This is a genomic window from Lentzea sp. NPDC042327 (assembly GCF_040647275.1).
GTDB lineage: Bacteria > Actinomycetota > Actinomycetes > Mycobacteriales > Pseudonocardiaceae > Lentzea.
In genome coordinates, this window is the sequence record NZ_JBEZBX010000011.1 from 112,587 (window position 1) to 168,571 (window position 55,985).

General features: G+C 71.5%; 55 protein-coding genes (2 of these 55 cut by a window edge). 28 read left to right on the plus strand and 27 right to left on the minus strand.

Annotated features, from left to right (window positions below; all coding sequences use genetic code 11):
* Positions 1 to 95, plus strand: the end of a protein-coding gene (locus AB0A63_RS26890) for a type VII secretion system-associated protein (RefSeq protein WP_360396259.1). The gene continues 2,143 nt to the left of window position 1, outside the view; the window shows 95 of its 2,238 coding nt (coding positions 2,144–2,238); the start codon falls outside the window, past its left edge; the stop codon is at positions 93 to 95.
* A gap of 112 nt (positions 96 to 207) precedes the next feature.
* Here AB0A63_RS26890 and AB0A63_RS26895 read toward each other — a convergent pair whose 3' ends face one another.
* The gene (locus AB0A63_RS26895; RefSeq protein ID WP_360396261.1) at positions 208 to 1,527 is read right to left on the minus strand and encodes a cytochrome P450; all 1,320 of its coding nucleotides are present in this window, start codon (positions 1,525 to 1,527) and stop codon (positions 208 to 210) included.
* Between the two features lie 110 nt (positions 1,528 to 1,637).
* On the minus strand, positions 1,638 to 2,579 hold the full coding sequence (locus AB0A63_RS26900; protein ID WP_360396263.1) for a beta-ketoacyl-ACP synthase III: 942 nt from the start codon (positions 2,577 to 2,579) through the stop codon (positions 1,638 to 1,640).
* A gap of 99 nt (positions 2,580 to 2,678) precedes the next feature.
* Here AB0A63_RS26900 and AB0A63_RS26905 point away from each other — a divergent pair, with 99 nt between their 5' ends.
* The gene (locus AB0A63_RS26905; protein WP_360396265.1) at positions 2,679 to 3,275 is read left to right on the plus strand and encodes a TetR/AcrR family transcriptional regulator; all 597 of its coding nucleotides are present in this window, start codon (positions 2,679 to 2,681) and stop codon (positions 3,273 to 3,275) included.
* 21 nt (positions 3,276 to 3,296) lie between these two features.
* Here the strand turns inward: AB0A63_RS26905 and AB0A63_RS26910 are convergent, their stop codons facing one another.
* Positions 3,297 to 3,758: a hypothetical protein gene (locus AB0A63_RS26910; protein WP_360396267.1), complete on the minus strand. Its 462-nt coding sequence runs from the start codon at positions 3,756 to 3,758 to the stop codon at positions 3,297 to 3,299.
* Between the two features lie 116 nt (positions 3,759 to 3,874).
* Between AB0A63_RS26910 and AB0A63_RS26915 the strand changes: the two genes are divergently transcribed.
* The 7 genes from AB0A63_RS26915 (at position 3,875) to AB0A63_RS26945 (ending at position 12,117) form a co-directional block, all read left to right on the plus strand.
* Positions 3,875 to 6,421 (plus strand): BTAD domain-containing putative transcriptional regulator, encoded by a 2,547-nt coding sequence (locus AB0A63_RS26915; protein WP_360396269.1) that lies wholly within the window; start codon positions 3,875 to 3,877, stop codon positions 6,419 to 6,421.
* A 36-nt stretch (positions 6,422 to 6,457) separates the two neighbouring features.
* Positions 6,458 to 7,363 (plus strand): LysR family transcriptional regulator, encoded by a 906-nt coding sequence (locus tag AB0A63_RS26920; protein WP_360396271.1) that lies wholly within the window; start codon positions 6,458 to 6,460, stop codon positions 7,361 to 7,363.
* Between the two features lie 103 nt (positions 7,364 to 7,466).
* Positions 7,467 to 8,615: a CoA transferase gene (locus AB0A63_RS26925; RefSeq protein ID WP_360396273.1), complete on the plus strand. Its 1,149-nt coding sequence runs from the start codon at positions 7,467 to 7,469 to the stop codon at positions 8,613 to 8,615.
* Positions 8,612 to 9,358, plus strand: a complete 747-nt coding sequence (locus AB0A63_RS26930) for a crotonase/enoyl-CoA hydratase family protein (protein ID WP_360396275.1) — start codon at positions 8,612 to 8,614, stop codon at positions 9,356 to 9,358. Before AB0A63_RS26925 ends, AB0A63_RS26930 begins: the two co-directional genes overlap by 4 nt.
* Positions 9,355 to 10,080 (plus strand): acetoacetate decarboxylase, encoded by a 726-nt coding sequence (locus AB0A63_RS26935; protein ID WP_360396276.1) that lies wholly within the window; start codon positions 9,355 to 9,357, stop codon positions 10,078 to 10,080. Before AB0A63_RS26930 ends, AB0A63_RS26935 begins: the two co-directional genes overlap by 4 nt.
* The gene (locus AB0A63_RS26940) at positions 10,077 to 10,925 is read left to right on the plus strand and encodes a 3-hydroxyacyl-CoA dehydrogenase NAD-binding domain-containing protein (protein WP_360396278.1); all 849 of its coding nucleotides are present in this window, start codon (positions 10,077 to 10,079) and stop codon (positions 10,923 to 10,925) included. The genes AB0A63_RS26935 and AB0A63_RS26940 overlap by 4 nt, the downstream gene beginning before the upstream one ends.
* Position 10,926: 1 nt before the next feature.
* Positions 10,927 to 12,117, plus strand: coding sequence for an acyl-CoA dehydrogenase family protein (locus tag AB0A63_RS26945; protein ID WP_360396280.1), 1,191 nt, complete (start codon positions 10,927 to 10,929; stop codon positions 12,115 to 12,117).
* Between the two features lie 47 nt (positions 12,118 to 12,164).
* Here the strand turns inward: AB0A63_RS26945 and AB0A63_RS26950 are convergent, their stop codons facing one another.
* Complete coding sequence (locus tag AB0A63_RS26950) at positions 12,165 to 13,130, minus strand: aldo/keto reductase (protein ID WP_360396282.1); 966 nt, start codon at positions 13,128 to 13,130, stop codon at positions 12,165 to 12,167.
* 157 nt (positions 13,131 to 13,287) lie between these two features.
* Here AB0A63_RS26950 and AB0A63_RS26955 point away from each other — a divergent pair, with 157 nt between their 5' ends.
* Complete coding sequence (locus AB0A63_RS26955) at positions 13,288 to 14,289, plus strand: polyprenyl synthetase family protein (protein WP_360396283.1); 1,002 nt, start codon at positions 13,288 to 13,290, stop codon at positions 14,287 to 14,289.
* 79 nt (positions 14,290 to 14,368) lie between these two features.
* On the opposite strand, the gene AB0A63_RS26960 is transcribed toward AB0A63_RS26955, so the two are convergent.
* Positions 14,369 to 14,671, minus strand: a complete 303-nt coding sequence (locus AB0A63_RS26960) for a hypothetical protein (RefSeq protein WP_360396285.1) — start codon at positions 14,669 to 14,671, stop codon at positions 14,369 to 14,371.
* A 185-nt stretch (positions 14,672 to 14,856) separates the two neighbouring features.
* On the opposite strand from AB0A63_RS26960, the gene icmF reads away from it, so the two are divergent.
* Positions 14,857 to 18,075, plus strand: coding sequence for a fused isobutyryl-CoA mutase/GTPase IcmF (gene icmF / locus AB0A63_RS26965; RefSeq protein WP_360396287.1), 3,219 nt, complete (start codon positions 14,857 to 14,859; stop codon positions 18,073 to 18,075).
* A 185-nt stretch (positions 18,076 to 18,260) separates the two neighbouring features.
* Here icmF and AB0A63_RS26970 read toward each other — a convergent pair whose 3' ends face one another.
* Both AB0A63_RS26970 and AB0A63_RS26975 read right to left on the minus strand, forming a co-directional pair.
* The gene (locus tag AB0A63_RS26970) at positions 18,261 to 18,941 is read right to left on the minus strand and encodes an MOSC N-terminal beta barrel domain-containing protein (RefSeq protein WP_360396289.1); all 681 of its coding nucleotides are present in this window, start codon (positions 18,939 to 18,941) and stop codon (positions 18,261 to 18,263) included.
* Positions 18,942 to 18,945: 4 nt separating this feature from the next.
* Positions 18,946 to 19,380 (minus strand): nuclear transport factor 2 family protein, encoded by a 435-nt coding sequence (locus AB0A63_RS26975; RefSeq protein ID WP_360396291.1) that lies wholly within the window; start codon positions 19,378 to 19,380, stop codon positions 18,946 to 18,948.
* An 85-nt stretch (positions 19,381 to 19,465) separates the two neighbouring features.
* Here AB0A63_RS26975 and AB0A63_RS26980 point away from each other — a divergent pair, with 85 nt between their 5' ends.
* Both AB0A63_RS26980 and AB0A63_RS26985 read left to right on the plus strand, forming a co-directional pair.
* The gene (locus AB0A63_RS26980) at positions 19,466 to 20,020 is read left to right on the plus strand and encodes an ABATE domain-containing protein (protein WP_360396292.1); all 555 of its coding nucleotides are present in this window, start codon (positions 19,466 to 19,468) and stop codon (positions 20,018 to 20,020) included.
* A gap of 110 nt (positions 20,021 to 20,130) precedes the next feature.
* Positions 20,131 to 21,288 carry a hypothetical protein gene (locus AB0A63_RS26985; protein WP_360396294.1) on the plus strand — a complete coding sequence of 386 codons (1,158 nt, stop codon included), beginning with the start codon at positions 20,131 to 20,133 and terminating at the stop codon, positions 21,286 to 21,288.
* Between the two features lie 60 nt (positions 21,289 to 21,348).
* On the opposite strand, the gene AB0A63_RS26990 is transcribed toward AB0A63_RS26985, so the two are convergent.
* Positions 21,349 to 22,002 (minus strand): hypothetical protein, encoded by a 654-nt coding sequence (locus tag AB0A63_RS26990; protein ID WP_360396296.1) that lies wholly within the window; start codon positions 22,000 to 22,002, stop codon positions 21,349 to 21,351.
* Positions 22,003 to 22,158: 156 nt separating this feature from the next.
* Between AB0A63_RS26990 and AB0A63_RS26995 the strand changes: the two genes are divergently transcribed.
* The gene (locus AB0A63_RS26995; RefSeq protein ID WP_360396488.1) at positions 22,159 to 23,733 is read left to right on the plus strand and encodes a GAF domain-containing sensor histidine kinase; all 1,575 of its coding nucleotides are present in this window, start codon (positions 22,159 to 22,161) and stop codon (positions 23,731 to 23,733) included.
* Positions 23,734 to 23,739: 6 nt separating this feature from the next.
* Here AB0A63_RS26995 and AB0A63_RS27000 read toward each other — a convergent pair whose 3' ends face one another.
* Positions 23,740 to 24,390, minus strand: coding sequence for a response regulator transcription factor (locus AB0A63_RS27000; protein WP_360396298.1), 651 nt, complete (start codon positions 24,388 to 24,390; stop codon positions 23,740 to 23,742).
* 173 nt (positions 24,391 to 24,563) lie between these two features.
* A complete protein-coding gene (locus AB0A63_RS27005; RefSeq protein ID WP_360396300.1) occupies positions 24,564 to 25,121 on the minus strand; it encodes a YceI family protein in 558 nt (185 codons plus the stop codon).
* 95 nt (positions 25,122 to 25,216) lie between these two features.
* Here AB0A63_RS27005 and AB0A63_RS27010 point away from each other — a divergent pair, with 95 nt between their 5' ends.
* A complete protein-coding gene (locus AB0A63_RS27010; RefSeq protein ID WP_360396302.1) occupies positions 25,217 to 25,750 on the plus strand; it encodes a MarR family transcriptional regulator in 534 nt (177 codons plus the stop codon).
* Here AB0A63_RS27010 and AB0A63_RS27015 read toward each other — a convergent pair.
* Complete coding sequence (locus AB0A63_RS27015; RefSeq protein WP_360396304.1) at positions 25,655 to 26,599, minus strand: helix-turn-helix domain-containing protein; 945 nt, start codon at positions 26,597 to 26,599, stop codon at positions 25,655 to 25,657. The genes AB0A63_RS27010 and AB0A63_RS27015 overlap by 96 nt on opposite strands.
* A 70-nt stretch (positions 26,600 to 26,669) precedes the next feature.
* Here AB0A63_RS27015 and AB0A63_RS27020 point away from each other — a divergent pair, with 70 nt between their 5' ends.
* Positions 26,670 to 26,819 carry a hypothetical protein gene (locus AB0A63_RS27020; protein ID WP_360396306.1) on the plus strand — a complete coding sequence of 50 codons (150 nt, stop codon included), beginning with the start codon at positions 26,670 to 26,672 and terminating at the stop codon, positions 26,817 to 26,819.
* Here the strand turns inward: AB0A63_RS27020 and AB0A63_RS27025 are convergent.
* On the minus strand, positions 26,812 to 27,921 hold the full coding sequence (locus AB0A63_RS27025) for a citrate/2-methylcitrate synthase (protein WP_360396308.1): 1,110 nt from the start codon (positions 27,919 to 27,921) through the stop codon (positions 26,812 to 26,814). The two genes, AB0A63_RS27020 and AB0A63_RS27025, sit on opposite strands and share 8 nt — an antisense overlap.
* A 41-nt stretch (positions 27,922 to 27,962) precedes the next feature.
* Here AB0A63_RS27025 and AB0A63_RS27030 point away from each other — a divergent pair, with 41 nt between their 5' ends.
* On the plus strand, positions 27,963 to 29,090 hold the full coding sequence (locus AB0A63_RS27030) for a citrate synthase (RefSeq protein ID WP_360396310.1): 1,128 nt from the start codon (positions 27,963 to 27,965) through the stop codon (positions 29,088 to 29,090).
* 587 nt (positions 29,091 to 29,677) lie between these two features.
* On the opposite strand, the gene AB0A63_RS27035 is transcribed toward AB0A63_RS27030, so the two are convergent.
* The 9 genes from AB0A63_RS27035 to AB0A63_RS27075 all read right to left on the minus strand — a co-directional run bounded on the left by AB0A63_RS27035 (position 29,678) and on the right by AB0A63_RS27075 (position 40,208).
* Complete coding sequence (locus AB0A63_RS27035) at positions 29,678 to 31,384, minus strand: 1-deoxy-D-xylulose-5-phosphate synthase (RefSeq protein WP_360396312.1); 1,707 nt, start codon at positions 31,382 to 31,384, stop codon at positions 29,678 to 29,680.
* Complete coding sequence (locus tag AB0A63_RS27040; protein WP_360396314.1) at positions 31,374 to 32,315, minus strand: 4-hydroxy-3-methylbut-2-enyl diphosphate reductase; 942 nt, start codon at positions 32,313 to 32,315, stop codon at positions 31,374 to 31,376. Before AB0A63_RS27040 ends, AB0A63_RS27035 begins: the two co-directional genes overlap by 11 nt.
* 27 nt (positions 32,316 to 32,342) lie before the next feature.
* Positions 32,343 to 33,401 carry a family 2 encapsulin nanocompartment cargo protein polyprenyl transferase gene (locus AB0A63_RS27045; protein WP_360396316.1) on the minus strand — a complete coding sequence of 353 codons (1,059 nt, stop codon included), beginning with the start codon at positions 33,399 to 33,401 and terminating at the stop codon, positions 32,343 to 32,345.
* 2 nt (positions 33,402 to 33,403) lie between these two features.
* Positions 33,404 to 34,804, minus strand: a complete 1,401-nt coding sequence (locus AB0A63_RS27050; RefSeq protein WP_360396318.1) for a family 2B encapsulin nanocompartment shell protein — start codon at positions 34,802 to 34,804, stop codon at positions 33,404 to 33,406.
* A 37-nt stretch (positions 34,805 to 34,841) separates the two neighbouring features.
* Positions 34,842 to 35,852 carry a hypothetical protein gene (locus AB0A63_RS27055; RefSeq protein ID WP_360396320.1) on the minus strand — a complete coding sequence of 337 codons (1,011 nt, stop codon included), beginning with the start codon at positions 35,850 to 35,852 and terminating at the stop codon, positions 34,842 to 34,844.
* Positions 35,845 to 36,924 (minus strand): hypothetical protein, encoded by a 1,080-nt coding sequence (locus AB0A63_RS27060; RefSeq protein ID WP_360396322.1) that lies wholly within the window; start codon positions 36,922 to 36,924, stop codon positions 35,845 to 35,847. Before AB0A63_RS27060 ends, AB0A63_RS27055 begins: the two co-directional genes overlap by 8 nt.
* Positions 36,925 to 36,927: 3 nt before the next feature.
* Positions 36,928 to 38,334, minus strand: a complete 1,407-nt coding sequence (locus AB0A63_RS27065) for a family 2B encapsulin nanocompartment shell protein (RefSeq protein ID WP_360396324.1) — start codon at positions 38,332 to 38,334, stop codon at positions 36,928 to 36,930.
* Positions 38,335 to 38,736: 402 nt separating this feature from the next.
* A complete protein-coding gene (locus tag AB0A63_RS27070) occupies positions 38,737 to 39,204 on the minus strand; it encodes a heme-degrading domain-containing protein (protein ID WP_360396326.1) in 468 nt (155 codons plus the stop codon).
* Positions 39,201 to 40,208 carry a Gfo/Idh/MocA family oxidoreductase gene (locus tag AB0A63_RS27075; protein ID WP_360396328.1) on the minus strand — a complete coding sequence of 336 codons (1,008 nt, stop codon included), beginning with the start codon at positions 40,206 to 40,208 and terminating at the stop codon, positions 39,201 to 39,203. The genes AB0A63_RS27070 and AB0A63_RS27075 overlap by 4 nt, the downstream gene beginning before the upstream one ends.
* Before the next feature lie 37 nt (positions 40,209 to 40,245).
* Between AB0A63_RS27075 and AB0A63_RS27080 the strand changes: the two genes are divergently transcribed.
* The 8 genes from AB0A63_RS27080 to AB0A63_RS27115 all read left to right on the plus strand — a co-directional run bounded on the left by AB0A63_RS27080 (position 40,246) and on the right by AB0A63_RS27115 (position 45,818).
* The gene (locus AB0A63_RS27080; protein ID WP_360396330.1) at positions 40,246 to 41,223 is read left to right on the plus strand and encodes an ROK family transcriptional regulator; all 978 of its coding nucleotides are present in this window, start codon (positions 40,246 to 40,248) and stop codon (positions 41,221 to 41,223) included.
* A 51-nt stretch (positions 41,224 to 41,274) separates the two neighbouring features.
* Positions 41,275 to 41,670, plus strand: coding sequence for a GntR family transcriptional regulator (locus AB0A63_RS27085; RefSeq protein ID WP_360396332.1), 396 nt, complete (start codon positions 41,275 to 41,277; stop codon positions 41,668 to 41,670).
* Positions 41,667 to 42,566, plus strand: a complete 900-nt coding sequence (locus AB0A63_RS27090) for an ABC transporter ATP-binding protein (protein WP_360396334.1) — start codon at positions 41,667 to 41,669, stop codon at positions 42,564 to 42,566. The genes AB0A63_RS27085 and AB0A63_RS27090 overlap by 4 nt, the downstream gene beginning before the upstream one ends.
* Positions 42,563 to 43,528 (plus strand): ABC transporter permease subunit, encoded by a 966-nt coding sequence (locus AB0A63_RS27095; protein ID WP_360396336.1) that lies wholly within the window; start codon positions 42,563 to 42,565, stop codon positions 43,526 to 43,528. Before AB0A63_RS27090 ends, AB0A63_RS27095 begins: the two co-directional genes overlap by 4 nt.
* A 56-nt stretch (positions 43,529 to 43,584) precedes the next feature.
* Positions 43,585 to 44,394: a helix-turn-helix domain-containing protein gene (locus tag AB0A63_RS27100; RefSeq protein WP_360396338.1), complete on the plus strand. Its 810-nt coding sequence runs from the start codon at positions 43,585 to 43,587 to the stop codon at positions 44,392 to 44,394.
* 4 nt (positions 44,395 to 44,398) lie between these two features.
* The gene (locus AB0A63_RS27105) at positions 44,399 to 44,797 is read left to right on the plus strand and encodes a VOC family protein (RefSeq protein WP_360396340.1); all 399 of its coding nucleotides are present in this window, start codon (positions 44,399 to 44,401) and stop codon (positions 44,795 to 44,797) included.
* 281 nt (positions 44,798 to 45,078) lie between these two features.
* On the plus strand, positions 45,079 to 45,435 hold the full coding sequence (locus AB0A63_RS27110) for a hypothetical protein (RefSeq protein WP_360396342.1): 357 nt from the start codon (positions 45,079 to 45,081) through the stop codon (positions 45,433 to 45,435).
* Entirely contained in the window at positions 45,363 to 45,818 is a 456-nt protein-coding gene (locus AB0A63_RS27115) for a hypothetical protein (RefSeq protein WP_360396344.1), read from the plus strand. Before AB0A63_RS27110 ends, AB0A63_RS27115 begins: the two co-directional genes overlap by 73 nt.
* Here the strand turns inward: AB0A63_RS27115 and AB0A63_RS27120 are convergent.
* The 3 genes from AB0A63_RS27120 to AB0A63_RS27130 form a co-directional block, all read right to left on the minus strand.
* Complete coding sequence (locus AB0A63_RS27120; protein ID WP_360396346.1) at positions 45,815 to 47,476, minus strand: DEAD/DEAH box helicase; 1,662 nt, start codon at positions 47,474 to 47,476, stop codon at positions 45,815 to 45,817. The two genes, AB0A63_RS27115 and AB0A63_RS27120, sit on opposite strands and share 4 nt — an antisense overlap.
* A gap of 127 nt (positions 47,477 to 47,603) precedes the next feature.
* Positions 47,604 to 50,729 (minus strand): phosphodiester glycosidase family protein, encoded by a 3,126-nt coding sequence (locus tag AB0A63_RS27125; protein ID WP_360396348.1) that lies wholly within the window; start codon positions 50,727 to 50,729, stop codon positions 47,604 to 47,606.
* Between the two features lie 54 nt (positions 50,730 to 50,783).
* The gene (locus AB0A63_RS27130) at positions 50,784 to 51,059 is read right to left on the minus strand and encodes a hypothetical protein (RefSeq protein WP_360396350.1); all 276 of its coding nucleotides are present in this window, start codon (positions 51,057 to 51,059) and stop codon (positions 50,784 to 50,786) included.
* 199 nt (positions 51,060 to 51,258) lie between these two features.
* On the opposite strand from AB0A63_RS27130, the gene AB0A63_RS27135 reads away from it, so the two are divergent.
* Together AB0A63_RS27135 and AB0A63_RS27140 are read left to right on the plus strand one after the other, a co-directional pair.
* Positions 51,259 to 52,164, plus strand: coding sequence for an AAA family ATPase (locus tag AB0A63_RS27135; protein ID WP_360396352.1), 906 nt, complete (start codon positions 51,259 to 51,261; stop codon positions 52,162 to 52,164).
* 45 nt (positions 52,165 to 52,209) lie between these two features.
* Complete coding sequence (locus AB0A63_RS27140; RefSeq protein WP_360396354.1) at positions 52,210 to 53,067, plus strand: ornithine cyclodeaminase family protein; 858 nt, start codon at positions 52,210 to 52,212, stop codon at positions 53,065 to 53,067.
* A 125-nt stretch (positions 53,068 to 53,192) separates the two neighbouring features.
* Here the strand turns inward: AB0A63_RS27140 and AB0A63_RS27145 are convergent, their stop codons facing one another.
* A complete protein-coding gene (locus AB0A63_RS27145) occupies positions 53,193 to 54,377 on the minus strand; it encodes a family 16 glycosylhydrolase (RefSeq protein WP_360396490.1) in 1,185 nt (394 codons plus the stop codon).
* A 248-nt stretch (positions 54,378 to 54,625) separates the two neighbouring features.
* Between AB0A63_RS27145 and AB0A63_RS27150 the strand changes: the two genes are divergently transcribed.
* The gene (locus tag AB0A63_RS27150; RefSeq protein ID WP_360396356.1) at positions 54,626 to 55,189 is read left to right on the plus strand and encodes a WHG domain-containing protein; all 564 of its coding nucleotides are present in this window, start codon (positions 54,626 to 54,628) and stop codon (positions 55,187 to 55,189) included.
* 54 nt (positions 55,190 to 55,243) lie between these two features.
* Here AB0A63_RS27150 and AB0A63_RS27155 read toward each other — a convergent pair whose 3' ends face one another.
* Both AB0A63_RS27155 and AB0A63_RS27160 read right to left on the minus strand, forming a co-directional pair.
* Positions 55,244 to 55,705, minus strand: coding sequence for a nitroreductase family deazaflavin-dependent oxidoreductase (locus AB0A63_RS27155; RefSeq protein WP_360396357.1), 462 nt, complete (start codon positions 55,703 to 55,705; stop codon positions 55,244 to 55,246).
* On the minus strand, positions 55,705 to 55,985 hold the end of the coding sequence (locus AB0A63_RS27160) for a LuxR C-terminal-related transcriptional regulator (protein WP_360396358.1). The gene runs 484 nt beyond the window's last position; 281 of the gene's 765 nt are visible here — the last part of the coding sequence; its start codon lies beyond the right edge, outside the window; it ends in the stop codon at positions 55,705 to 55,707. Before AB0A63_RS27160 ends, AB0A63_RS27155 begins: the two co-directional genes overlap by 1 nt.

Consider the following 55,985-nt stretch of genomic DNA (forward strand, 5'->3'; position numbering starts at 1 on the left):
GGCTGGCCGAGGTGGTCCCGGACGAGGTCGAGATCCTGCTCAACCCCGGTGACACCGCTCAGCTCCTGCTGCTGACGGCCGCCTTGCGCCCATGACCGGCACGGTCCGCGTCGGGCACGGCGCACCGGAGGTGGTCACGGCCGGGAGCCGAGCGGGCACGCGCAGGCGCAGTCCGAACAGGACACCGGCACGACCGCCCGCCGTGGCTCAGCTGAGCAGCTCGTGCGCCGACGTCGTCGGTTTGCCGGGGTGGACCGGCAGCGACTCCAGGCCGTACACGATCGACAGCCTGCGGAACGCGAGCGCCCCCGGTTCGACGGCCAGGCGCATCTGCGGGAACCGCCGCACCAGCGCCGGGTAGGCGATCCGCAGCTCCATCTTGGCCAGCTCCGCGCCGATGCAGCGGTGGGCGCCGTAGCCGAACGCCAGGTGCTGGCCCGCCGCGCGGGACGGGCAGATCCGGTCGGGGTCGGAGTACACGTCGGTGTCGCGGTTCGCCTGCGACAGCGAGCACACGACGATGTCGCCCGCCTTCACCCGCGTGCCGGCCACGTCGACGTCGCGGCGGGCGATGCGCGGGAACGCGACCTGCACGACCGTGTGGTGCCGCAGCAGCTCGTCGACCAGCGAGCTCACCGCCTTCTCATCACCGTGGACCTGCTCCATCAGCTCGGTGGAGCGCAGCAGTGCGAGCGTGCCGAGCGAGATCATGCTGGCGGTGGTCTCGAAGCCGCCGGTGAGCAGGCCGTCGGCGAGGCCGGCGAGCTCGTCGTCGTCCAGGTCGTCGCCGTGCTTGCGGATCAGCTCGCCGAGCAGGCCGTCGCTCGGGTTGGACCGCTGCGCGCGCACCAGCTCGCGGAAGTAGACGATGGACTCCGACACCGCCGACAGCGACGCGGTGGCGGCGCCGGCCAGGTCGAAGCGGGCGACGCTGCGGCGCTGGAACTCCTCGCGCTCGCTCAGCGGCACGCCGAGGAGCTCGCAGATCGTCAGCGCGGGCACCGGCAGCGCGAAGTCCTCGACCAGGTCGACGGCGCCGTCCTTCATCGACATCAGGTCGAGCTGGTCGGCGACGATCTGCTCGATCCGCGGCACCAGCCGCGACAGCCGGCGCATGGTGAACTCCGGCGTCAGCACCTTGCGCAGCCGGGTGTGCTCCGGCGGGTCGCTGAAGCCCAGGCCACCCGGCGCCTCGTCGGCGAACAGGCCCAGCTCCTTGAGGTGGCCGAAGTCGTTGCTGAACGCCTCGACGTCGACGAGCACCTGCTTGGACGCCTCGTGGCCGGTCACCAGCCAGACCGGCACGGGCAGTGGCAGCCTGGTCACCGGGCCGTGCGCGTGCATCCGCGCGAGCTCCGGGACCGGGTCCACACCGTTGCGGCGCAGCGGGGCCAGCACGCGCGAGGGCACGAACCACGACGACTCCAGGTCGAAGCCGGTTCGGCTGAGCCGGGCGAGCAGGCGCCGTCCCACCCACTCGGTCAGTCGGGAGCGCACGTCCGTGCCCGACCGCAGCATCTGCTTCATGAGACGGTTTCCCTTCGGCGGCAAGGGGGCTGAGGGATCGGACAATAGCGACAGGACCGTGCGCGTGTCGTCATACCTGAGATCTAGTACCCAGGTAGGTACGCCCGTTCTCAGGGAGTGGTGACGACCTGGCCGGCCCACGACAGCCCGCCGCCGAAAGCGAAGAGCAGCACCGGAGCACCCGAGGGCAGCTCGCCGCGTTCCGCCATTTTGGACAGCGCGAGCGGGACGGAGGCCGCGGAGGTGTTGCCGGAGTGGACGACGTCACGTGCGATGACCACGTCATCGGACAGGTCGAGCTTGCGGGTGAGCGCCTCGACGATCCGCAGGTTGGCCTGGTGCGTGACGACGCCGGCGAGGTCGGTGGTGGCGATGCCCGCCCGCTCGCAGGCCTGCCTGGCGATCGCGGGCAGCTCGCTGGTGGCCCACCGGAACACGGCCTGGCCCTCCTGGGCGAACCGCGGCTGCCACTCGTCGACGAGCCGGACGGCGCCGCTCCTGGTCGGGTCGGAGCCCCACACCACCGGGCCGATCGCCGGGTCTTCCGAGGCGCTGAGCACGGCGGCGCCCGCGCCGTCGCCGAGCAGGATGCACGAGCTGCGGTCGGTCCAGTCGACCAGGTCCGACATCTTCTCGGCGCCGACCACCAGCGCGTGCCGGGCGGCACCGGCGCGGATGGTGTGGTCTGCGGTGGCGAGCGCGGTGCAGAAGCCGGCGCAGGCGTTGTTGAGGTCGAACACGACCGCGGAGGGGATGCCGAGCCGGGCGGCGACCTGGGCCGCGGTCGACGGGCTGCGGTCGATCGCCGAGCACGTGGCCACGATCACCTGGCCGATCTCGGCCGCCGGCACCCCGGACGCGGCGAGGGCCTTGGCGGCGGCCGCGGCGGCCATGTCCGTGACGGACTCGTCGTCGGCGATGCGGCGCGTGGCGATGCCGGTGCGCTGCAGGATCCACTCGTCGTTCGTGTCGACCATCTGCTCCAGGTCGGCGTTGGTCAGCACCCGTTCCGGCTGGTGGTGGCCGAACGCGACAACACGGGATCCGGACAAGGTCAGCTCCTTCAGCAGGCGGGTCGCCGGGAATATAGCAACCGATCGGTCGGTAGCTGAAGGGCCTGTGATCATCGTCGGCGCGGCTATCATCAGGCCGTGAGCCCGCGCCGATCTGCCGCCGACACCCGTGAGACGCGGCAGCGCATCCTCGGCCACAGCCTCGCGATCGCCTCGCAGGAAGGCCTGGAGGGGCTCACGATCGGCCGGCTCGCGACCGAGCTCGGCATGAGCAAGGCCGGGCTGCTGGGCCACTTCGGCACCAAGGAGGCGTTGCAGCTCGCCGTCGTCGACGCCGCCGCGGAGGTGTTCCTGCGCGAGGTGCCGCGCCGGGTCAAGCAGCTGCCGTCCGGGCTGCCGCGGCTGAAGGACGTCTGCGAGGCCTGGGTGTCCTACCTGGAACGCAACGTGCTGCCCGGCGGCTGCTTCTTCACCGCGGCCACGGCCGAGTTCGACGGCCGCAGCGGACCGGTGCGCGACGCGCTGGCGGGCATGAACGCGTTGTGGCGCCGCGACTTGCGCATCCACATCCGGCGCGCGGTGTCCGACGGGGACCTGCCGCCCGACACCGACGTCGAGCAGCTGATCTACGAGCTGCTCGGGATCATGCTGGCGCTCAACCACTTCCTGCAGCTGGAGAAGGACCCGGCGGCACCGGCGCGGGCCCGTCGCGCGCTGGAGCGCCTGTTCCGCTGACCGCTCAGGTCCGAAGTGGACTCACGTGTTCCGCCGCTGCGCCAGCCGGACCTGGATCGACTCGACGGTCACGCCGCCGTCGGCGTGCCGCTGCAGCTTGCCGCGGCTCACGAGGTCGTGCACGCCCTGCCGGGTGATCCCGAGCATCGCCCCGGCCACCCCGAACGACACGTGCTGCCGGCTCGGGTGACCGGCCCTGCGCGCGACGACCCGGCCCAGCGGGGTGGCCCACCAGCCCTCCGGCGGGTCGAACGGGGTGTCGCCGGGGTACAGCACCGTCATCAGCCGGATCGCCAGGTGCCGCGCCTGCTCGTCGCGGCCGCCGAGCAGCTGCTCGGCCCACGTGTTCGCGTCGGCGTGCACCTGGTCGTGCAGCGCGTCGAGGTCGGCGGTGGGCAGCAGGATCTCCAGCGGGTCCAGCAACCGGCTGGTCACCAGGCGGATCAGGTCCACGCGCAGTTCGAGCTGCTCCTGACTGCTCACTTGACAGAAGATAGCAAGTACTTGACGGCTTGTGTCAAGTACTTGCGCCGTCCCAGCCACCACCACGAGCGCGTGGCATGTGTCCGGTACGCGTCCGGTAGTTACGATCAGGCGCTGTGGAGTTCCGGGTGCTGGGGCCGGTGGAGTGCTACGGCGACGACGGCGCGCGCCTGAACCTGGGCCCGCCCAAGCAACGGGCCGTGCTCGCGCTGCTGCTCGCCCAGGCCGGGCGGGTGATCCCGGTCGACCGGCTGATCAGCGTGCTGTGGGACGACGCACCGCCCAAGACCGCGCTGAAGAACCTCCAAGTCTACGTCTACCAGCTGCGCAAGGTCGTCGGCTCACGGCTGCTGTCGCGCGCGCCCGGCTACCTGATGTCGGTCGACGCCGCGGAGCTCGACCTGATCCGGTTCACCGGGCTGCTGGAGGTGGCCCGCCGCGAGCGGACCCCGCAGCGCTACCGGGAGGCGCTCGCGCTGTGGCGCGGGCCCGCGCTGGCCGACCTCGCCGCGTCCGGGCTGCTGCGCGGGGTGGTCGCCCGGCTGGAGGAGCTGCGGCTGGCGGCACGGGTCGAGTGCGCCGAGGCGGAGCTGGACCTGGGACGGCACGTCGAGGTCGTCGCGGACCTCTCCGAGTGGGTGCGCGAGCACCCGTTGAACGAACGGCTGCGCGAGCAGCAGATGACCGCGCTGCACCGCGCGGGCAGGCCGGCCGAGGCGCTGGCGGCCTACCGGGAGTGCCGCGGCGTGCTGGCCGACGAGCTGGGCGTGGAGCCCGGTGAGCGGCTGCGCCGGTTGCAGGCCGAGCTGCTGCGGGCGAAACCCGTTGCCGCGCAGGCGGTCCGGCAGCTGCCGCCGGACGTGGTCGCGTTCGCGGGACGGTCCCGCGAGCTCGCGCTGATCCGCTCGCAGGTCCGGCCCGACCGGGTCGCGGTGTGCGTGGTCACCGGGCAGGCGGGCATCGGCAAGTCGGCGCTGGCCGTGCGGGCGGCGCACGAGATCGCCGGGTCGTTCCCGGACGGCCGGCTGTACGCGGACCTGTCCGACGGCGCCGCGGACCGGGTGCTCGGCCGGTTCCTGCGGGCACTGGGCGACCGGCCCGGTGACGAGGAGGCGGTGCGCTACCGGTCGCTCACGGCGGGGCGGCGGCTGCTCGTGGTGCTCGACAACGCCGCCACGGCCGATCAGGTCCGGCGGCTGCTGCCGACCGGTCCCGGCTCGGTCGTGCTGATCACGTCGCGGCGGCCGCTGACGGCGTTGCCCGGCGCGTCCTGCGTCCGGCTCGGCGCGCTGCCGCTGGACGAGGCCACGCAGCTGCTGTCCGGGGTGGCCGGTCCGGTCGGTGCCGCCGCCGAGCTGGTGCGGTGGTGCGGCGGGGTGCCGCTGGCGCTGCGGATCGCGGGCGCCCGGCTGGCAAGACGTCCACAGTGGACGGCCGAGGTGCTGGCCGCGCGGCTGGCCGGCGAGACCCGGCGGCTCGACGAGCTGCGGCTCGGTGACGTGGCGGTGCGGTCGGCGTTCTCGGTCAGCTACTCCGAGCTCGGTTCTCCCGCCGCGGCACGGGTCTTCCGGTTGCTCGGGCTGCTCGACGGCCCCGACTTCGCGGTGGCCGCGGCGCGGGCGCTGACCGACGTGCCGGACGTGGAGGAGCTGCTCGCCGAGCTGGCCGGCGCGCACCTGGTCGAGGAGCCGGTGCCCGGCCGGTTCGCGGTGCACGACCTGCTGCGCCTGTTCGCCCGCGAGCGGTGCCGCGCCGCGGAGTCGCCGGCCGAGCGCGCGCTCGCGCTGGAACGGCTGCACAAGCACTACCTGGAGGCGCTGGCGGACAACCCGGGCGACCTGTGGCTCGCGGAGGAGCGCGACAACCTCCTCGCCGCCGCCCACCAGGCGTCCCCCGCCGACGCGATCGCCTTCGCCGCCGGGCTGTCGTGGTACTTCCGGCGGCGCTCCGAGCTGGCCGACTGGGCGGAGCTGAACGTGCTGGCGCTGGAAGCGGCGCGGTCGCTGGGGGACGTGCGGGCGGAAGCCCTGGCGTTGAAGGAGCTCGGCGCCGCCTGCGAGCGCGGGTTCCGGTTCACCGAGGCGCTGGCGCACTGGACCCAGGCACTGGAGCTGGCGCGGTCGCTGCACGACCGGCAGCTGGAGGCGGTGCTGCTGAACAACCTCGGCATCGTGCACTGGCGGCGGCGTGACCTGGCGGCGGCCCTGTCGTCGCTGGGTGCCTCGCTGGCCCTGCGGGAGGAGCTGTCCGACGCGCGGGGTGCGGCGTACGTCCGCACGAACCTCGGGCTGGTGCACGCCGCTTCGGGGGACCTGCCGGCCGCTCTGGGGTGCTACGAGGAGACCCTGCGGACGTTCCGGGCGTGCGGTGACCGCTCCGGCGAGCTGCACGCGCTCGCGAACACGGCCGACGCGCACCGCCGGCTGGGGTCGCTCGACCGGGCGCTGGAGCTGGCGGCCGAGGCGCTGGCGCTGGCGCGGTCGGTGGGGGACCGGCAGATCGAGGCCGGGGTGCTGCTCGACCGGGGGAGCGTGCACGAGCTGGCCGGGCGCGCCGGTCCGGCGCGGGAGTCGTACGCGGAGGCCGGGGAGCTGTCGCGGCGGATCGGGTTCCGCTGGGGCGAGTCGGAGGCGGCGCGCAAGCTGGCGGCGCTGGACGGCTGACCGGGGAGCGCGGCCGAACGGCCTAGTCTGGGGTCCGTGGAACTGCTGCACCTCAGGTACTTCGTCGCGGTCGCCGAGGAGCTCAACTTCTCCGCGGCCGCCCGCAAGCTGCACATGGCCGCCTCGCCGCTCAGTCAGCGGATCAAGGACCTGGAGCACGAGCTGGGCAGGCAGCTGTTCGACCGCAGCACCCACCACGTCGCGCTCACGGAGGCGGGCACGGCGCTGCTGCCCCTCGCGCGGGACGTGCTCGACCGGGTCGGGTCGATCCGGTGGCGGCTCGACGAGGCGACCGGGCCGCAGCGCGCGACGGTGTTCGTCGGCATGCCCCCCGGCGTGCACCCGGCCCTGCGCGAACGCGTGGCGGTCCTCGCGGAACGGGTGTGCGGGCGGTTCGAGCTCAAGCGGTGGCCGGGGTCGAGCACGGACCTCGTCGAGGGGGTGAAGGACGGCAGGCTCGGGCTCACGCTGGCCAGGCTGCCGGTGCAGGAGCCCGCGCTCGCGACGGTGCACGTGATGTCGGAACGGCTCGGGGCGGTCGTCCCGGCCGACCGGTTCGCCGGGCACGACTCCGTCAAACTGGCCGAACTCACCGATCTCGCCTATGCGCGGTCGCCCGAGGAAATCATGCCGTCGTATTTCGAGCAGCTCGACGCGCAATTGAACGAACTGGGCATCAAGAAGCGCATCCAGCTCACGAACACCGGTTACGGCGGCGTGAGCGAGCTGGTGTCCGGCGGGCTCGCGTTCTCCGTCTCGATGCTCGACGAGGAGAGCTCGATGCGGGGCTACCAGCTGGAGAACATGGTGGTCCTGCCGTTCGCCGACTTCCGCGCCCAGCTCGACACCGGCCTGCTGTGGCGGCACGACCGCGGCGAGGGCGACCTCCGGGAAATCGTCCGGATCGCGCAAGAGCTGTTCGCGGAACCGATTGCGAAATAATGGTGTGACCACCGTGGTCATGCCATTGTGAGCGACTTGATCGTTCCCTTCGGAGAAAACCCGCACTAACTTCGGTGGTGCAGGAACTTCGAAAGGACGAACGATGCAGGACATCACCACCGGTCCGTTGGACGGCGTGCGGGTGATCGACCTCTCGACCGTGGTCATGGGCCCGTACGCGGCCCAGATTCTCGGAGACCTCGGCGCCGACGTGATCAAGATCGAGTCCCCGGTCGACACCGTGCGCAACGGCCGCCACCGCACCACCCCCGGCATGACGCCGCTCAGCCTCAACGTCAACCGCAACAAGCGCAGCATCGCCCTGAACCTGAAGGACGAGGACGACCGCGAGTGCGCGCTCAAGCTGATCGACACCGCCGACGTGCTGATCACCAACATGCGGCCCGGCGCGCTGAGCAGGCTCGGCCTGGACTACGCCGACGTCGCCGGGCGCAACCCCGGTCTCGTCTACGCCCACGCCCAAGGCTTCCGCGGCGACTCCGACCGCGCCGGCACCGCCGCCTACGACGAGACGATCCAGGGCGCGTCCGGGCTGGTCGACATCGCGAACCGCGCGCTGGGCCGGCCGGTCTACCTGCCGACGATCATCGGCGACAAGGTGTCGTCGCTGACCATCGCCTACAGCGTGCTCGCGGCGCTCGTGCACCGGGACCGCACCGGCCAGGGCCAGCGGGTCGAGGTGCCGATGGCGGACACGATGATCGCGTTCAACCTGGTCGAGCACCTGTCGGGCCACGCGTTCGTGCCGGAGGAGGGCCCGACTGGGTTCGGCCTGTCGATGGCCAGGGGCCACCACGCCGTGCACACCGCGGACGGTCTCGCCTGCGTCGTCCCGTACACCCCGCAGAACTTCCGCGACTTCTTCGCCGCCGCCGGACGCCCCGACCTGGTCGAGGACCCGCGGGTGGCCGGTGAGCGGATCGACCCCGGCGACAGCGACGACCTCATGGGCCTCGTCGACGAGTGCGCCGCGGCCCTGCCCACCGAGGAGTGGGCCGAGGTGTGCGCGAAGCACAGCATCCCGTTCGGGCCGGTGCTGGAGCTCGACAAGGCGCACGAGGACGACTACGTGCGCGACGGTCACCTGCTCGACACCGTGCGGCACCCGACCGAGGGCGAGATCCGCTCGATCGGCATCCCCGTCCGGTTCTCCGCGACCCCCGCCACCGTCCGCCGGCTCGCCCCCGTGCCCGGCCAGGACACCGCGGAAGTCCTGAAGGAGCTCGCATGACCGCCGAAGTCCGCACCGAACGCATCGGCTCGGTGCTGCTCATCACCCTCGACCGCCCGCAGGCGCGCAACGCCGTCAACGCGGCCGTCGCCGGTGGCCTCACCGCCGCACTGGACGAGCTGGAGACCACACCCGAGCTGCGGGCCGGCGTGCTGACCGGAGCCGGTGGCACGTTCAGCGCCGGCATGGACCTCAAGGCCGCGCTGAAGGGCGAGTCGCCGTCGGTGCCCGGCCGCGGGTTCGGCGGGCTGACCGAGGCCGAGCTGACCAAGCCGCTGGTCGCCGCCGTCGAGGGCGTCGCGCTGGGCGGCGGGTTCGAGCTGGCACTGGCCTGCGACCTGATCGTCGCTGCCGAGGATGCGCGGTTCGCGTTGCCCGAGGTCAAGCGCGGTCTGATCGCCGCGGGCGGCGGAGTCGTGCGGCTCACCGACCGCATCCCGCACCACCTGGCGCTGGAGCTGCTGCTCACCGGCGAGCCGATCGACGGCCGCCACGCGGGTGAGCTGGGCCTGGCGAACCGGGTCGTGGCACCGGGTGAGGCCGCCGCCGTGGCAGTGCAGCTGGCCGAGCAGATCGCGCGCAACGCACCGCTCGCGCTGGCCGCCGTGAAGACGGTCGTGCGGTCCGCCGACCGCTGGACCGCCCAGCGCGAGGAGATCGCGAAGTTGATGAGCACCGCCGACGTGCGCGAGGGCATGACCGCGTTCGCCGAGCGCCGGGCTCCGCAGTGGACAGGAGAATGACCGTGCTGGGTGTCACACCGTTGAGCGCACCGGCGTTTCCCGCCGTGCAGCCCCGGTTCTTCGACCGCGAGTACCTCAACATCGTCTACCGCACCGATCCCGAGGCGCTGCGCGCCGTCGTGCCGCAGCCGCTGGAGGTCGACGAGCCGCTGGTCCGGTTCGAGGTCATGAAGATGACCGACGTGACCGGCTACGGCCCCTACACCGAGGCCGGTCAGGCGATCCCGGTCGTGTTCGACGGCGAACGCGGCGAGTACCTGCACGCGATGTACCTCGACAGCTTCGCCGCCACCGCGTCCGGCCGCGAGGTGAGCGCCTACCCGAAGGTGATGGGCTCGCCGTCGCTCTACGCCGACCGCGGTGCCCTGGTCGGGACCCTCGACTACGGCACCGTCCGGGTGGCCACCGCGACCATGGGGTACAAGCAGTACGAACTGGACACCCGTCTGGCTGAGGCGGAGATCACGGTTCCAACGTTCATGCTGAAGACCATCCCTGGATATGACGGAACGCCGCGGGTCCAGGAGCTCGTGCGCACGCGGATCACGGACGTCGTGGTCAAGGCCGCGTACACCGGGCCCGCGCGCCTGCAGCTGTTCCAGCACGTCCTCGCACCGCTCGCCGACCTCCCCGTGCTGGAGGTCGTGTCCGCCAGCCACATCGTCACCGACCTGACGCTCGCTCCCGCCAAGCCGGTCCACAACTACTTGGAGGAAGCGTGAACACCGGGAAGAAGGTCAGCACCGTCGCCGTCATCGGTGCGGGGGTGATCGGCCTGTCGTGGGCCCGCCTGTTCTGCGAGCACGGCCTGACCGTGCGCGTCGCCGACCCCCGCCCCGACCTGGTGGTCCCCGACGGCGTCGAGGTCGCGGCGACCGTCGCGGACGCGGTGCGGGACGCGGACCTCGTGCAGGAGAACGGCCCGGAGGACCTGGAGTTCAAGAAGACCCTGTTCGCCGAGCTGGTCCGCGAGGCCCCCGCGCACGCGTTGCTGCTGAGCTCGTCGTCCGCGATCCCGTCCACCGCGTTCACCGAGGGCATCGACGGATCGCGTGTCCTGATCGGACACCCGTTCAACCCGCCGCACGTGATCCCGCTGGTCGAGGTCGTGCCGGGCGAGCAGACGACCGAGGAGTCGGTCAGCCGCGCCGTCGAGTTCTACCGCTCCGTCGGCCGCACGCCGGTCGTGGAGCGCAAGGAGGTCCCCGGCTTCGTCGGCAACCGGCTGCAGGCCGCGCTCTCCCGCGAGGCCGCCTACCTCGTCGAGCAGGGCGTCGTCACACCGCAGGACCTCGACACCGTCGTGACCAGCTCGCTCGGCATCCGCTGGGCGACCGTCGGCCCGTTCCTCGGCGCCCACCTCGGTGGCGGCCCCGGCGGGTACCGGCACCTCGCCGAGCACATCGGCAGGTCCATGCGGGACCTGGCGCTCGGCACCCCCTCGGACGACCCCGAACGGCTCATCAGGGCCGTGGAAGACGCTTACGGCTCCTCCACGTACTCGGCGCTGGCCGAGGCGCGCGACCGCAAGCAGCTCGCCGTTCTGACCGCAGTGGAGGACAACTGACATGGACCGCATCGAAGACCAGCTCGTCGCCGACTTCTACGACTACGAGGCGCTGCTGAGCGACGAGGAGCGCAAGATCCTGCTGCACGCCCGCGAGTTCATGGCCGCCGAGGTCAAGCCGATGGTCAACGAGTTCTGGGCGCGCGGCGAGTTCCCGCCGGAGCTCATCGACAAGTTCCGCGGCGCCGGCCTCACCGCCCTGTCCTACGAGGGCTACGGCGAGCACCCGGCCGCCGTCAGCAACCTGCTCACCGGCATGCTGGCGATGGAGCTCACCCGCACCGACGCCTCGGTCGCCACGTTCTTCGGCGTCCACAACGGACTCGCGATGTACTCGATCTACTCCGGCGGCTCGCAGGAGCAGCGCGACCGCTGGCTGCCCGCCATGGCCGCGATGGACAAGATCGGCGCGTTCGCGATGACCGAACCGCTCGGCGGCTCCGACGTCGCGGGCGGCATGCGCACCACGGCCCAGCGCGACGGCGACACGTGGGTGCTCAACGGCGCCAAGAGGTGGATCGGCAACGCCACCTTCGCCGACTACGTGGTCGTGTGGGCGCGCGACCTGGACGACAACCAGGTCAAGGGTTTCGTGGTCGAGAAGGGCATGCCCGGCTTCACCGCGACCAAGATCGAAGGCAAGATCGCGTTCCGGATCGTCGAGAACGCCGAGATCACCCTCACCGACGTCCGCGTGCCCGAGGCGAACCGGTTGCAGAACATCAACTCGTTCCGCGACGTCGCGGAGATCCTGCGCGCCACCCGCGGCGGTGTCGCGTGGCAGGCGCTTGGCGTGATGATCGGAGCCTACGAGGCCGCGCTCGCCTACGCCCGTGAGCGCGAGCAGTTCGGCCGCCCGATCGCCGGTTTCCAGCTGGTGCAGGACCTGCTGGTGAAGTCGCTGGGCAACATCACCGCCTGCTGGGGCATGCTGGTGCAGCTCGCCCGGCTCCAGGACGCCGGCATCTTCCGCGACGAGCACTCCTCGCTCGCCAAGGCGTTCGTCACCGCGCGGATGCGCGAGGTCGTGGCGTGGGCGCGGGAGATCTTCGGCGGCAACGGGATCGTGCTGGAGCACGACGTGGCGCGGTTCTTCGCCGACGCCGAGGCCATCTACTCGTTCGAGGGCACGCGGGAGATGAACACCCTGATCGTGGGCAAGGCGATCACGGGCGAGAGCGCGTTCGTGTAGGCACGGCGCAGAAGGGCCGCCGGTGGGCACCGGCGGCCCTTGCCATGTCAGCCGTGCCCGGCGACGCGGTGCGGCTGGTAGGCCTGCTCCAGCGAGCGCGCCTCGTCGTCGGTCAGCTCGAAGTCCAGCGCCGCCACCGCGTCGTCCAGGTGCGCGGGCTTCGTGACGCCGACGATCGGCGCCGTCACGACCGGGTTGCGCAGCAGCCACGCCAGCGCCACCTGCGCCCGCGAGACGCCCCGCGCGGCGGCGACCGCGGCCACCTGCTCGACGATCGCCCGGTCCGACTCGACGTACAGCGTCGACCCGAACTCGTCGGTCTCCGCGCGTGCGGTCGTGGCGTCCCAGTCGCGGGTCAGCCGCCCGCGCGCCAGCGGGCTCCACGGGATGACCGCGATGCCCTGGTCCGCGCACAGCGGCAGCATCTCGCGCTCCTCCTCGCGGTAGAGGAGGTTGTAGTGGTTCTGCATGGACACGAACCGCGTCCAGCCGTTCGCCCGCTGCGTGTACAACGCCTTGGAGAACTGCCACGCGTACATCGACGAGGCGCCGAGGTAGCGGGCCTTGCCGGACTTCACGACGTCGTGCAGCGCCTCGAGGGTCTCCTCCAGCGGGACGGCGGGGTCGAAGCGGTGGATCTGGTACAGGTCCACGTAGTCGGTGCCCAGCCGGCGCAGCGAGTTGTCGATCTCGGCGAGGATCGCCTTGCGCGACAGGCCGGCGCCGTTCGGGCCGGCGTGCATGCGGCCGTTCACCTTGGTGGCGAGCACGACCTCGTCGCGGCGGGCGAAGTCCTTGAGCGCGCGACCGGTGAACTCCTCAGACGACCCCGCCGAGTAGACGTTGGCCGTGTCGAAGAAGTTGATGCCGGCTTCAAGGGCGTTCTTGATGAACGGCCGGGCCTCCTCCTCCGGCATCGACCACGGATGCGTGCCCAGCGACGGATCGCCGTAGCTCATCATGCCGAGACAGATCTCCGACACGTCCATGCCGGCGAGCTTGGTGTAGCGCACGTTCAGCCCCTCAGGAAAACGACGGTCACGGTCGGGTGATGGCGACAACAACCCGTTCAACATCAACGTAGTCCCGATCGCCGGATCGTGCCCCTTCTCGACACGACAGTGGCTGCGCACCCGGAGGCACCGGCTCGCGGGTCTAGCTTCTGTGGGCATGACGAGCACCGACGTGGTCACCGCGGCGCGACCCGCTGGAGAGGTGCTGGCCTGGAGCCGTGCCGTGGTCGAGGCACCGCTGACGGCCGCCATCGCCACGTTGCCGGACCAGACCCGCGCGGTCGTCGGCCACCACCTGGCCGGGCAGGACCCCCTCGTCGCCGCTCTGGCCCTGCTCGCCGCGGAGTCCGTCGGCAGCGCGGATGCCGCTGTCGAGGTCGCCGTGGCGTTGCAGCTCGCGCACCTGCACGACCAGGTGCACGCCGACCTGATGACCCGCGCGGCCCGCCGCGGCTCCCGGCCGAGCGCGTGGGTGGAGTTCGGCGACCGCCGGGCCGTCTCGGCGGCGGACGCCCTGCTGACGCTCGCGTTCACCCACCTCACCGGGCCCGGGGTGATGGCGCTCAACGCAGCACTGCTGTCCGTTGTGGACGGTTACGTGCGGGAGGTCGAGATGGCCGGACGCCCCGGCGCCGTCGAGGTCACCGAGCACCTGCGCGTCGCCGCCGCCCAGCACGCCTCCCTCGCGGCCTGCGCGTGCGAGCTGGGCGCACTGGCCGCCGGCGCGACCCGTGACCAAGCCGGTCGCCTCCGCGCGTTCGGCGACCACCTCGGCCTGGCGCGCAAGCACGTCGACGACGTCCTCGCCCTGTGGGGCGGCCCCGCGGTCTCCGGCCGTCCACTGCACGACGACCTGGCGCACGACCGCCGCACGCTTCCCGTGGTGGCCGCGCTGGCCGCCGGTGCCGAGTTGACCGGCTCACCCGCGGAGCAGGCCCGCGCGGTCGAGCAGGCGGGCGGGCGCCGGTGGTGCGAGCAGCAGGCCGGGGTGTTGCTGGACAGCGCGCTCGGTCACCTGCGCGCGGCGGGTGTGCGGCAGCGGGCGGTGGACGAGCTGGCCGGGTTGGCGGTGGCGGTGACGACCGGCCGGTTCTCGCCGGTGCGCGTTCCCGCGGCCGTCGTGCCCGCTCAGGCGACCGCGGACCAGGTACCGTCGTGAGGTGGTCCGGTTGCTCGCTGGTCCTGGTCGGCCACCGTGTTCCGGCAGGACGACCGCCCTGCCGGAACACCGGCCGGAATCAGCTGCAGTAGGCGTACATCAGGTCGTTCTTCGCCCAACCGCGGACACCCGTCGCCACGTTCTGCACCTCGATCCACTCCCAGCCGGACACGGCCTGCCCGCAGGACAGGTACGCGTACTGACCGGGGTAGCCCGAGCCCAGGACGGTGTACCCCGTGCCGGGTCCGGAGCGGATGTTGACGCCGGCGACCTTGAAGTCGCCCGAGTTCTGCAGCGGGTCGGCGCTCGCAGGAGCGGCGACGAGGGTGATGGCAGCCGCGGACACCACGGTGGCGGACGCGAGCATGCGGAACAGAGACATTCGAAACCCCCCAGGTTTGAACGATCTGAATACATGCCTACCGGATCTGTCGCCGGGAGCGCAACCGCCCACCGAGTCCCGGTTGAGGCGTGCGGAGCACAGTCGGGGTGCCGGGTTCGGGTTCGATACAGAGACCTGGACCACCCTCGGTTGCACGTCCAATAGTAGGAAGTCAAACTATTCTCATGACGACGTCCCTCGCGCCCGCGTTGCACAAGCCGGTCAACCCGGTGCGCTTCGTGACCGCGTCCAGCCTCTTCGACGGCCACGACGCGGCGATCAACATCATGCGGCGCATCCTGCAGGCACAGGGCGCGGAGGTCATCCACCTCGGGCACAACCGGTCGGTCGCCGAGGTCGTGACCGCGGCGGTCCAGGAGGACGCGCAGGGCATCGCCATCAGCGCCTACCAGGGCGGGCACGTCGAGTACTTCTCGTACCTGGTCGAGCTGCTGAACGAGCGCGGTGCCGGGCACATCCGGGTCTACGGCGGCGGTGGCGGCGTCATCGTGCCCGAGGAGATCGAGCTGCTGCACTCCCGCGGGGTCGCGCGGATCTTCTCGCCGCAGGACGGGCAGACGCTCGGCCTCGCCCGCATGATCAACCTGATGATCGAGGAGTGCGACCACGCGCTCACCGCGCCGTTCAGCCACGACGCGCTGCTGACGGGAGCCGACGAGGCCCTGGCGCGCGCGATCACGCACATCGAGGCGGGCACGGCCGAGCCGCTGGAGGCCACGCGCAAGGTCCCGGTGCTCGGCATCACGGGCACCGGTGGCTCCGGCAAGTCGTCGCTCACCGACGAGCTCGTCCGCCGCTTCCGGCTCGACCAGCAGGACAAGCTGCGCATCGCCGTGCTCGCGGTCGACCCGACCCGGCGCCGCGGCGGTGGCGCGCTGCTCGGCGACCGGATCCGGATGAACTGCCTCGACGGCGACCGGGTGTTCTTCCGCTCGCTGGCCACGCGCCGCGCCGGCAGCGAGATCCCGGACGGCCTGGAGCAGGCCATCGTGGCGTGCAAGGCCTCCGGTGCCGACCTGGTCATCGTCGAGACCCCCGGCATCGGCCAGGGCGACGCGGCGATCGTGCCGTTCGTCGACTTCTCGCTGTACGTGATGACGCCGGAGTTCGGTGCCGCGTCGCAGCTCGAGAAGATCGACATGCTCGACTACGCCGACGCCGTGGCGATCAACAAGTTCGAGCGCCGCGGTGCCGAGGACGCGCGCCGCGACGTGGCCCGCCAGATGGTGCGCAACCGCGAGGCGTTCGGCGTGAAGTGGGAGGACATGCCGGTCTACGGCACGTCCGCCGCGACGTTCAACGACGACGGCGTCACCGCGCTCTACCAGTTCCTGCGCGACGGCCTGAAGGAGCACGGCCTGCACGTCGAGGACGGCGCGCTGGCACCGGTCTCCGGCAAGACGTCGACCAGCGCGTCCACCGTCGTGCCCGCCTCCCGCGCCCGCTACCTCAGCGACATCTCCGACACCGTGCGCGGCTACCACCGCCGCACCGAGGAGCAGGTCGCCGCGGTCCGCGCGCACACCCAGCTCACCGCGGCGCAGAAGGCGCTGGAGGCAGCGGGGAAGGGCGTCGCGGACATCGCGGAGCTCGCCTCCGCCGCCGAGCGCGGCCTCGACCGCGACACCACCGACCTGCTCGGTGCGTGGCCCGCGACCGTCGAGCAGTACAGCGGTGACGAGCTCGTGTTCACGGTGCGCGACAAGGAGATCCGCACCAGGCTCACGCGGGAGACGCTGTCCGGCAACCAGGTCCGCCGCGTCAGCCTGCCCCGGTACGACGACGAGGGCTCGTTGCTGCGGTTCCTGCGCAAGGAGAACCTGCCGGGCTTCTTCCCGTTCACCGCGGGCGTCTTCCCGTTCAAGCGCGAGGGCGAGGACCCGGCGCGCATGTTCGCGGGCGAGGGCGACGCGTTCCGCACCAACCGCCGCTTCAAGTACCTGTCGAAGGGCAACCCGGCCACCCGCCTGTCGACCGCGTTCGACTCGGTGACGCTCTACGGCCGTGACCCCGACACCCCGCCGGACGTCTACGGCAAGATCGGCACCTCCGGTGTCTCGATCGCGTCGCTGGACGACATGAAGGCGCTCTACGACGGCTTCGACCTGGTCGCGCCGACGACGTCGGTGTCGATGACGATCAACGGCCCGGCGCCGACGATCCTCGCGTACTTCCTCAACACCGTGATCGACCAGCAGGTCGCGAAGTTCACCGCCGAGGAGGGCCGCGAGCCGTCCGCGGAGGAGCACGCCCGGATCAAGGCGTTCGCGCTGGGCAACGTCCGCGGCACCGTGCAGGCCGACATCCTCAAGGAGGACCAGGGCCAGAACACCTGCATCTTCTCCACGGAGTTCTCGCTGCGCATGATGGCGGACATCCAGGAGTGGTTCATCCAGCAGCAGGTGCGCAACTTCTACTCGGTGTCGATCTCGGGCTACCACATCGCCGAGGCCGGGGCGAACCCCATCAGCCAGCTCGCCTTCACGCTCGCCAACGGCTTCACCTACGTCGAGTCGTACCTGGCACGTGGCATGAACATCGACGACTTCGCGCCGAACCTGTCGTTCTTCTTCTCCAACGGCATGGACGCCGAATACAGCGTCATCGGCCGCGTCGCCCGGCGGATCTGGGCCGTGGCCATGCGCGACCGCTACGGCGCCTCGGAGCGGTCGCAGAAGTTCAAGTACCACGTGCAGACCTCGGGCCGTTCGCTGCACGCGCAGGAGATGGACTTCAACGACATCCGCACCACGCTGCAGGCGTTGTGCGCGCTGTACGACAACTGCAACTCCCTGCACACCAACGCCTACGACGAGGCGATCACCACTCCCACGGAGTCGTCCGTCCGGCGCGCGATGGCCATCCAGATGATCATCAACAAGGAGTGGGGCCTCTCGGCCAACGAGAACCCGCTGCAGGGCTCGTTCGTCATCGACGAGCTGACCGACCTCGTCGAAGAGGCCGTGCTGATGGAGTTCGACCGCATCTCCGAACGCGGTGGCGTCCTCGGCGCGATGGAGACCGGCTACCAGCGCGGCCGCATCCAGGACGAGTCGATGCTCTACGAGCAGCGCAAGCACGACGGCTCGCTGCCGCTGGTCGGCGTCAACACCTTCCTGCCGGAGGACGGCACCCGCGAGGTCGTGAAGATCGAGCTCGCGCGCGCCACCGAGGAGGAGAAGGAGTCGCAGGTCGAGCGGACCCGCGCGTTCCAGGCCGCGCACCGCGACGAGGCCCAGAAGGCCCTCGCACGCCTGCGCGAGGTGGCGCAGACGAACGAGAACGTGTTCGCCGTGCTGATGGACGCCGCACGCGTGTGCACGCTCGGTCAGATCACCGAGGCGTTCTTCGAGGTGGGCGGCCAGTACCGCCGCAACATCTGACCCCTGCTTCTGCAAGTACCACCAACTCAACATCAACAGGCACTTTTCTACTACCAACAGCGCCTCCGACCGCCTGCCGACGCGGTCCTAGTTCGGTGGACGACGAACATGTTGGTAGTAGTTGGCGGCGGTTTGATCAAGGGTTGGTGGTACTTGCAGACGCCCTTGCCGACAGGGGCAAGGGGCTAGACGGCGTAGGGGCGGCCGACGATCCACCCGCCCACCCGGTCGGGCAGCTCGTCGGTCGGCACCAGCTCGACCGGGTCACCCACGTTCACCACGCCGGGCCGCACCACCCAGCTGTCCAGGCACAGCACCCCGCCGAACTCGTGCCGGATCCGCCGGTGCACGTCCAGGTCCTGCGCCCCGGTGTCGGGGTCGATCGTCGTCACCACGCACCGCGCCCGCTGCCGGTACATGCCGATGACGACGTCGCCGACCACCAGCGCGTGCCCCGGCCAGCTCTCCTCCTCGCCGGCCTCGACCCCGCCGACGAGGATGTTGGGCCGCAGCCGCCGCACGTCCACGCCCGCCGCCGCGACCTGGCCGTCGGTGGCCACCAGGACGTTGAGCACGTCGAAGCGCTCCGGCCCGGTGTAGCGGGTCAGCCGGCCGCCGAACGGCAGCACCCGCTCGTGCGCTTCCCAGCTGTCCCACGGGTGCCCGTCCACGAGCGGGCCGTCCGGCCCGGTCGTCGCGGGGATGGTCAGCAGGCCGTACCGGGTGCGGCCGGTCAGGACCCCGCGCGGGCCCTGCACGTGCACGAGCCGGTCGCCCTCGACCCCGTCGGAGGTGAAGGCCGCCGACTCCAGTTGCTCGCCGCCGAGCGACTTCACCGGGTAACGCCACAGTCCTGAGACGTGCATCGGTCTACTCCGTCGGGAGGTCGTGGGTGGAGGTGGGGTCGACGCGCCGGTCCGCGGCGGCGATCCGCACGTCGTTGATGCTCGCCTCACGCCGGGACATCAGGCCGGACGGAGCGAACTCCCAGTTCTCGTTGCCGTAGCTGCGCCACCACTGGCCGTCGTCGTCGTGCCACTCGTACTGGAAGCGGACGGCGATGCGGTCGTCGCCGAACGCCCACAGCGACTTGCGGAGCGCGTAGCCGTGCTCGCGCTCCCACTTGCGGGTCAGGAACGCGACGATCTCGCCGGTCCCGCGCACGAACTCGGACCTGTTGCGCCACACCGAGTCCGGTGTGTAGGCGCGGGCCACGCGCTCCGGGTCGCGGGTGTTCCAGGCGTCCTGCGCGGCCTGCACCTTCTGCCGGGCGGTGTCGGCGTCGAACGGTGGCACGAGGGTCACGGCGGCATCCTTTCCAACGGTTGGAAGACGCCGCAAACGTTAGAACATGGCACTAACGGATGCAAGGACGTGTTACCGTTAGGTCGTGTTGCTCACGCCCGACGAACCCCGGCCGGTCCTGCTCATGAACACGATCTGGGCGAACCGGTCGCAGGTGAACGACGACCTGGTGACCGTCGCTGGGCTGAACGGGTTCCTCGGGTTCGCCGCCGGTGAGACCGGCGAGGACGACCTGCGCGCGTTCCGCACGCTCCGCCAGGCCCTGCGGGACCTCGCCGCCGTGCTGACGCAGGACACGCGTGCGGTCGCCCAGGACCGCGACCTCGCGCGGGCCGTCACCGACCTCAACCTCGCCGCCAAGCGCGCCACCGAGTGGCCGCAGCTCGCGGAGGAAGACGGAAAACTGGTGCGGCGCAACGAAGTCGGCGGTTCGCGGGTCGACCGCGCGCTGGCCTCTATCGCGGCCGAGGCGGTGGAGCTGTTCACCGGCGAGCAGCAGGTGCTGTTGCGAGCCTGTTACGCGCCAGGGTGTGTGCTCTACTTCGTGAAGGACCACCCGCGGCGGGAATGGTGCTCACCGGGCTGCGGCAACCGGGTCCGCGCGGCCAGGCACTACCGGCGCAACCGGGCGGGCGAGTGAGCGAACCGCCTGGTCCGAACGGGTTTTCCTGATCGCACGGCCTACACGTGAGCCGCCCGAGTTCCGATAAGTGGACAAGGGAGCGCTTTTTTGTGTGGTGGTGATCCGCGATGTCCCGAGAATCCGTACCAGGCCACGACATCAGCTATCACCTCGTCTGCTTCGACGAGACCGGCAACGAGCGGGGGCACGACAGCGCGGACGTCTTACGTGACGCACGCGCCGGTGTCACCGATGTTTTCTTCTTCGTGCACGGGTGGAACGGTGACGTCCCGGCCGCCCGGCACCAGTACGGCCAGTGGGTCGCGACGATGGCCGCCTGCGGGGCGGAACGTGCGGCGGCGCACCGGCTTCCGGGCGGGTTCCGCGCACTGCTGGTCGGCCTGCACTGGCCGTCGAAGGCGTGGGGCGACGAGGACGTCAGGTCGGAGGAGTTCGTCAGGGCCTCGGCCGCGCGGCTCGGCGGGGGAGCGGCCCGCACGGCCGCGGTGCGCACGATCGTGCAGGCCGCACTGCACCACCCGTGCCGGATGTCGCCCGCCGTCAAGGAGGCCTACGTCTACCTCGAAGGCTCGGTGCCGGACCTGCCGGGCGAGGACGGGATGCCGTTCGACCCCCAGCAGCTCTACCGCGCGTGCCTGGAGGACCCCGCGCTCGGCGGCATCCTGTCGCCGTTGCGGATCCTGACGTTCTGGAAGATGAAACGGCGCGCGCGGGTGTTCGGCGACAGCGGTGCGGCCCGGATCGCCCGCGAGGTCGCCCAGGTCGCACCGGACGCGCGCATCCACCTGATGGGCCACAGCTTCGGCTGCATCACCGCGACCGCCATGGCGACCGCGGTGCCGGCGGCGACGCTCACCCTGGTGCAGGGCGCGATGTCGCTGTGGTCGTTCGCGGAACGGCTGCCAGACGAACCGGGAGCCGGTCACTTCCGCGGCGTGCTCGGCCGGGTGCCCGGCCCTATCGTCGTGACCACCTCGGCGCACGACCACGCGATCGGCCGGTTCTACCCGCTGGCCGCGCGGTCGGGCCGGCAGCTCGACCTCGACGCGTACCCGAAGTACGGCGGCATCGGAGCCCATGGCGTGCAAGGCACCTACGTCCACGGCCACCACGTCGGGTCGGTCGGCGACCTGGTCAGGGGTCAGGTGCACAACGTCGACTGCTCGTCGGTGATCCGCCGCGGCGACGGGATCGCGGGTGCGCACAACGACATCTGCCACCCGGAGCTGGCACGCGTGCTGTGGCGGGCCGTGCTGGCCCGCTGACGGGGTCGTGCCCGTCCCGTGCCGCGGGCTCGACCCCCGCGCGGCACGGGACGGGCACGGTCACCCCGTGCCCAGTCGCAGGACCACCTGCGGCACCAGCGTGCTGCCCAGGCACGGGCGCAGGTCCGCGCGCAACGCGGACAGGCTCACCGGCGGCTGCGCGGGCAGCACCGCCGCACCGACCGTCGCCGCCGTCAGGACGACCCGCTGCATCGCCTGCCCCGCACGGATCTCCGCCGCGGCGCCCTGCGCGAACGTGCACAGCACCAGGTCCTGCCCACCGGGTGTCACGTGCAGCCACGCGCGTTCCACCTCCGCGGCCCGCGACAGCAGCCCGCGCCAGGGGCCCACCCCGGGGAACGTCGTCCACGTGCGACGGTTTGCGCGCAGGGCGTGCATCAGCGCGAGCACGTCCGGGTCCGGGTCCTGGTGCCCGCCCAGCCGCACGGCCGCGGCGGCGTCGTGCGCACCGGCCCCCGGCAGCAGCGTCACCAGTGGGCGGATCCCGTGGCCCTGCAACGCCAGCCGGACGTTCAGCAGCGCCACACCGCACGCGATCCTGGCCTCCCGGCTGTGCGGGCTCGTGGTGTGCAGCTCGATCCGCTCGGGCCGCACCTCGAACCGGACCTGCGGCGCGGCCTGCGTGGCGAGCGCGAGCACCCCGCGCACGTCCTCACCCGCCAGTCCGAGCGATTCGGGCACGACGGTGGTCATGCCCTCACTGTCCGGGCAGCGCGGTGCGCGGACCACGGCCGAAGGTCCTCACTTGCCAGGGCCGTGTGATCGCGGGATGTGTGCGACGCTAGCGGCGTGCCCACCCCTCCCGGCCACCGTGACCTCGACGAACTGCTCGACGAGGTGCGGGATCGCATGGACGAGATCGTCACCACCCGTGACCACATGCAGGAGCTGCTCGGCGCCGTCCTCGCCGTGGCGTCCGGGCTGGAGCTCGACTCGACGTTGCAGCGGATCGTGCAGGCCGCCGTCGACCTCGTCGGCGCCCGCTACGGCGCGCTGGGCGTGCTGGGGACACGCGACGACCTGTCCGAGTTCGTCCATGTGGGCGTGGACGCGGAGACGAGCGCGAAGATGGGCCACCTGCCAGAGGGCAAGGGCCTGCTGGGGCTGCTGATCAAGGACCCGACCCCGTTGCGGCTGCACGACCTGGCCCGGCACGACATGTCGGTCGGCTTCCCGCCGAACCACCCGCCGATGCACAGCTTCCTCGGCGTGCCGGTGCGGGTGCGCGACGAGGTCTTCGGCAACCTCTACATGACCGAGAAGATCGACGCCGCCGAGTTCACCGCCGACGACGAGGCGGTCCTGCAGGCACTGGCCGCGGCGGCGGGCATCGCGATCGACAACGCCCGGCTGTTCGAGAAGTCCCGGATGCGGGAACGGTGGCTGGAGGCCATCGGCGAGGTCAACTCCGAGCTGCTGGGCGGCGCGTCCGGTGAGTACGCGCTGCGCCTGATCACCCAGCGGACCGTGGAGCTGGCCTCCGCCGACGCGGCGCTGGTGGTGCTCGGCGACGGCCGGCACACCCCGCTCGCGGTGGCCGCGAACGCGGGCGCGCGGCTCGGCGACTTCGACCCCGCCGACTACGCCCTCGACGAGGTGGTCCGCACCGGAACACCCCTGCTGTCCGACGACCTCACCGCCGCCTTCGGCTCCGTGCTCGCGGTGCCGCTGCGGTCGGGTTCCGCCGTCACCGGCGCCCTGGTCGTGCTGCGCCGCGGCACCGAGTCCCGCTTCCTGCCCGACCAGGTCCCGATGCTGGCCTCGTTCGCCGACCAGGCGGCGGTGGCACTGGAGTTCGCGGAACAGCAACGCTCCCAACGGTTGCTGTACGTGCTGGAGGACCGCGACCGCATCGCCCGCGACCTGCACGACCACGTGATCCAGCGGTTGTTCGTCACCGGGCTGACCCTGCAGGCCACCCTGCGCCGCATCACCGAACCGGAGGTCGCCGCCCGCCTGCGCACCGCCGTGGAGCAGCTCGACGAGACCGTGCGCGAGATCCGCACCTCGATCTTCGACCTGCACTCGACCGACAACACCTCGCTGCGCCGCCGCCTGCTCGACCTCGTCGCCGGCCTGACCGAGTCCACGCACCTGTCCCCGGCCGTGCGGATGTCCGGCACCGTCGACAACTCCGTGCCGCCCGAGCTCGCCGAACACGTCGAGGCCGTGGTGCGCGAGGCCGTCACGAACGCCGTGCGGCACGCGGAGGCCACCGAGCTCACGGTGCTGGTCGACGCGGGCGACGACGTGGTGATCACCGTGCAGGACAACGGGATCGGCATCGCACCCGACGTGGCGCGCAGCGGGCTGCGCAACCTCGCGCACCGGGCGGCGCAGTTCGGCGGCACGTTCGCGGTGCGCGCGGCCGATGGCGGGGGAGCGCGCGTGGTGTGGCGGGTCCCGCTGGACCGGTCGTCCTAGCCCGTTCTAGCGGGGCTTCTCGCCGCCCCTGCGGAACTGCGACGCGAACACCGCCGCCTGCGTGCGGCGCTGCATGCCGAGCTTCGCCAGCAGGTGCGAGACGTAGTTCTTGACGGTCTTCTCCGCGAGGAACATCCGCTCGGCGATCTGCCGGTTCGTCAGCCCCTCGCCGATGAGGTCGAGCACCGTGCGCTCCTGCTCGCTGAGCACGCGCAGCGGGTCGCCCTCCTCGCGTTCGCGGCGGATCCGGTTGAGCAGGGCGCTGGTCGTGCGCGCGTCGAGCAGCGACTGGCCGGCGGCGACCGTGCGGACCGCGTTCACCAGGTCGGCGCCCAGGATCTGCTTGAGCACGAACCCGGAGGCGCCCACCATGATCGCGTCGAACAGGGCCTCGTCGTCGGCGAAGCTCGTCAGCATCAGGCACTGCAGGCCGGGGACGCGGCTGCGCAGCTCCCGGCACAGCTCGATGCCGTTGCCGTCGGGGAGCCGGATGTCGAGCACCGCCACGTCAGCCTGGGCCTCCGGCACCGCGGCCAGCGCCTCCGCGACCGTCGCAGCGTCACCGACCACCTCCAGGTCGGGCTCCTCACCGAGCAGGTCCGCGATGCCGCGGCGGACGATCTCGTGGTCGTCGACGAGGAAAACACGCGTCGCCATGGGGTTCACGGTAGTCCAAGGACACTGCTCCGAGGGGCCTGGAGGCACTCGCCGCACTGGGCCGATCGGGCGTCGTCCGGGGCTGCTGGAACGCGGGAGGCCCGCCCGCTGGAACGCGAAAGGTCCGGGTCGCTGGAAAGCGCCCGGACCTGTCACGACGTGACCGGCTGCGGTCAGCCCTGCTTGATCGCCGAGATCTCGAACTCGAGGACGACCTTCTCGCTCACCAGCACGCCGCCGGTCTCCAGCGCCGCGTTCCAGGTGACGCCGTAGTCCTTGCGGTTGATGGTGTGCGAGCCCTCGAAGCCCACGCGGGTGTTGCCGAACGGGTCCACGGCCACGCCCTCGAACGCGAACGGGATGGTGATCGACTTGGTGACGTCCTTGATGGTCAGGTCACCGGTGATCTCGAAGTTGCCGTCGTCGACCTGCTTCGCGGAGGTCGAGACGAACTTGATCTCCGGGTAGGTCTCGACGTCGAGGAAGTCGTTGGTGGTGAGGTGGCCGTCGCGCTGCGCGTTGCGGGTGTCGATCGTCGCGACCTTCACGGTCACCTCGGCGGTGGTGTTCTCCGGCTTGTCACCGTCGATCTTGATCTTGCCGTCGAACTCGTTGAACGCACCACGAACCTTGGTGACCATCGCGTGGCGGGCGACGAAGCCGATGCGGGAGTGCGACGCGTCGATGACGTAGTCGCCGGTCAGTTCGGAGAGGTTGGTGGGCGTGGTCATCGCGGTATGTCCTTCGGTCGGTCGGGTTGGTTGAACTGTCATCTACCTTGCACCAACCATGGATGATGTGTCAACTATTCCCGTATGCTGAGCGTGTGACCCGATGGCTTGAACCTGAACAACAGCTGGCGTGGCGTGCCTACGTCCGCATGCAAGGGGAGCTGAACGCCCACCTGAGCAGGCAGATGTCCGCCGACTCCGACATTTCCATGGCCGACTTCGCCGTGCTCGTCCAACTGACCGACACGCCGGACGAACGCGTGCGCGTGCTGGAGCTGGCCCGGTCGCTGAACTGGGAGAAGAGCCGCATCTCGCACCACCTCGGACGGATGGTGAAGCGCGGGCTCGTCGCCCGCGAGGGGTGCGCCAGCGACGGGCGCGGCTCCTACGTGGTGCTGACCCAGCAGGGCCGCGCTGCCATCGAGGCGGCGGCGCCCCGGCACGCCGAGACGGTCCACCACCTGGTGTTCGACCTGCTCGGCGACGAGGAGGTCGCGGCGCTGCGGTCGATCTCAGAGAAGATCTTCACGCGGTTAACGACAGGCGAATGTGCGGCGGTAGTCGCTCGGTGCGACGCCGACGACCCGGTGGAAGTGGTGGCGCAGGAGTGCGGCGGTGCCGAAGCCTGACCGGGTCGCCACCGCGTCGACGTCGAGGTCGGTCTCCTCGAGCAGCCGGCGCGCGTGCAGCACCCGTTGGAGTGACAGCCACTTGTTCGGCGTGGTGCCGGTCTCCGCGACGAACCTCCTGGCGAACGTCCGCTCGGACATGACGGCGAGCTTCGCCATCGACGCCACCGTGTGGTTGTCCGCGATCGTGTCGAGCACCTGCTCCAGCACCGGTTCGAGGCTGTCGGCCGAGCAGTCGGGGATGGGCAGCTCCACGAACTGCCGCTGACCGCCGTCGCGCTGCGGCGGCACGACCATCCTGCGCGCGATGGTCGTGGCGACCCTGGTGCCGAGCTCGCGGCGCACCAGGTGCAGGCAGGCGTCGATGCCGGCGGCCGTGCCCGCGCTGGTGATGATGTTGCCGTCGTCGACGAACAGCACGTCCGGGTCGACCTGGGCCCTGGGGAAGCGCTCCTGGAACGCCTTCGTCTCACGCCAGTGGGTGGTGCACCGGCGGTCGTCGAGCAGGCCCGCCTCGCCGAGGATGAACGCCCCGCTGCAGACGCTCAGCAGCGTCGCGTCGGTCTCGCGCAACGTCTTGAGCAGCTTCTCCGGGTAGGCCTCGCGGATCTTGGCCGCGGGCAGCGCGACCAGGTCGGCGTCGAGCAGGGCTTCGAAGCCGTGCTCCGGGGTGATGGAGACACCGGGGACGTCCGTGTGCACCGGCTCGTTCGGGAGCTCGCCGCAGACCCGGAAGTCGATCAGCGGCACGCCCTCCTCGGTCCGGTCGACGCCGAACACCTCGCAGAGCACGCCGAACTCGAACGGCGCGACGCCGCTGATGAGCGGAACCGCCACCGATCGGAGCATGGCAGGATTTTAGCGCGCATCGTCAGATCTGCCACTGTTGGCGGGATTTTGTCGGCCGCAAACTTTCTACATGACTCTTGCAGCGATCCTCCTGGTAGTGGCAGTCCTCGCCGTCTGGCTCGACCGGCACCGCGACCGCAGTGCCGGCCTGGCGGGCTCCTCCGACGTCGTCGACCGCGACCGCATCCGCGTGCGCAACGACATCCGGTACCTCACTTGATGAGCGGCTGCGGTCCCGTGTAGCGGGCGATCGGGCGGATGATCTTCGTGTCCTCGGACTGTTCCAGGGCGTTGGCACACCACCCGATCACCCGGCTGCACGCGAACGTGGGCGTGAACATGTCGCGCGGGATCCCGCACTGCTCCATCACGACACCCGCGTAGAACTCGACGTTCGCGTACAGCTGCCGGCCCGGCTTGAGCTCGGCCAGCAGCTCGGTCACCCGGCGCTCGACCGTCGTCGCGAACTCCGTCAGCGGCGTCGGCCGCTCCAGCGCGATCTCCCTGAGCAGGCGTGCCCGCGGGTCCTCCGTCCGGTAGACGGCGTGACCGAAGCCCATGATCCGGTTGCCCTGCTCGATCTGCTCGCGCACCCAGGCGTCGATGTTGTCCGGCGAGCCGATGAGGTCGAGGCTCTCCAGCGCCCGGTCCGGCGCGCCACCGTGCAGCGGCCCGGAGAACGTGCCGATCGCCGCCGTCACCGCCGACACGACGTCAGCTCCCGAGCTCGCGACGACGCGTGCCGTGAACGTTGACGCGTTGAAGCCGTGGTCGATCGTCGCGATCAAGTACTGCTCGACTGCACGACTCGTCCACGTTGACGGCTCCTGTCCAGTCAACATGTACAGCCAGTTCGCCGACGTTGACAGCTCAACCCTGGGGTGGACGGGCTCAAGCCCGAGCTTGAGCCGGTGCAGTGCGGCCAGGATCGTCGGCGTCACAGCACACACGCGCAGCGCGTCGGCCCTGCGTGCCGCCATCGGCGCGTCCCACATCGGCTGCGACGGCAGCAACGACAACGCCGTCCGCAGCCCGGCCAGCGGCGTGACCCCGGCCTGCGCGATGGCGGGCAGCACGGCGGCGATGCCGTCGGGCAGCTCGCGCAGCTCCGCCGTCCGCCGTGCGAACAGCTCGCTCTCCGCCGCGTCCGGCAGCCGGCCCTCGGCGAACAGGAACCACACGTCCTCGAACGACCGGGTCCTGGCCAGCTCGATCGCGTCGTGCTCGCGGTAGTGGTAGTAGCCCGCAGCCCCGTTCACATCCCCGATCAGGGTGGTGGTGACGACGACGTCCTTCAACCCTTTGGGTGCATCAATCAACATGGACAAGAGGCTCCGTCAACCTCCAGGTACAGTCAACGTTGATGGAATCAATGCTGACGACAATCCAGACCGCTCGCCGCCTCGGCGTGAAGCCGGCGACGGTGTACGCCTACGTCAGCCGCGGCCTGCTGACCAGCACGAAGCTGAACCGCGCGAGCATGTTCGACGTCGCCGAGGTCGAGGCCCTGGCGCAGCGCACTGGTGCGCGCGGAGCAGTGGCCGCTGTGACCGATCGCATCCGCACCCGCATCTCCCTGCTGGAGCACGACCGGCTGTTCTACCGCGGCCGCTCCGCCGTCGAGCTGAGCGGGACGCGCCGGTTCGAGGACGTGGCGCAGTGGCTGTGGACCGCCGTGGAGACCACCGGTGTCGAGTTCCCCGAGGGCCAGGAGATCTGGATGGCCCTCCCCGACAGCGCGACCCTCACCGACCGCGTCCGCGTGGCCGTGGCCCTCGCCGGCGCCGGCGACCCGCTGCGCTTCGACCTCGACCGCGCCGTCTCGACCGCCAAGGCCCTCATCGCCGACGTCGTCGAGTCCCTCCCGCTCATCCAACGCCCGCAGGGCACCGACATCGCCGACCGACTCTGGGCCCGCCTGTCACCCGAACCGCCCCAGCCCGCCGTCCTCAACGCGGCCCTGGTCCTGCTCGCCGACCACGACCTGGCCGTCTCCACGATGGCCGCCAGGGTCGCCGCCTCCGCCCGCGCCCACCCGTACGCCGTGGTGTCCGCGGGCCTCGGCGCCATGGAGGGCCAGAAGCACGGCACCGCCAGCACCCTCACCCACCGCTTCCTCCTGCAAGCCGCCCCCGACCCGATGGCCGCGGTGGCCGAACGCCTGCGCGCAGGCGAGCCGATCCCCGGCTTCGGCCACGCCGTCTACGAACGCCACGACCCCCGCGCCGACCACCTGCTCGCCCTCCTGCGCACCCACGGCGACGCCGACCTGGTGGCGGACCGCGTCATCGCCACCCAACCACTCACGTTCCCCAACGTCGACCTGGCCCTCGCCCAACTCGGGGTCACGTTCCAGATGTCCCCCGACGCCGGCGAGGCGATCTTCGCGATCGCCCGGATCGTCGGCTGGATCGCGCACGCGATCGAGGAGTACGCCGAGCCGGGGCTGCGGTTCCGGACGCTGGGCGTGTACACGGGCGACCGCCCGTAGCCGCCCGGCGCAACCGTCGCGGTAGCCGCCAGGACAGCTGGCGAGGTAACTGCCGGGACAGTTTCGGAGCAGCCGTCGGGGCAGACGCCAGGGCAGCTGTCGGGCGCGGGTGCGCGGCACGGGCGTCGGGGCGCGCAGTTGGGCACGGCACCGGGCGCTGGACGGTGCGGTTGGGCACGGCACGGACGCTGGGCAGTGCGCTTGCATGTCGGCGGCGAGCCGGTGGGCGCGCCTCGCCTGCACCGTCGCTCGTGTCGCCCCGGCCCGACGCGGCCGCTGTCAGCTCGTGCTGCGCTGGCCGCATCGCCGTGCTTGCGCCGCCTTGCTTGCGCCGCTCCGCCCGCGCCATGCTGGCAGCGTTGCCTCGCGCCGCTCCGCCCGAGCTCTCTTACGCCGCGCTGACGATGCCACCCCGCTTGTGCCGCGCCGTCCGCCCGCGCCGCCCAGCCAACCCCGCGCCGCCCAGCCAACCCCGCGCCGTCCGGCCTGCCCCCGCGTTGCTTGCTCCACGCCGCCCTGCCTGCACCACGCCGCGCCGCGCCGCGTGGGGGCGGGTGCGGTCGGCCTTGCGTTCGCGGCGCGGGTGATCAGCGCACGCCGAGGCGCTTCAGGACGCTCGTCGTGATGCCCGCGGCGTCCAGGCCGTGGGCGCGCAGGATGCGGGCGCGGGAGTCGTGCGGCAGGAAGCGCGGGGGCAGGGCGAACGTCGCCACGCACGTCGGGCCGCCTGCCAGCGCCTGGCCCAGGCGGGCGCCCAGCGCGCCTGTCGAGGTGGTGTCCTCCACGGCCAGCACCAGGCGGAAACCGCTGCTGTACTTCACGAGGTGCGGGTCCAGCGGCGCGGTCCAGCGCGGGTCGACGACCGTGACACGGACGTCGTGTGCGGCCAACTCCTCCGCGGCTGCGAGGCACGGGCCGGCGAGTGGGCCGACCGCGACCAGCAGGACGTCGGCGTCCGGGGTCTCGTGCAGCACGTCGAAGTGGCCCACCCGCCGCACCGCGGGCACGTCGGGGCCGGCGGACGCCTTCGGGTAGCGCACGACCGTCGGGCCGTCGGAGACGTCGACCGCCTCGCGCAGCAACGCGGCCAGCGACGCCGGGTCCCGTGGTGCGGCCAGGCGCAGGCCCGGCACCACGGGCAGCACGGAGGCGTCCCACATGCCGTGGTGCGAGGCACCGTCCGGGCCCGTGACACCCGCGCGGTCGAGCACGAACGTCACCGGCAACCGGTGCAGCGCCACGTCCATCAGCAGCTGGTCGAAGGCGCGTGACAGGAACGTCGCGTAGACGGCGACCACCGGGTGCAGGCCGCCCATCGCCATGCCCGCCGCCGACGTCACGGCGTGCTGCTCGGCGATGCCGACGTCGAACACCCGGGACGGGAAGCGCGCAGAGAACGGCCGCAGGCCGACGGGTTCGAGCATCGCCGCGGTCACGCACACCACGTCGGGCCGGTCGGCGCCGATCGCCACGATTTCGTCGGAGAACACGTCGGTCCACGTGCGTGCCGAGGTGGTACCGGCCGCGCCGACCGCGTGCATGCGGTCCGCCTCGTCGGCCTCGGCCGCGTCGTACCCCTTGCCCTTCACCGTCCTGCAGTGCACGACCACGGGACGGCCCAGCGACTTGGCCTCCCACAGGGCGTTCTCGACGGCGTGCACGTCGTGCCCGTCGACCTCGCCGAGGTAGGCCAGGCCCAGCGCCTCGAACAGGCAGCGCGCCGTGCCGTCGAGCAACGACGCCGCGAGCCCGCCGGCCGTCGGGTCGTAGGAACGGCCGTTGTCGTTCAGCAGCACCACGACCGGCCGCGACGACCCGCCGATGTTGTTCAGCGCCTCCCAGCACATGCCGCCGGTCAGCGCGCCGTCACCGACGACCGCCACCACCCGCCGGTCGACGCCGCCGAGCTCGAACGCCTTCGCCAGACCGTCCGCATAGGACAGTGCGGTGGAGGCGTGCGAGTTCTCGACGACGTCGTGCGCCGACTCGGCCGCGGACGGGTAGCCGGACAGGCCACCGGCCTGCCGCAGCGAGTCGAAGTCGGCGCGGCGACCGGTCAGCAGCTTGTGCACGTACGACTGGTGCCCGGTGTCGAACAGCACGACGTCGACCGGGGACGAGAACACCCGGTGCACCGCGATCGTCAGCTCCACCGCGCCCAGGTTCGGGCCGAGGTGCCCGCCGGTGCGGTGCACCTTGGCGATGAGGAACGACCGGATCTCCGCGGCCAGCCGCGCCAGCTCGGACGAGGACAGCGCCCGCACGTCCGCGGGCGAGGTGATGTCAGCCAGCACGGCGCACCGCCAGCGGCAGTGTGAACGAGATCGTCTCGGTCGCCGTCGTGTGCGTGGACACCGACACCGTGCCCAGCGCCTCCAACGCCGCCACCACCTCGTCGACCAGCTCCGGTGGCGCCGACGCACCCGCTGACAGGCCCACCGTCGTCACGCCCTCCAGCCACGCCGGGTCGATCTCCGAGGCGTCGTCGACCAGGTGCGCGGGGGTGCCGGTGCGGGCGGCCAGTTCCACCATCCGCACCGAGTTCGACGAGTTGCGCGACCCCACCACGAGCACGAGGTCGGACTGCGCGGCCACCTCCCGGATCGCGATCTGCCGGTTCGTGGTGGCGTAGCAGATGTCGTCCGAACCGGGACCGCGCACGTGCGGGAACCGCCGCCGCAGCGCCGCGACCACCTCGGACGTCTCGTCGACCGCCAGCGTCGTCTGCGTCAGGTACGACACCGGGCCGGTGATCTCCAGCGCCTCGACGTCGGCGACGGTCTCCACGAGCACCATCCGGTCGGGCGCCTCGCCCAGCGTGCCCTCGACCTCCTCGTGCCCGGCGTGTCCGATGAGGACGATCGTGTCACCGCGGGCGGCGAACCGCCGCGCCTCCGCGTGCACCTTGGTCACCAGCGGGCAGGTCGCGTCCAGCACCTCCAGCGACCGCTCCGCGGCCTCGGCCCGCACAGCGGGGGAGACGCCGTGCGCGGAGAAGACGGCCGTGGCACCGGGCGGAACCTCCGACAGCTCCTCCACGAACACGGCGCCGCGGGCCTCCAGACCGCGCACCACGTGGACGTTGTGCACGATCTGCTTGCGCACGTAGATCGGGCCACCGCGCTGGTCGAGCAGTCGTTCCACGATCTCGACGGCCCGCTCCACCCCGGCGCAGAACGACCGGGGTGAGGCGAGCAGCACCGAACGCGGCGGGTGTTCCGTCATCGGGCGCCTTCCGGGGAAGAGGGGCGGTCAGTGGTCTCGGTGGGTGACCAGCTGGGCGAGCGTGCCGAGCTCCACGGCCGCCCGCGCGGCCGGCGAGGACTCGCCCAGGTGCAGCAACGCCCGCGTGTGCAGCTCGTCGGCCTGCTCCTGGCTCCACGCCCGCCCGCCGGCGGAGTCGACCAGCGAGGCCGCCAGCGCCAGCTCGGCCGCAGACAGCTCGCCCGCCCGGAAGTACAGCGCCGCCAGCTGCTCCGACGCGGGCGTGCCGGCCGTGAGCGCCCGCACCACCGGCAGCGACTTCTTGCGGCTGTGCAGGTCGGTGTGCGCGGCCTTGCCCGTCACCGCCGGGTCGCCCCAGATGCCGAGCAGGTCGTCCACGTGCTGGAACGCGAGCCCGAGCTGGGTGCCGTAGCCGCGCAGCGACTCGACCTGCCCGTCGGTCCCGCCGCCGTACAGCGCGCCCAGCGCGGTCGAGGCACCCAGCAACGCGCCGGTCTTGCCCAGCGCCATCGTGACCACCTCGGGCACCACCACGTCCGTGCGGTTCTCGAAGTCGAGGTCGTGCGCCTGCCCGTCGAGCAACGCGACGACCGCGTCGCCCAGCAGCCGGATCGCCTCCAGCGCCCGCGGGTGCCCGGACGCCGCGAGGACGTCCACCGCGAGCGCCTGCAGCGCGTCACCGGCCAGGATCGCCGCGTTGACGCCGAACACGGTCCACGCCGTGGCGCGGTGGCGGCGGGTCTCGTCACCGTCCATCACGTCGTCGTGCAGCAGCGAGAAGTTGTGGATCAGCTCCACCGCCACCGCCGCCGGGATGGCGGCCGCCGCCTTGCCGCCGACGGCCTCGGCCGCCAGCAGCACCATCGCCGGCCGGATCGCCTTGCCGCTGTTCTCCAGCACCGGGTTGCCGTGCTCGTCGCGCCACCCGAAGTGGTACTCGGCGATCACGCGCATCGACTCGGGCAGCTGACTGACGGCCCTGCGCAGAGCCGGGGTCACCAGGCTCCGGCTCCACGCGAGCACCTCGCCCGCGGGGCGTCCCGCGGCGAGCCGTTCGGTGCTGGGGGAGGACATCTCCGCTGTCATCGCTAGAGACCGATCTCCACGTTCTCCAGCACGCCCAGCGCGTCCGGCACGAGAACGGCGGCCGAGTAGTAGGTCGACACCAGGTACTTGAGCATCGCGTGCTCGTCGACGCCCATGAACCGCACGTTCAGGCCGGGCTCGTACTCGTCGGGGATGCCGGTCTGGCGCAGGCCGACGACGCCCTGCTTCTCCTCGCCCAGGCGCATCGCGATGATCGACGTCGTGCCGTTCTTGCTGACCGGGATCTTGTCGCACGGCGCGATGGGCACGCCCCGCCACGTCTGCATCGGCTTGCCCTCCACCACGGCCGTCGGCGTGTAGAGGCCGCGCTCGGACAGCTGCCGGCCGAACGCCGCGATCGCCCTGGGGTGGGCCAGGATCAGCTTCGTGTTGCGGCGCCGGGAGATCAGCTCGTCCATGTCGTCCGGCGTGACCGGTCCCGACCTGGTGCTGAGCCGCTGCTTGAGGTCGGCGTTGTGCAGCAGGCCGAACTCCCGGTTGTTGATCAGCTCGTGCTCCTGCCGCTCGCGCAGGGCCTCGATGGTGAGCCGCAGCTGGTGCTCGACCTGGTCCATCGGCTGGCTGTAGAGGTCGGCGACGCGGGTGTGCACGCGCAGGACCGTCTGCGCCACCGACAGCTCGTACTCGCGCGGCCGCAGCTCGTAGTCGACGAACGTGCCGGGCAGCACCGGTTCGCCGTCGTGGCCGGAGGCGATGTCGATCTCGGCCTCGCCGTGCTTGTTCTGCGGGTTCGTCGGGTGCGCGAGCTGCTGCTCGATGTGCGTGCGCAACGGCTCGACCTGCTGGTTGAGCTGGTTGAACACCGAGCGCGGCAGCTCGACCACGGTCGTGTGGGTGAGCGCGCGGGCGGTGAAGCTCCACGCCACCTCGGCACCGGACAGCACCTCGTTGTCACCGAAGTGCTCACCGTCGGCCACGGTGCCCAGCGCCACGTCGTCGCCGAACTTGCCGCGACCGGTCTTGGCGACCTTGCCGTGCGCGATCACGACGATGGTGTCCACCGGGGTGCCGCGCTCGGCGATCACCTCGCCCGGCTGGTACTCGCGCTGCTCGAACCGGCTCGCGAGGGCCACCAGCGAGTCCTCGTCCTCGAACCCGCGCAGCAGCGGGAACTCGGCCAGCTCCTGCGGCACCGGGCGCACCTCGGAACCGACGCTGGTGAACGTGACCCGGCCGTCGCCGATCGCGAACGTGAGCCGCCGGTTGACCCGGAAGGCACCACCCTTGGCCTCGACCCACGGCAGCAGTCGCAGCAGCCACCGCGGGGAGATGCCCTGCATCTGCGGCGCGGACTTGGTGGTCGACGAGAGGTTGCGGGCGGCTGCCCTGGAGAGGCTCAGCTGCTTGTCGTCGACCCCGAGACCCGGATCGGTAACAGTCACTGCGAGTCCTGCCAATCTTGTTCAGCGGGAGGAGGGATCAGCGGACCAGCACCGCGGCGGTGCCGAGTCCGGACGGCGCGTGGAACGACCGTCGGGTGGGGGTGGTGGTGGGGCGGTAGCGGCCGGAGCGCTGCGTCCACAGCAGCTCACCGGCCAGCCACGACCGCATGGCCTCGGCGTACCGGGACAGCCCGGCCGTCGCCTCGGCGTCGAGGTCGTACTCGGTGGCCAGGGCAGGCAGCTCGGCCATGATCGTGCCGATCTGCCGCAGCCGCGCCGAGATCAGGTCGCCCACGAGGTCCACGGCCTGCTGCAGCTCGCAGTCGAAGAACTGCCGCACCGCCAGCACCGCGCTGGTCGTGCTGCCGCCGGTGGCGTGCACGCGGTCGTGGTTGAAGAGGTCCATCCGCAGCGACGGGACGTCGCCGAACGAGTCGACCAGCGCCCTCATCGTGGAGTTGCGCAGCAGCTCCTCCGGCAGGTCGGCGCGGGCGGCCTTGCGCACGAGCCGGGCCGACAGCTCACCCATGATCGACCTGCGGCGCATCTCCACCAGGTCGACCGGGTCGGGAACACGGCCCTGGACGGTGTTGTGCAGCTCCCACAGCAGTGCGTCGAGGTAGTCGAGCAGCATCGCGCGGTCGGCCTCGTCGGGGGTGCCGCGGGACAGCAGGTCCGCGAGCCCCCTCTCGGCCGGGTTCACCGCCGGCACCGACGGGTCCGCGAGCACCGCCTTCAGCCGGGCGGCGAACGCCCGGCCGCCCGCGAGGTTGCGCGGCCGCAGGAAGCCGTCGAGGAACGCGTCGTCGACGTAGAAGCCCCAGACGCCCCAGTCGTTGACGTACCGCAGCTCCTCGGCCGGCAGCGCCGGGAACGCCAGCGGCGTGAAGCCGCCGTAGTCCGCGGCGTCGTAGAACGCCTCCGTCCACGGCGAGCCGGTGAACATGCCCATGTCCCGCGCCCACGCCCTGCTGTGCTGCCGGACGCGGTCCACGTGCGGCGAAAGCCGTGCCGCGTAGGGCATCTCGAACTCGGGAAGCTCAACCACGGGCCACCCCGAGCCACGCGCCGGACGTGCCCAGGCCGGTCGGCCCGCGCAGGATCGTGCGGAAGAACGCGCTGTTGCCCGCACCGGAGTCGGACTTGGTGTAGCGACCGGCGTGCAGGTGCCACTCGTGGCCCCCGGACTGCCAGTCCTGCAGCCCCTTCACGTACTTCAGCACGCGGGCCTGCTCGGACGTGTCGGTCCCGTGCTCGGCGAACAGCACCGGCAGCTCGGTGAACACGGTGTTCTCGAACTGGTGCAGGCGGGAGGTGAGCAGCTTGTTCACCGCCTCGACCGCCGTCTGCGTGTCGTGGCCGAAGAACTTCTCGAACACCAGCACACCGTTGGAGTTCTCGCCCTCGCGCAACACTTCCCGCTCGTAGGAGAAGATGTCGTTGCGCAGGTGGATCGCGTCGGAGAACGTGTCGGAGAGGACCCGCAGCGGGCGGGTGCCCGCGATGGACGCGGGCACCTCGGCAGCTTCGGAGACCTCCACCAGGTTCGCCGACCAGGGCGCGCCGCCGACCTTGCGGCGCATCTCGATGTACTCGATCGGGTTGGCGACCGTGCCGCTCTCGATGTTCTTGATCTCCCACATGCACTCGAGCAGCAGGTTGTGGGTGCTCGTGGTGAACCGGCGCCGCCAGTCCTGCGACATCAGCGGAATCGTCCGCTGCCACAGGTCGACGAGACCGCGCTCGGTCGGGTTCTGCGGCTCCGGCCACGGATCGGTGCCGTTGAGCGGCATGAACGCCGGCAGCCGGTCCAGGTAGGCCTTCGCCCCCGCCACGTCCTTGGTCTGCTTGAACTCCGCGAAGAACTCGTCGTCGAAGTAGAAGACCCAGACGTACCAGTCGGTGATGAGGTCGAGGACGTCCGCGGGGGCGTCGGGGTGGGTCCACGCGCACATGAACCCGTAGTCGTCGCCCGCGAGGACCTCCTCGGTCCACACCCCGGTGTCGAGCATCCCCATGTCCCGCGCCCACTGCGTGGAGTGGACGCGGGCCCGTTCGAGGTGCGGGTTCATCCGCGCCGGGTGCGGCACGTAGAACTCCGGCATGGTGAAGGAGGCCAAGACCTACCCCTCGCGACCGAGCTCGACGTGCTCCAGCACGCCGATCGCGTCCGGCACCATGATGGCGGCGGAGTAGTAGGCGCTGACCAGGTAGTTGATGATCGCCTGGTCGTTGATGCCCATGAACCGCACCGACAGGCCCGGCTGGTACTCGTCGGGGATGCCGGTCTGGTGCAGGCCGATGACGCCCTGGTTCTGCTCGCCGACGCGCATGAGCATCACCGACGACGTGCGGGTGTCCGAGATGGGGATCTTGTTGCACGGCAGCACCGGGATGCCGCGCCAGGCAGGCACCTGCTGGCCGTTGAAGTCGATGTGCTGCGGGTAGACGCCGCGCTTGTTGCACTCGCGGCCGAACGCGGCGATGGTGCGCGGGTGGGCCAGGAAGTACGAGGGGTCCTTCCACACCACCGAGAGCAGGTCGTCGAAGTCGTCCGGGGTCGGCGGGCCGGTGCGGGTGTGGATGCGCTGCTTGAGGTCGGCGTTGTGCAGCAGGCCGAACGACCGGTTGTTGACGATCTCGTGTTCCTGGCGTTCGCGCAGGGCCTCGATCGTGAGCCGCAGCTGCTGCTCGACCTGGTCCATCGGGTGGTTGTAGAGGTCCGCGACGCGGGTGTGGACCTGCAGCACGGTCTGCGCGACGCTCAGCTCGTACTCGCGCGGCGAGAGCTCGTAGTCGACGAACGTGCCGGGCAGCACCGGCTCGCCGTCGTGGCCGGCCGCCATGTCGATCTCGGCCTCGCCGTGCTTGTTCTGCGGCTTGTTGCGGCTGTTGTAGGCCTGCTGGATGTGCGCGCGCAGGCCGCCGGCCTCACCGTTGAGGGCCTGGAAGTCCTCCCACGACAGGGTCAGGACGGTGACCGGGGTGACCGCCTTCGCGGTGTACTCCCACTCGCCCTGCGGCCCGGCGAGCACGGTCTCGCCGAAGTACTCGCCGTCGGCGAGGTTGCCCAGGACGGTCTGGCCGCCGTACTCGCCGGTGCCGACCTTGTCGACCTTGCCGTGCGCGATCAGCACGACCTGGTCCTTCGGGCGGCCCTGCTCGACGATGACGTCGCCGACGCGGTACTCGCGCTGCTGGAACCGACCGGCCAGCGCGGCCAGCACGGCGTCGTCGTCGAACCCGCGCAGCAGCGCGAGCTCCGTGAGCTCCATCGGGATGACCCGGATCTCGGAGCCGGTGTTGGTGAACGAGACGCGGCCGTCGCCCAGCGTGTAGGTGAGGCGCCGGTTGACGCGGTAGGCGCCACCCGCCGCCTGCACCCAGGGCAGCACCTTGAGCAGCCAGCGGGAGGTGATTCCCTGCATCTGGGGTACGGACTTGGTGGTCGTGGCCAGATTACGAGCGGCGGCCGTACCCAAACTCAGCTGCTGACGGCCCTCATTGAGGTCAGAATCCGTCACAGTCACAACCTGCACCCACCTATCTCAATGCGCTGATGGACCAATCCGACAAAGGCCGGACTGGACGTTAGTTCTCGCGGATGAGAAGTGGGAAGCGGCCAAGAAGGCGACATTCGGGTGGGTGGTTTACGCCTATGGGTGCTACGCAGGGTACAACTTCTGCCGTACCGGCGACCGTGGTATCGGCAGAAGAGTGAAGAGGCTTGATTCTTCGGAGTTCCGAAGTTGTCACTCGTTTGGTCCTGTAAGACCACTCCATTGTGGTATTGGTGGACGGCAGGACCCTGCTATATGAAACCGCTTCGAATGCAATCGAAATCCACCCGAAGCGGTGTGCGTCAATGCCACTCCCGGGAACTCGTCGCACACTGCGGCGAAAACCCGGTTTTGGGCCGGACGTCATTCGTGCTATTGCGCTCCCGCGGCGTTCAGGAAAGCTTCCAGCTGGCTGACGACGAACGCGTGGTCCTCGGCCTGCGGCAGGCCAGACACGCCGACCGTGCCCACCGGCCCCGTGCCGCGGACGATCACGGGGAACACGCCGCCGTGCGCCGCGTACCGGTCGGGGTCGAGCCGTGACGCCGCCTCGAACGTCGTGCCCTTCTCCCGGAACGACGTGCCCACCTGGAACGAGCTGTGGCCGAACAGCTCGACCACGCGGGCCTTGCGCTCCAGCCACCGGTCGTTGTTCGGCGCGGTGCCGGGCAGGGAGGCGTGGAACAGGCGGTGCCCGCCACGGCACACCGAGATCGCAATGGGCAGGCCCTGCTCGCGAGCCGCCCTGAGCAGGTGCAGGCCCAGTTCGATCGCGGTGTCGTTGTCGAAGGAGCCGAACTGCAGCCGTTCTTCTTGCGCCAAGAGCTCTTCGCTGGTCACAGGGTCACCACCCGGTTGTCGTGTGCGGACGTGAAAGCGGCCTCGATGACCTGCAGCGCGTGCACGGCCCCTGCCGGGTCGACCGGAATCCGCCCGGCCTGCAGCTCGCGGTAGAAGTGCTGGTAGGCGCCGTGTTCGAGGGGCACCTCGGTGGCGTCGCCGAGCACGCCGAGCCGGCCGGTGCGGGGCTCCGCGCCCCAGCCCGGGTCCGTCGGGCGGCCACCGGCGGCGAGCGCGTCCTCCTGCCCGTCCAGGCCGTCGACGACGAACGCGCCCTCGCTGCCCAGGACGCGGAACCTCGGCCCGTGGTGGGCGGCGTGCGCGTTGGCCCACAGGTGCGAGCGGACGCCGTTCTCGTGCGTCAGCGCCACGAACACGTCGTCGTCGACCCGCACGCCGGGGCGGCGCAGGTCGAGCTCGGCGTAGACGTGCCGGACCGGCCCGAACAGCTCCAGGGCCTGGTCGACGAGGTGGGCGCCGAGGTCGTAGAGCAGCCCGCCGGCCTCCTCCGGCGCACCCCGCTCGCGCCAGTTGTCCCAGACCTCGGGCACCCAGCGCTCGAAGCGGGACTCGAACCGGCGGACCTCACCCAGCCGCCCGACGACCTCCCGGACGGTCAGGAAGTCGCTGTCCCAGCGGCGGTTCTGGAAGACCGTCAGCGGCACGCCCTTCGCGCGGGCCGCGTCGACCAGCTCCCGCGCCTCGCTGCTCGTGGGTGCGAACGGCTTGTCGACGACGACCGCGACGCCCTTCTCGACCGCCCGCCGCGCGTACTCCACGTGCGTCCGGTTCGGCGTCGCGACCACCACCAGGTCGAGGTCCATGGCGAACAGCTCGTCCGCGGTGACGATCCGCGCCCCGGGGTGGTCGGCGCGCGCCTGCGCCTGCCGCTCCGGGTTCGCCGTCACGACCGCGGCGAGCTCCATGCCCTCGGTCGAGGTGATGAGCGGGGCGTGGAAGACGCGTCCCGCGATGCCGTACCCCAGCAGTCCTGCCCGTGTCATGGTCCCGATTAAAGCAACGCTGTTGCATAATTGCCAGGTGGACCTCGCCGCAGTGCGCTCGCACAACGACCGGACAGTGCTCGGGCTCGTGCGCTCAGGGGCTCTGAGCAGGGCCGACATCGCCGACCGCGCCGGACTGACCCCGCAGGCGGTGTCGAAGATCGTGGCACGGCTCCTGGCGGCCGGCCTGCTGGAGGAGACCGGCACCGTGCGCGGCGGCGGTCGCGGCAAGCCCCGGACGTCGCTGCGGCTGCGCGCCGACGGTGCCTGCGCCTACGGCGCGTACGTCGACCGCGACGAGCTGCGGGTCGTGCGCCTCGACCTCACCGGCGCGCAGGTGTCGTCGTCGGTCGTGCCCCTCGCGCCGATGTTCGCGCCCGCGGACGTGCTGGACGCGCTCGCGCCGCTGGTCGAGCCGGGCGGGAACGTGCTGGGCCTGGGCATCGCCATCGCGGGCCCGCTCGACTTCCGCGACGGGGTGGTGTCCCCGAACGGGCTGCCCGGCTGGTCGGCGGTGCCGTTGCGGGTGCTGGCCGAGGAACGGCTGGGACTGCCCGTGGCGGTCGACAAGGACACGAACGCGGCCGTGCTCGCCGAGGCGTGGGCCCGGCCGTTGCGCGACGCGGCACTGGTGTTCGCCGGCACCGGCCTGGGCATGGGCCTGCTGCTCGGCGGCGAGGTGCACCGCGGCGCCCGGTCGGGGGCGGGCGAGTTCGGGCACACCACGATCCAGCTCGACGGCCCGCTGTGCGTGTGCGGGCGGCGCGGGTGCGTGGAGGCGGTGCACAACGCGGCGGTGTCCGGGACGGAGGCGGCACGGGTGCTCGCGGCCGCGGTGGTGAACCTGGTGCAGCTGCTGGACCTCGACCAGATCGTCCTCAGTGGACGGCGGGTCCTGGAGTCGCCGGAGCTGTACCTGCGGGCACTGGCCGGTGTGGACGTGAGCGTGTCGGCGCACGGCCCGGACCTCGTGCCCGTCGGCGCCGCGCTGCTCGTGCTGGGGGAGCTGTTCTGACGGACGCCTCACTGCTTTACTATGCTACTAGGAAAGCAGTAAGGGGCTCCCGTGTTCGTCTTCCGGCTCGACACCCACTCCGGCGTGCCGCCGTACCTGCAGCTCGTCCAGCAGGTGCGCCAGGCGGTGCTGCTGGGCTTCCTCCACCCCGGTGACCGCCTCCCGCTCATCCGCGAGGTGGTCGAGGACCTGGCCATCAACCCGAACACCGTCGCCAAGGCGTACCGGCAGATGGAGCAGGAGGGCCTGGTCACCGGCCGGCCCGGCCAGGGCACGTTCGTCAACGAGCAGCAGTCGCCCGTGATGCCCGCCTCGACGTACACGTCGCTGCGCCGCGGCCTGGCGACCTGGCTGCGCCGTGCCTACGCGGCGGGCCTCGACGAGCAGGCGGTCACCGCGCTGCTCACCTCGGTGCACCAGCAGGTCAGGAACGAGGACGTGGCGTGACGGCGGCCGGGTTTGCGCTGCGCACCGACGGTGTCGGCAAGAGGTACCGGAAGGGCTGGGCGCTGCGCGACTGCACCCTGTCCCTGCCCGCGGGCGGCGTGATCGCCCTGGTCGGGCCGAACGGCGCGGGCAAGACCACGTTGCTGCGGCTGGTCGTCGGGTTGCTGGCGCCGAGCACCGGCACGGTGGAGGTCCTCGGCCACGACGTCACCGCCAGCACCCCGCACACCCTGTCCAGGATCGGGTTCCTGGCCCAGGACCACCCGCTGTACAAGCGGTTCACCGTCGCCGAGATGCTCCGCTTCGGCCGGACCTGCAACCTGCGGTTCGACCAGGGGCTGGCCGAACGCCGGCTGGCGGCGCTGGGCATCCCGCTCGACCGCAGGACCGGCACGCTCTCCGGCGGGCAGCAGGCCCAGGTCGCGCTGGCACTGGCACTGGCGAAGCGGCCGGACCTGCTCGTGCTCGACGAGCCGGTGGCGAGCCTCGACCCGCTGGCCCGGCGCGAGTTCCTCCAAGTCCTCATGGGCGCGGTGGCCGAAGGAGGCGTGACCGTCCTGTTCTCGTCCCACGTCGTGCACGAGCTGGAACGCGTCTGCGACCACCTGGTCGTGCTCAACCAGGGCCGGGTCACGCTCACCGGCGACATCGACACCCTGCTCGCCGAGCACCGGCTGCTCGTCGGCCCGCGCACGGCCACCGACCTCGACCGGGCCGGCACCGTCGTGGAGGCCGTCCACAGCGACCGGCACACGACCCTGCTGGTCCGCGACGGCGGGCTCCCGGTCGCGCCGGGGTGGCAGGCCCGGCCGGTCGCGCTGGAGGACCTGGTGCTCGCGTACCTGAGCCGGCCGTCGGAGCCGGGTGCCGAGGTCACGGCGGTGGGGGCGTCATGACGTGGTTGCTCTGGCGCCAGCACCGGACCGAAGTCTGCGTCCTGGGCCTGCTCGTCGGCGCGTTCGGCATCGCCCTGCTCGTGCTCGGGACGCAGGCCCACGACCTGTTCCCCGGCGGTCCCGCCCGGTGCGAGGGGCAGGCCGGGGTCAGCGACGCCTGCACGGCCGCGTTCCGCCGGCTCGACGACGAGTACGGGTTCGTCGAGAACCTCCTGGCCGCCTTCTACCTGGTCCCCGTCGTCATCGGCGCGTTCCTCGGGGCGCCGCTGCTCGCGCGCGAACTGGAGGACGGCACCTGGCAGCTCGCCTGGACGCAGGCCGTGCCGCGGATGCGCTGGCTCGCGGCCAAGCTCCTCGCACTGGCCGGCGTCACCGTCGCGCTCACCGGCCTGTTCACCGCGGTGCTCACGTGGTTCCGCCGGCCGTTCGACGCGTGGGAGGGGCGGTTCCAGTACGACGCCTTCGACCTGCAGGGGCTCGTCCCGGTGGCGTACGCGCTGTTCGCGTTCGGCGTGGCCACCGCCGCCGGTGCGGTCCTGCGGCGCAGCCTGCCCGCGTTCGGCGTCGCGTTCGGTGCGTTCCTCGCCGCCCGGATGTCGGTGGCGCTGCTGGCCCGTCCCGCGTACGCCACACCGCTCACCGCCACGAAACCGGTCCCCGTCGGCGGTTCCCAGGACCGGGCCGCACCCGGCTTCGCCGACTGGACGGTCGAGCGCGGCTACGCGGACGCCACCGGGCGCAGGCTGAGCTCCACCGAGTACCTCGCACTGGAGGACAGCGCCGACCGGGCCGGCACCAACCTCAACCAGTTCCTGCACGAGCGGGGCGTCCAGCGGTTCGAGGTCTACCACCCGGCCGACCGGTTCTGGACGTTCCAGCTCATCGAGTCGGCCCTGTTCGCGACCGTCGCGGCGGTCCTGCTCGGCGTGGTGGTGTGGCGGGTGCGGCGCCGCCTGCTCTAGACCCCGCATCCCCCTTGCAGATGCCGGGGCAGGCAGGGAGGGGGAGGAGTGCGGCGGTGCTTACCATTGGGGGCGTGGACGTCGAGCACGTCGTCGGGCTGCCGCACCCGCGGCTGCGGCCGTTCGTGACGCGGTACTCCGGCTACCGGATGCGGACCGCGCCCGGCACCCACCGCGGCCTGCCCTCGCGGTCGCTCACGCTCGTCGTCACCCTGGACGGCACGGTCGACCTGCCGGAGGGCCGCTTCTCCGCGTTGTGCGGCGGGCTGCACGACGAGGCCGTGCTCATCACCCACGACGGGTTCCAGCACGGCGTGCAGTGCGACCTCACGCCGCTGGGCGCACGGGCGTTGCTCGGGGTGCCGGCGGGTGAGCTGGCCGGGGTGTCCGTCGGGCTGGACGCGCTCGACGCGCCCGCCGGGGAGCTGCGCGAGCGCTTGCGGGCCGCACCGACGTGGCTGGACCGGTTCGCGCACCTGGACCGGGTGCTCGGCGGGCTGCTGCGGCCGGTGCGGCAGCAGGTGGAGGTGGCGTGGGCGTGGCAGCGGCTCGCCGACGGCGCCGGGGTCGGTGCCATCGCCGCGGAGGTCGGGTGGAGCCGCCAGCACCTCAGCGCCCGCTTCGCCGCCGAGTACGGGCTCACGCCGAAGGTCGCGAGCCGGGTGATGCGGTTCGAGCGGGCGAACCGGATGCTGCGCGGCGAACGCAGGCCCACGCTCACCGAGGTGGCCGCCGCCTGCGGGTACGCCGACCAGGCGCACCTCAACCGGGACTGGCGGGCGCTGTGCGGGGCCACGCCCACCGAGTGGATCACGGCCGAGCTTCCATTCGTCCAAGGCAGCGAGGGCCCGCACGTCGCAAGGTAGTCCCATGACGACACCCGCACCCACCTGCTGGCCCACGCTGACCTACCGGGACGCACCCGCCGCGATCCGGTTCCTGGTCGAGGGCTTCGGTTTCCGCGAACACCTCGTCGTGCCGGGGCCGGCCGACGGCGAGGTCGTGCACTGCGAGCTGGTCTGGCCCGAAGGCGGCGGCGTGATGCTCGGATCCGCGCAGCGGTCCGCCGGCGAGCCAGGGGCGACCGCCGCCGGCCGCGCGTCCGTGTACGTGGTGACCGACCGCCCGGACGAGATCCACGCCCAGGCCTTGGCGCACGGCGCGACGGAGATCCGCGGGCTGCGCGACGAGGACTACGGGTCGCGCGGCTTCACCGTGGCTGATTCCGAGGGCAACCGCTGGAGCTTCGGCACCTATCGCGGCGCCTGACGCAACCCGCCGCACCGGTCGCGGAGTGCCCTGGGGGCAGCTCGGTGGACCAGACCGTGCTGCGGGCCTACCGCCTGCGGGACTGAATCGGGTGACTAGGCCGGACGGTCGCTGGAGTTGCGTCTCAAAGGCGTAACCGGGCGGTCGTTCGGTCGTTGTCCTCGCTGCGGCACCTGCCCGGGGCAGTGCACGGGGCGATGAGGACGCGGGCGTCTCGCGCACGGGCAGGTGCCGCCGTATTCGGTGGCCGGGACCGGCCCGATGTGGTGGCATCTGCGGTCATGGGGTTCGAGGAGCTGGTCGCCGAGGGGGCGGCGGTACCGCTGGAGGGCTGGGACTTCTCCTGGTTCGACGGCCGCGCCACCGAGGAACGACCGCCGTGGGGCTACGCGGGGCTGATCGCCGAACGGCTGGCGCGGGTCGGGACCGCGCTGGACCTGCAGACCGGCGGGGGAGAGGTCACGGCGTTCGCGCCGGTCAAGCCGCCGGTGCTGGTGGCCCCGAGTCGTGGGCGCCGAACGCTGCCGTGGCCCGGCGGAACCTGCCCGGCGCCGCGGTGCTGCGGGTGCCGGACGAGGGGCCGTTGCCGTTCCGGGACGCCGCGTTCGACCTCGTCCTCAGCCGCCACCCGGTCGTGACGCCGTGGGCCGAGGTCGCGCGGGTCCTGCGGCCCGGTGGCACCTACCTGTCGCAGCAGATCGGGGCCGGCACGAACCGCGAGCTCACCGACTTCATGATCGGGCCGCAGCCGGTCAGCCAGACGCGCAGCACCGAGAGCGCGCGGCGGGACGCCGAGGCCGCCGGGCTGGAGGTGCTGCGGCTCGAACCCGTGGCGCTGCGGGTGGCGTTCTTCGACGTCGGCGCGGTGGTGCACTTCCTGCGCAAGGTCCTGTGGACCGTTCCCGGCTTCACCGTCGAGGGGTACCGGGAACGGCTCAAGGCGATGCACGAGCACATCGAGGCGCACGGCGAGTTCGCGTGCACCTCGACGCGCTTCCTGGTAGAAGCCCGCCGGCCCTAGCGGGGCTGGCGCTCCCGGCGCACGGTCACGCGCTTGCCCTTGATCGTCGCGTCGCGCAGCTGCGTGATCACGTCGTTCGCGGCCTCGCCGGGCACCTCGACCAGCGAGAACCGGTCCGCGATCTCGATCGCGCCGATCTCGCGGCCCTTCAGGCCGGTCTCACCGGTGATCGCGCCCACGATGTCCTGCGGGCGGATGCCCGACGAGCGGCCGGCACCCAGGAACAGGCGGGTCATGCCCTCGGACGGGCCGCGGCGCTCCCGGCGGGGACCGGCGGGGGCACCGTCGCGGCGCGGGCGGTCCTCGCGCGGGCGGACCTCGGGGATCTCCTCCTCGTCCGCGGCGGCACCGGAGGCCTCGTGCGCGAGCTTCACGGCGGCGAGCGCGATCTCCATCACGTCGAACTCGTCGGCCAGCGTCTCGACCACGACGCGGAAGCGCGACAGGTCGTCCTCGAGCAGCGACTCGTGCAGCGACGAGCGGGTGAGCTCCAGCTGGCGGGCGCGCAGGTCGGCGACCGTCGGCACCTTCTCGACCGGGATCTTGGTCTTGGTGACCCGCTCGATCGTCTTCAGCATCGAGTTCTCGCGCGGCTCGACCAGCGTGATCGCCACGCCCTCGCGGCCCGCGCGGCCGACGCGGCCGATGCGGTGGGTGTAGGCCTCGGGCGCGGACGGCACGTTGTAGTTCACGACGTGCGTGAGCTGCTCGATGTCGAGACCGCGTGCGGCGACGTCCGTGGCCACCAGCAGGTCGGCCGTGCCGGAGCGCAGTCGCGCCATGACCCGGTCGCGCTGCTCCTGGCTGATGCCGCCGTGCAGCGACTCGGCGCGGTAGCCGCGGCCGTTCAGCGTCTCGGTGAGCTGGTCGACCTCGTCGCGCGTGCGGCAGAAGACGACGGCGGCGGTCGGCGACTCGACGTCCAGCACGCGGCCGAGCGCGGCCGGCTTGTGCTCGCGGCGCACCAGGTACGCGGTCTGGCGCACCCGCGGCGCCTCGCCCGGCTGGGTCTTCTCGCGCTCGATCTGGATCAGCTCGGGGCTGCGCAGGTGGCTCTTCGCCATGCGGTCGATGCGCGGCGGCATCGTCGCGGAGAACAGCACCGTCTGCCGGTCGGCCGGGGTCTCGGTGAGGATCGCGTCGATGTCCTCCGCGAAGCCCATGTCGAGCATCTCGTCGGCCTCGTCGAGGACCACGATCCGCAGCGCGTCGAGCTGCAGCGTGCCGCGTCCCAAGTGGTCGATGGCACGGCCGGGGGTGGCGACCACCACGTCGACACCGCGGGACAGCTCCCGCAGCTGCCGCCCGATCGGCTGGCCGCCGTAGATCGGCAGCACCCGCGTGCCCAGGTGCCGGCCGTAGCGGTGCACCGCCTCCGACACCTGCACCGCCAGCTCACGGGTCGGGGCGAGCACCAGCGCGAGCGGCTTGTCGCTCTTGCCGATCTGGTCGGCGATGCGTTCGAGCAGCGGCAACGCGAACGCCGCCGTCTTGCCGGTACCGGTGGCCGCCTGGCCGAGCAGGTCACGGCCCGCCAGCAACGGTGGGATGGCTTCGCTCTGGATCGGCGTCGGCTCCTCGTAGCCCAGCGTGGTGAGCGCGTTGAGGATGTCGGGCCGCAGCCCCAGGTCGGCGAAACCGTTGTCGGCGGTGGTCATGGCGCACATCTTCCCTTACCGGCGGTTGCCACACCCGACTAGGTCCGCTGGTCGGCACCGGAGCGGGAAGTGAGAGAATCACCCCGAGGCCGTGCGCACCTGCCGCCGGCACCGGGGTGGTGCGCCGCTACCGGCGCCGCACCGAGATCCCCGCTCGCGCCACGACACCGTTCACCGCGACCGCGATCTCCACCTGTCCAGACCGGACAGCCGTGAGCACGCGGGTCTCCGGGTCGAACCACGCCACGTGCCACGGCCGCAGCCCCTGCGCCCCGCCGACGTGCAGGGAGCGGGAGCCGGTCCAGGTCGCGGCCATCGGGTAGTCGAGCCGGACGGTCCGGTCGCCCTGCGCGATGGCGGGCTCGATCCGCACCTGGCCGCGCACGGTCGCGGGTGCGTTGAGCGCCAACGAGTCCACGTGCGGCCGGATCTCCGCCCGCACGCCGTGCTCGCCGACGCCCACCAGCGTCCAGCCGGTGAACCCGCCGACCTCGGCCGGTGCCTTGCCGGAGTTGCCGTTGACCACGTAGTGGACGCCGTCCACTTCGGACGCGAAGAACCCGCCGACGTGGCCGCCGATGAACGTGGCCCTGCCGTTCTCCGCCAGCAGCCGTTCGAAGTACCGCGCCTCCAGCGGGTCGGCCAGCTGGCTGGTGCGCGCGGGCGTCGGGTCGCGCGGCGGGTGGTGCATCAGCACGACCGTGTGACCGGGCGCGGTGCCGAGCGCGCGGCCGAGCATCTCGACCTGGTCGGTTCCGCCGCCCCTGAGCGTGCCGGTGGACGAGTCGAGCAGCACGAACCGGGTGCCCCGGTGGTCGAACGTGCGGTGGGTCGCCCCGAACTCGCGCCGGAACCCGTCGATCGTGCCCGGTCCCATGACCTCGTGGTTGCCCGGCACGTAGTACCAGGGGAGGTCGCCGAGCTCCTCGGTCAGCACCCTGCGGGCGAACGCGAGGTCGGCGGGGGAGGCCTCGTCGACCAGGTCGCCGTTGACGACGACGAACTCGGCACCGGAGGCCCTGATCTCCCGCAGGGTCCTGCGCGCCGCCCGCACCAGGGCGCTGTCCGGAGCCCTCGCCACGAACTGCGCGTCGGACATGACCGCGAACCGCCAGCCCGTGGCGGGGCCGATGACCTCCTCGCGCGGTTCGGCGACCGGTGGGAGCGCGACCGCGGGCGGCACCCGAGCGGTGATGTCGTCGACGACCAGCTCGCCCCGGTACGAGCGGTCCGCTTTCGTCTCGATCGCGTAGAAGCGGGTGACCGCGATCGGGAACTCCAGCTCGCCCGGCACCGGGACGGAGAGCCGCTGCCAGCCGGTCCAGGTGATGTGCGGGCCGTAGAGGGAGCGGGACTGGCCGCTCGCGTCGGTGACCGTGAACGCCGTCCACTCGCCCCGTGCGCTGCCGTGCACCCACGCGGAGAGCTCCAGCGGTTGTCCGTTGACCCGCAACGGTTTCGGCGGCACCGCGTAGGCCGTGCGGGTGCCGGTCGACCTCGTGAAGTCGTAGCTCAGCCGGAGGCCGGTGCCGGTGTGGCCGGCGGGCTCGGGTGCGGCGGAACCGGTGGCGCGCGCCGACCCGAAGCTCCACTGCGGAGCGTCGTCGAACGGGGCGAGCAGCTCGTCGGCCGCGCCGACGGTGACGGCCGTCAGCGCCTCCCTGCCCTGCGCCCGTGCCCTGATCGTGGTCGCGCCGGGCTTCTTCGCGACGACCTGGAGGTCGGGCGTGACGTCGACGACCGAGCGGTCGTAGTCCAGGTCGAGGTCGGCGCGTTCGATCGGCGCGCTGTAGCCGGCGGCGTCGAACCCGTTGATGCGCAGCGGTTTCCGCCCGTCCGGCGCGAGACTGATCCGCTGTTCCGCCGGGGCGAGCCGCGCGAGCTCGCCGAGCACGGTGAGGCCGACCGTCTTGTGTGTCGAACCTTTGTGGACGGTGAACGAAGCCTTGCCGGGGCGCTGTGCCGCGTGGAAGGTGTCGCCGACCGCCCACCCGCCGGTGGCGCGCGTGAGGTGCGGGCTCGTGGCCGGTCCGAACGTCTCGTCGTGGCCGCGGACGGTGATCCTGCGGGTGAGGCCGGGGAACACCCGCTGGTCGGCCGGCTGGACGTGGAACCCGGTGAGCCGCCCCGAGCCCGGCGGCGCGTAGAGCGCGAGCCCGTTGGCCACCGGGCGTTCCGCGCCGTCCGACGGGGTGTTGACCACCTTGAGCGCGGTGCTGCCCGGTTCCCGCGCGAGCATGGTCGACGACCCGCCGCCGTCGAGGTTGAGCGCGTTGTGGGCGCCCAGCTCGATCATCGTGTCGGCCAGGTCGCGCAGGTCCAGGCCCGGCAGGTGCGCACCCTGCCGCCCGTCGACGGTGAGCAGGACCATCTTCCTGCCGTCCCGCGAGAAGCCGACCGCCGTGCGCGGGTGGAGCGCGTCCACCGGAGCGACGTTCCTGCCGTCCTTCACCAGCAGCTGCCGCCCGCCGATGGCCGTGACGGGCTCGCTGCCGTCGCTGGTCCGGCTCGCGTAGGTGACCTCGACCCGGTCACCCGGCTTGAGCTGCCGGAGCACGCCCGCACCCCGGTCGCGGCCGACGAGCACGTACCCGCTGATGGGCCGGTCACCCGGCGCACCGACCTCCTCGACGACGTCGCCGGAAACCCTGACCTCGGCCGTGTCCGCGGCACCCTGCACGGCCCGCGCCCTGGAGTAGCCGCCCCACAACGGGGTGAACACGCCGATGCCGTCGACGTCGATCTGCGCGCTGTTGAGCTGCGTGATCCGGTGGACGCCGTTCAACGTGCCCTCGAAGAACGTCTCCATGACGCTCCCGACCCCGGCCGCGTCGATGCCGACAGCGCGCCCGTGCCCGGACTTGACGAGCCGCCCGTCCCGGACGCCGACGCCTTCGGGCGCGTTGGAGTTGCCGATGTCGAAGAAGTCCCCGTTGACCGCCGCGACCGCCCTCGGCGTCTGCAGCGAGAGCGGCCGGGCCGCGCTCACCGAGCCGGCGTCGACGTACCCGACCCCGGTGCCGCCGGTGAGGTCGACCGTCATGGCGTCACCGCGGGTCCACCCGCCGGGGCGGTACCAGTCGAAGGAGCTGAGCGTGACGCCGGGGGCGACCGGTGTGGTGGTTCGTTCCGTCTCGATGTGACCGCCGATGCCGGCATGGGCCGGGGCGGGCGCCAGGACGGCGGTGGGCGTCAGGAGGGCGGGCGTCAGGAGGGCCGCGGCGACCATCACCAGCAGTGCGCGTCTCGTCACAGTTCGCGACCATAGACCGGTGCGGTGAAGATCCGCCTGACGGACCGCGCCCGGTCACCCGGCCCGGCGCACTTCTTCGTCCGGTGCACGGTCTTCCGGAACTGTCCGCAGCTCGTTCGCCTCGGCCAGGTACAGGTGCCCGAGGTCGATGAGCAACGTGCCGAGCTCCTCGAAGTGCGCCGCCCGTTCCGGGTCCGGTGCCGTTCCACAGGTCAGCAGCATGTGGCGGGCGAGCAGCTCGCCGAACTCCGGGTGCGTTGCCACCACCTCGCGGGAGAGGCGGGACAGCGACGTGCGCAGCAGGTCCTCGGTCAGAACGTCGACGGCCACGGCAAGATCCCCTCGCTCTTGCGGTACTTCACAGAATCATTCTGGATCGTGGAACAATTCCAAGGCGGGGTCTTACGGGTTGTTTCGAGGTCGAGTGGTATCGAAAACATAACTGCGGTGGTGTTCGAGCGCCGGCGTTCAAGCATGCCTCCTGAGTAGGCTTGATCAGCTCGCCTCGACCACTTCGCCTGGGGGGACAGTGCACCGCATCAAGGCCAGTCCTGCTCTGGCACGGCTGGAATGGGTCCTCGACGGCCTGGACGGGAAGCCCGGCTGGGGAGCTGACGCGTCCGACGTGCTCGCGCCGGAGTTCACCGCCGTCGTCACAACCGAGAGGTACGTCGAGGTGACCCGCGGTCGAGCTGCCCGTTACGCGCCGGTCGTCGTGGTCGGTCTCGACGTCGGCGAGACCACCGCCCAGGCGCGGATCCGCCGCCACGACGGCACCGTCGATGTCGTTTCCTGCGTCGTCGAGACCGCCCGGCCGCATCGAATTGCCGGCACGTGGGTCACCGAACTCGTGCCGACGGATCTGACACCGAGGTTGCCGGCCGATTTCACGGACTACGACTTGCCTTCCGCCGCCACGAAAACGCGGCTTGTCGTGTTCTCCGGGGTGCCCGGCAGCGGGAAAAGCACCTTGGCCGACGCGGCAGGCGCCGAGCTGGGGATCCCGGTCTTCGCCACCGACTGGCTGCTCGGCGCGCTGACCCCGTTCGGCGGTCGCCACTTCGAGGCTCCGCTGGCCATCGCTGAGGAAGTGCTGACCACGCTCGCCCTGCGGCAGCTCGTCGCCGGGCAGTCCGTGATCCTCGACCACCCCACCGAAGAGGTGGCGACCAGGAACCGCTGGCGCAGCCTGGCACGCCGAGCCGGTGCGGAGCTCCGCGCGGTCGTGTGCCGCTGCTCCGACCCGGAAATCCACCGCGGCAGGCTCGAAGGGCGCAGCCGCGGGATCCCCGGTTGGCATGACGCCGGCGACTGGTCCAACGTGCGGCAGCGGCTGGCCGGCTTTCCCCCTTGGCACGGGGAGGCGCTCTCTGTGGACACCGTTCAACCACGCGAGCTGACCCTTGCCGCAGTCCTGCGGCACATCACCACCTGACGGCGCACCGCCGAGGTGCCACGGCAGGTCGTTACCATCCGAACCATGACCATGCCCGCAGCGATCGAAGCCGTCCGGGACGCGTTCACCGGCCTCACCGCGGGGGAGTTCGACCTGCCGCCGCGGCAGGCGTTCGGGGAGAGCCGGTCGCTGGTCATGGCGGTGCACCACCGGCCGAGCGCGTCGACCGCGGTGAAGGTCGTCAGCATCGAGGTCGAGCGGGACCCGGTGATCACCGGGACCGTGGTGTTCAGCCACCCCGGCGGGCAGTTCGCGACGGATGCGGTGCCGTTGACGACGTTGCGGACCGGTGCGGTGGTGGGGGTGGCGACGGATCTGCTCGCCGACGAGGACGCCGGGCAGATGGCGTTGCTCGGGGCCGGGGCGCAGGCCGCGGACCAGGTGCGGGCGGTGCACGCGGTGCGGCCGCTCAAGAAGCTCGTGGTGTTCAACCGGCACCTCGGGCGGGCCGAGGCGTTGCTGGAGGGGCTCAGGGACGAGTTGCCGGACACCGTGCTGGACGTGGCGGCCGTGGCCGACGAGGCGGTGGCGCAGGCGGACGTCGTGTGCTGTGCGACGGCGGCGACCGTGCCGTTGTTCCGGATGGAGGCGTTGAAGGAACGGGTGCACGTCAACGCGATCGGGTCCTACCGGCCGGTGATGCGGGAGCTGCCGCAGGAGTTGCTGGCGAGCGCCGAGGTCGTGGTGGTGGACCAGGTCGAGGCGGCGTTGAGCGAGGCCGGGGAGATCATCCGGGCGGTGCGGTCCGGGGTGCTCAAGCTGGAGGCGCTGGTGGAGCTGGGGGCGGCGCTGGGGAACCCGCCGCTGCGGCAGGGGCGGACCGTGTTCAAGTCGGTCGGGATCGCGGTGCAGGACTGGGCGGTCGCCAAGCTGTTGGCGTGAACGCACAGCCTGAAGACAAGACCTGACAACGAGAACTGGGCGCGCACCCTCTCCGCCGCGAGGGGTGCACGCCCAGTTCGCACCTCCGCGCGGGCCGTGAGCGGTCCGCGCGGAGACTTCTCAGGTCAGACCTGCCACTTCTGGCTGGCCACGCCCAGGCACTGCCAGATGTGCGTTCTCGTGCCGTCGCCCGAGGCGCCACCGACGGTGTCGAGGCACTTGTTGGCCTGCGGGTTCACGATGTCCTGCGCCCCGCTGACGGCCCACTTCTGGGCTGCCGAGCCGTTGCAGTCCCAGAGCTGGACCACTGTGCCGTTCGCGGTGCCGCCGCCGTTGACGTCGAGGCACTTGCCCAGTGCGCGGATGGTGCCGTCACCGGGGCGGCTCCACTTCTGGGCGGCGTTGCCGTTGCAGCCGACGATCTGGATGGGCGTGCCGTTGGCCGTGTTGGCCCAGGGCACGTCGAGGCACTTGCCGCCGATGCCGCGGATCTCCGAGCCACCGGCGGGCGGGGTGGAGTCGCTGGAGGAGGCGCGAACCCAGTCGATCACGAGCTGCTGCGGGAACGTCGTGCTGGCGTCGGGGTAGCCGGGCCACTCACCACCGACCGCGAGGTTGATGATGATGAAGAACGGCTTGTTGAACACCCACGGGTTGCCGTTGACGTCGGTCGGGGTGTTGCGGGCGTAGACGTTGCCGTCCACCGACCACGTGATCTCGCCGGGCTTCCAGTCGACCGCGAAGTTGTGGAAGCCGTCGGAGAAGTTCGGGCCGTTGTAGGCGTGCGACTTGCCGCCGGCACCGGAGTAGCCGGGGCCGTGGATGGTGCCGTACACGGTGTTCGTCTGGTGGCCCAGGAACTCCATGATGTCGATCTCACCGGAGCCCGGCCACGGGTTGCCGGTGTTGATGTCGGCGCCCAGCATCCAGAACGCGGGCCAGATGCCCTTGCCGCGCGGCATCTTCATGCGCGCTTCGAAGCGGCCGTAGGTCTGCGTGAACTTGTTCGCGGTGTTGATGCGCGCGGACGTGTACTGGCAGCGGCCGTACCAGCAGTTGTAGTTGCCGGGGTTCTCCTTCTTGGCGGTGATGACCAGGTTGCCCTGGCCGTCGTGCGCCGCGTTGGAGGTACCGGCCTGGTACCACTGGTGTTCCCTGTTGTTGCCGTTGTTGTTGCCCACTTCCATGTTCCACTTGCCACCGTCGACACCGGTGCCGGCGGGAGCGTTGAACTCGTCGGCCCAGGTCACCGCCGCGTTGGCAGGGGGAGCTTGGCTGGTGGTGGCGACGGTGATCCCTGCGGCCACCATCAAGGCGGCGGCAAGGGCCGTCCCGATGCGTCGCTGCATCGAACCGACCTTTCCGGGTGTTTAGTTGTGCGCCCAGTGGTTCGGAAGTGTTGTCGCGCCGTGACTCTCGGTCAACTTGTAAACGTTTTCAGGTTGTCGTCACGTGGGAGCGCTCTCAAGAACTCCAGGCCGTGACCAGCAGGTTTGGAGCCAGTTGACACGAACGGACTCGCTTGCGCGATGAGGCTAAGGGCATTAGCCTCCGGGCTGTGAACGTTCGAGCCAGGCTGAGCACCGCCGCTGTCGTGGACGCCGCGGTGGCGGTGCTGGACGAGCACGGGGTCGAGGGCTTGACGCTCGCCGCCGTCGCCGCGCGCACCGGGGTGGCCACGCCCTCGCTCTACAAGCACGTCGGCAGCCTCGCGGAGCTGAAGGCGCACGTCGCCGTGCGCGCGCTCGACGACATGACCGAGCGCTTCACAAAGGCGGTCCTCGGCAGGGCGGGCGACGACGCGGTCACCGTGCTGATGCACGAGTACCGCGCCTACGTCCGCGAGCACCCGAGGCGGTACGCGGCCATGTCGGTCGACCCGCTGCACGACCCGTCGTTGCGGGAGGCGGGTGTGCGGCTGATGGAGGTCATGCTCGCGACGCTGCGCGGGTACGGCCTCGAAGGTTCCGACGCCGTCCACGCCACGCGCCGGCTGCGGGTCCTCGTGCACGGGTTCGCCGACCTCGAGGCCCGCGGCGGGTTCGGCCTGCCGGAGGAGCTCGACGACACCTACGACCAGCTCGTCCGGATGTACCTCGACAGCCTCGGGGGGACCACGTGAAGATCGCGCACCGCGTGCTGCCGGCGGTGGGCCGCGCGTGGCTCGCCTGGGAGCTCAGCCGGACGCGGGAACCAGCCGGAACACCCGCGGTGTCCGCCCGGACCGCGTGACGTAGCCGTCGAACGCGGGCCAAACCGCGAGCATCTTGCCCCACGCCTCGTCCCGTTCGGCGCCTTCGAGCAGCCGGGCGCGGACGGGGCGGATGGTGCCGCGGACGTTCGTCTGCGCGTCCGGGTTCTTGAGCAGGTTCGCGGTCCACGCCGGGTGGTCCGGCCGGCCCCAGTTCGTGCCGGCGACCAGCACGCTGTCGCCGTCGGGCACGTACTGCACCGGCGTCTCGCGGCGCTGACCGCTCCTCGCGCCCGTCGAGATCAGCGTCAGGCCCTTCTGGCCGCTGAACGACGTCGTCATCACCCGGCCGCCGCTGACCCGGTACAGCGCGCGGTCGAACGCCATGACGATCGGGCGCAGGTTCGCGAGCCACCTCTGCTCGCCGAGCCACCGGGCGAGTGCCATCACAGCACCCCTGAGGACCGTGCCGCGTGCACGGCGGCCGTGCGGTTGTGGACGCCGAGCTTGCGCATCGCGCCCTTCAGGTACGCCTTCACGGTCTCGGCGCTCAGGCCGAGCTCGCTCGCGATCTCCCGGTTCGCCGCGCCCACGGCCGCCAGCCGCAGCACGTCGAGCTCCCTCGGGGTCAGCGTCGTGGGAACGGAGCCGGTCACGGGTTCGCCGCCGAGGTCGTGGTGGACCTTGCGGAGCCGGTCGCGCAGCGCCGGGTCGTCGACGAGGCGGG

Coding starts and splice junctions, on each gene's coding strand:
- AB0A63_RS26895 (WP_360396261.1), bottom strand. CDS start 1,527: ATGAAGCAGATGCTGCGGTCGGGCACGGACGTGCGCTCCCGACTGACC.
- AB0A63_RS26925 (WP_360396273.1), top strand. CDS start 7,467: ATGCAGGACATCACCACCGGTCCGTTGGACGGCGTGCGGGTGATCGAC.
- AB0A63_RS26930 (WP_360396275.1), top strand. CDS start 8,612: ATGACCGCCGAAGTCCGCACCGAACGCATCGGCTCGGTGCTGCTCATC.
- AB0A63_RS26935 (WP_360396276.1), top strand. CDS start 9,355: ATGACCGTGCTGGGTGTCACACCGTTGAGCGCACCGGCGTTTCCCGCC.
- AB0A63_RS26945 (WP_360396280.1), top strand. CDS start 10,927: ATGGACCGCATCGAAGACCAGCTCGTCGCCGACTTCTACGACTACGAG.
- AB0A63_RS26955 (WP_360396283.1), top strand. CDS start 13,288: ATGACGAGCACCGACGTGGTCACCGCGGCGCGACCCGCTGGAGAGGTG.
- AB0A63_RS26960 (WP_360396285.1), bottom strand. CDS start 14,671: ATGTCTCTGTTCCGCATGCTCGCGTCCGCCACCGTGGTGTCCGCGGCT.
- icmF (WP_360396287.1), top strand. CDS start 14,857: ATGACGACGTCCCTCGCGCCCGCGTTGCACAAGCCGGTCAACCCGGTG.
- AB0A63_RS26970 (WP_360396289.1), bottom strand. CDS start 18,941: ATGCACGTCTCAGGACTGTGGCGTTACCCGGTGAAGTCGCTCGGCGGC.
- AB0A63_RS26985 (WP_360396294.1), top strand. CDS start 20,131: ATGTCCCGAGAATCCGTACCAGGCCACGACATCAGCTATCACCTCGTC.
- AB0A63_RS26990 (WP_360396296.1), bottom strand. CDS start 22,002: ATGACCACCGTCGTGCCCGAATCGCTCGGACTGGCGGGTGAGGACGTG.
- AB0A63_RS26995 (WP_360396488.1), top strand. CDS start 22,159: ATGGACGAGATCGTCACCACCCGTGACCACATGCAGGAGCTGCTCGGC.
- AB0A63_RS27000 (WP_360396298.1), bottom strand. CDS start 24,390: ATGGCGACGCGTGTTTTCCTCGTCGACGACCACGAGATCGTCCGCCGC.
- AB0A63_RS27005 (WP_360396300.1), bottom strand. CDS start 25,121: ATGACCACGCCCACCAACCTCTCCGAACTGACCGGCGACTACGTCATC.
- AB0A63_RS27015 (WP_360396304.1), bottom strand. CDS start 26,599: ATGCTCCGATCGGTGGCGGTTCCGCTCATCAGCGGCGTCGCGCCGTTC.
- AB0A63_RS27020 (WP_360396306.1), top strand. CDS start 26,670: ATGACTCTTGCAGCGATCCTCCTGGTAGTGGCAGTCCTCGCCGTCTGG.
- AB0A63_RS27025 (WP_360396308.1), bottom strand. CDS start 27,921: ATGTTGATTGATGCACCCAAAGGGTTGAAGGACGTCGTCGTCACCACC.
- AB0A63_RS27030 (WP_360396310.1), top strand. CDS start 27,963: ATGGAATCAATGCTGACGACAATCCAGACCGCTCGCCGCCTCGGCGTG.
- AB0A63_RS27040 (WP_360396314.1), bottom strand. CDS start 32,315: ATGACGGAACACCCGCCGCGTTCGGTGCTGCTCGCCTCACCCCGGTCG.
- AB0A63_RS27045 (WP_360396316.1), bottom strand. CDS start 33,401: ATGACAGCGGAGATGTCCTCCCCCAGCACCGAACGGCTCGCCGCGGGA.
- AB0A63_RS27075 (WP_360396328.1), bottom strand. CDS start 40,208: ATGACACGGGCAGGACTGCTGGGGTACGGCATCGCGGGACGCGTCTTC.
- AB0A63_RS27095 (WP_360396336.1), top strand. CDS start 42,563: ATGACGTGGTTGCTCTGGCGCCAGCACCGGACCGAAGTCTGCGTCCTG.
- AB0A63_RS27105 (WP_360396340.1), top strand. CDS start 44,399: ATGACGACACCCGCACCCACCTGCTGGCCCACGCTGACCTACCGGGAC.
- AB0A63_RS27110 (WP_360396342.1), top strand. CDS start 45,079: ATGGGGTTCGAGGAGCTGGTCGCCGAGGGGGCGGCGGTACCGCTGGAG.
- AB0A63_RS27120 (WP_360396346.1), bottom strand. CDS start 47,476: ATGACCACCGCCGACAACGGTTTCGCCGACCTGGGGCTGCGGCCCGAC.
- AB0A63_RS27140 (WP_360396354.1), top strand. CDS start 52,210: ATGACCATGCCCGCAGCGATCGAAGCCGTCCGGGACGCGTTCACCGGC.
- AB0A63_RS27145 (WP_360396490.1), bottom strand. CDS start 54,377: ATGGTGGCCGCAGGGATCACCGTCGCCACCACCAGCCAAGCTCCCCCT.
- AB0A63_RS27155 (WP_360396357.1), bottom strand. CDS start 55,705: ATGGCACTCGCCCGGTGGCTCGGCGAGCAGAGGTGGCTCGCGAACCTG.